This window comes from Agreia bicolorata, from assembly GCF_000938265.1.
Taxonomy (GTDB): domain Bacteria; phylum Actinomycetota; class Actinomycetes; order Actinomycetales; family Microbacteriaceae; genus Agreia; species Agreia bicolorata.
Genome location: NZ_JYFC01000011.1, coordinates 1 through 56,513 on the forward strand (window position 1 = coordinate 1; position 56,513 = coordinate 56,513).

The 56,513-nt window shown below is 65.1% G+C and carries 55 protein-coding genes, 1 tRNA gene and 1 pseudogene (1 of these 57 running past the window's edge); 41 read left to right on the plus strand and 16 right to left on the minus strand.

Annotated elements, in window-relative coordinates; translation table 11 throughout:
- Both TZ00_RS19825 and groL read left to right on the plus strand, forming a co-directional pair.
- Positions 1–103: pseudogene (locus TZ00_RS19825) on the plus strand (IS982 family transposase); the annotation flags it as partial.
- A 210-nt stretch (positions 104–313) separates the two neighbouring features.
- Positions 314–1,933 (plus strand): chaperonin GroEL, encoded by a 1,620-nt coding sequence (gene groL / locus TZ00_RS17845; RefSeq protein WP_044443796.1) that lies wholly within the window; start codon positions 314–316, stop codon positions 1,931–1,933.
- 89 nt (positions 1,934–2,022) lie between these two features.
- Here the strand turns inward: groL and TZ00_RS17850 are convergent, their stop codons facing one another.
- From TZ00_RS17850 to TZ00_RS17860, 3 genes are all read right to left on the minus strand, one after another.
- Complete coding sequence (locus TZ00_RS17850) at positions 2,023–2,313, minus strand: WXG100 family type VII secretion target (protein ID WP_044443798.1); 291 nt, start codon at positions 2,311–2,313, stop codon at positions 2,023–2,025.
- A gap of 85 nt (positions 2,314–2,398) precedes the next feature.
- Entirely contained in the window at positions 2,399–4,144 is a 1,746-nt protein-coding gene (locus tag TZ00_RS17855) for a sensor histidine kinase (protein WP_044443800.1), read from the minus strand.
- Positions 4,145–4,184: 40 nt separating this feature from the next.
- Positions 4,185–4,874 carry a response regulator transcription factor gene (locus TZ00_RS17860; RefSeq protein ID WP_044443802.1) on the minus strand — a complete coding sequence of 230 codons (690 nt, stop codon included), beginning with the start codon at positions 4,872–4,874 and terminating at the stop codon, positions 4,185–4,187.
- Between the two features lie 120 nt (positions 4,875–4,994).
- On the opposite strand from TZ00_RS17860, the gene TZ00_RS17865 reads away from it, so the two are divergent.
- Entirely contained in the window at positions 4,995–5,537 is a 543-nt protein-coding gene (locus TZ00_RS17865) for a GNAT family N-acetyltransferase (RefSeq protein WP_044443881.1), read from the plus strand.
- A 7-nt stretch (positions 5,538–5,544) separates the two neighbouring features.
- Here the strand turns inward: TZ00_RS17865 and TZ00_RS17870 are convergent, their stop codons facing one another.
- The 3 genes from TZ00_RS17870 to TZ00_RS17880 are packed head-to-tail and all read right to left on the minus strand — an operon-like array spanning position 5,545 to position 9,307.
- The gene (locus TZ00_RS17870; RefSeq protein ID WP_044443803.1) at positions 5,545–7,197 is read right to left on the minus strand and encodes a DNA repair helicase XPB; all 1,653 of its coding nucleotides are present in this window, start codon (positions 7,195–7,197) and stop codon (positions 5,545–5,547) included.
- A gap of 59 nt (positions 7,198–7,256) precedes the next feature.
- Entirely contained in the window at positions 7,257–9,041 is a 1,785-nt protein-coding gene (locus TZ00_RS17875; RefSeq protein WP_044443804.1) for a helicase-associated domain-containing protein, read from the minus strand.
- On the minus strand, positions 9,038–9,307 hold the full coding sequence (locus TZ00_RS17880; RefSeq protein ID WP_044443805.1) for a hypothetical protein: 270 nt from the start codon (positions 9,305–9,307) through the stop codon (positions 9,038–9,040). Before TZ00_RS17880 ends, TZ00_RS17875 begins: the two co-directional genes overlap by 4 nt.
- Positions 9,308–9,400: 93 nt before the next feature.
- On the opposite strand from TZ00_RS17880, the gene TZ00_RS17885 reads away from it, so the two are divergent.
- The 4 genes from TZ00_RS17885 to TZ00_RS17900 all read left to right on the plus strand — a co-directional run bounded on the left by TZ00_RS17885 (position 9,401) and on the right by TZ00_RS17900 (position 12,753).
- Positions 9,401–9,781 (plus strand): cold-shock protein, encoded by a 381-nt coding sequence (locus TZ00_RS17885; RefSeq protein WP_044443807.1) that lies wholly within the window; start codon positions 9,401–9,403, stop codon positions 9,779–9,781.
- Between the two features lie 6 nt (positions 9,782–9,787).
- Complete coding sequence (locus TZ00_RS17890; protein WP_052521688.1) at positions 9,788–10,513, plus strand: DUF3027 domain-containing protein; 726 nt, start codon at positions 9,788–9,790, stop codon at positions 10,511–10,513.
- A gap of 264 nt (positions 10,514–10,777) precedes the next feature.
- The gene (locus tag TZ00_RS17895) at positions 10,778–12,091 is read left to right on the plus strand and encodes a sensor histidine kinase (RefSeq protein WP_161793797.1); all 1,314 of its coding nucleotides are present in this window, start codon (positions 10,778–10,780) and stop codon (positions 12,089–12,091) included.
- Positions 12,088–12,753: a response regulator gene (locus TZ00_RS17900; RefSeq protein WP_044443808.1), complete on the plus strand. Its 666-nt coding sequence runs from the start codon at positions 12,088–12,090 to the stop codon at positions 12,751–12,753. Before TZ00_RS17895 ends, TZ00_RS17900 begins: the two co-directional genes overlap by 4 nt.
- Here TZ00_RS17900 and serC read toward each other — a convergent pair.
- Positions 12,750–13,862, minus strand: coding sequence for a phosphoserine transaminase (gene serC / locus TZ00_RS17905; protein WP_044443811.1), 1,113 nt, complete (start codon positions 13,860–13,862; stop codon positions 12,750–12,752). The two genes, TZ00_RS17900 and serC, sit on opposite strands and share 4 nt — an antisense overlap.
- A gap of 88 nt (positions 13,863–13,950) precedes the next feature.
- Here serC and TZ00_RS17910 point away from each other — a divergent pair, with 88 nt between their 5' ends.
- The 9 genes from TZ00_RS17910 (at position 13,951) to TZ00_RS17960 (ending at position 23,626) form a co-directional block, all read left to right on the plus strand.
- Entirely contained in the window at positions 13,951–14,643 is a 693-nt protein-coding gene (locus TZ00_RS17910) for an iron-dependent transcriptional repressor DtxR (RefSeq protein ID WP_044443813.1), read from the plus strand.
- A gap of 231 nt (positions 14,644–14,874) precedes the next feature.
- Positions 14,875–16,566, plus strand: a complete 1,692-nt coding sequence (locus TZ00_RS19120) for a hypothetical protein (RefSeq protein WP_052521690.1) — start codon at positions 14,875–14,877, stop codon at positions 16,564–16,566.
- Positions 16,567–16,802: 236 nt separating this feature from the next.
- Entirely contained in the window at positions 16,803–17,684 is an 882-nt protein-coding gene (locus TZ00_RS19125; RefSeq protein ID WP_052521691.1) for a C40 family peptidase, read from the plus strand.
- 349 nt (positions 17,685–18,033) lie between these two features.
- Positions 18,034–18,531 carry an HNH endonuclease gene (locus tag TZ00_RS17925; RefSeq protein WP_044443815.1) on the plus strand — a complete coding sequence of 166 codons (498 nt, stop codon included), beginning with the start codon at positions 18,034–18,036 and terminating at the stop codon, positions 18,529–18,531.
- Positions 18,532–18,710: 179 nt separating this feature from the next.
- Positions 18,711–18,785: transfer RNA gene (locus TZ00_RS17930), tRNA-Arg, on the plus strand.
- A gap of 237 nt (positions 18,786–19,022) precedes the next feature.
- Positions 19,023–19,955: a hypothetical protein gene (locus tag TZ00_RS19830; RefSeq protein WP_152631263.1), complete on the plus strand. Its 933-nt coding sequence runs from the start codon at positions 19,023–19,025 to the stop codon at positions 19,953–19,955.
- Positions 19,956–20,348: 393 nt separating this feature from the next.
- Positions 20,349–21,188 (plus strand): nucleoid-associated protein, encoded by an 840-nt coding sequence (locus TZ00_RS17945; RefSeq protein WP_238579752.1) that lies wholly within the window; start codon positions 20,349–20,351, stop codon positions 21,186–21,188.
- Complete coding sequence (locus TZ00_RS17950) at positions 21,175–22,173, plus strand: GTP pyrophosphokinase (RefSeq protein WP_044443822.1); 999 nt, start codon at positions 21,175–21,177, stop codon at positions 22,171–22,173. Before TZ00_RS17945 ends, TZ00_RS17950 begins: the two co-directional genes overlap by 14 nt.
- Positions 22,174–23,005: 832 nt before the next feature.
- Complete coding sequence (locus tag TZ00_RS17960) at positions 23,006–23,626, plus strand: hypothetical protein (protein WP_044443824.1); 621 nt, start codon at positions 23,006–23,008, stop codon at positions 23,624–23,626.
- A 65-nt stretch (positions 23,627–23,691) separates the two neighbouring features.
- Here TZ00_RS17960 and TZ00_RS17965 read toward each other — a convergent pair whose 3' ends face one another.
- Positions 23,692–24,123, minus strand: a complete 432-nt coding sequence (locus TZ00_RS17965) for an iron chaperone (RefSeq protein WP_044443825.1) — start codon at positions 24,121–24,123, stop codon at positions 23,692–23,694.
- A gap of 17 nt (positions 24,124–24,140) precedes the next feature.
- Here TZ00_RS17965 and TZ00_RS17970 point away from each other — a divergent pair, with 17 nt between their 5' ends.
- Complete coding sequence (locus tag TZ00_RS17970; RefSeq protein ID WP_338010805.1) at positions 24,141–24,512, plus strand: iron chaperone; 372 nt, start codon at positions 24,141–24,143, stop codon at positions 24,510–24,512.
- Between the two features lie 24 nt (positions 24,513–24,536).
- On the opposite strand, the gene TZ00_RS17975 is transcribed toward TZ00_RS17970, so the two are convergent.
- A complete protein-coding gene (locus TZ00_RS17975; protein WP_052521693.1) occupies positions 24,537–25,262 on the minus strand; it encodes a hypothetical protein in 726 nt (241 codons plus the stop codon).
- A gap of 99 nt (positions 25,263–25,361) precedes the next feature.
- On the opposite strand from TZ00_RS17975, the gene TZ00_RS17980 reads away from it, so the two are divergent.
- From TZ00_RS17980 to TZ00_RS18025, 10 genes are all read left to right on the plus strand, one after another.
- Positions 25,362–26,108 (plus strand): HAD family hydrolase, encoded by a 747-nt coding sequence (locus tag TZ00_RS17980; RefSeq protein WP_238579753.1) that lies wholly within the window; start codon positions 25,362–25,364, stop codon positions 26,106–26,108.
- Between the two features lie 4 nt (positions 26,109–26,112).
- Positions 26,113–27,099, plus strand: a complete 987-nt coding sequence (phnD, locus tag TZ00_RS17985) for a phosphate/phosphite/phosphonate ABC transporter substrate-binding protein (protein ID WP_044443830.1) — start codon at positions 26,113–26,115, stop codon at positions 27,097–27,099.
- A 64-nt stretch (positions 27,100–27,163) separates the two neighbouring features.
- Positions 27,164–27,919, plus strand: coding sequence for a phosphonate ABC transporter ATP-binding protein (phnC, locus tag TZ00_RS17990; RefSeq protein WP_044443889.1), 756 nt, complete (start codon positions 27,164–27,166; stop codon positions 27,917–27,919).
- Positions 27,916–28,758 (plus strand): phosphonate ABC transporter, permease protein PhnE, encoded by an 843-nt coding sequence (phnE, locus tag TZ00_RS17995; protein WP_044443831.1) that lies wholly within the window; start codon positions 27,916–27,918, stop codon positions 28,756–28,758. Before phnC ends, phnE (TZ00_RS17995) begins: the two co-directional genes overlap by 4 nt.
- A complete protein-coding gene (phnE, locus tag TZ00_RS18000) occupies positions 28,755–29,564 on the plus strand; it encodes a phosphonate ABC transporter, permease protein PhnE (protein ID WP_044443833.1) in 810 nt (269 codons plus the stop codon). Before phnE (TZ00_RS17995) ends, phnE (TZ00_RS18000) begins: the two co-directional genes overlap by 4 nt.
- Positions 29,548–30,414 (plus strand): MurR/RpiR family transcriptional regulator, encoded by an 867-nt coding sequence (locus tag TZ00_RS18005; protein WP_044443835.1) that lies wholly within the window; start codon positions 29,548–29,550, stop codon positions 30,412–30,414. The genes phnE (TZ00_RS18000) and TZ00_RS18005 overlap by 17 nt, the downstream gene beginning before the upstream one ends.
- A gap of 133 nt (positions 30,415–30,547) precedes the next feature.
- Entirely contained in the window at positions 30,548–32,785 is a 2,238-nt protein-coding gene (locus TZ00_RS18010; RefSeq protein ID WP_044443837.1) for a glycoside hydrolase domain-containing protein, read from the plus strand.
- Positions 32,782–34,068, plus strand: coding sequence for a glycosyltransferase (locus TZ00_RS18015; RefSeq protein WP_044443839.1), 1,287 nt, complete (start codon positions 32,782–32,784; stop codon positions 34,066–34,068). Before TZ00_RS18010 ends, TZ00_RS18015 begins: the two co-directional genes overlap by 4 nt.
- Before the next feature lie 9 nt (positions 34,069–34,077).
- Positions 34,078–35,139, plus strand: a complete 1,062-nt coding sequence (locus tag TZ00_RS18020; RefSeq protein WP_044443841.1) for an acyltransferase family protein — start codon at positions 34,078–34,080, stop codon at positions 35,137–35,139.
- A 125-nt stretch (positions 35,140–35,264) separates the two neighbouring features.
- On the plus strand, positions 35,265–35,894 hold the full coding sequence (locus TZ00_RS18025; RefSeq protein WP_044443842.1) for a DUF6630 family protein: 630 nt from the start codon (positions 35,265–35,267) through the stop codon (positions 35,892–35,894).
- Here TZ00_RS18025 and TZ00_RS18030 read toward each other — a convergent pair.
- Together TZ00_RS18030 and cofG are read right to left on the minus strand one after the other, a co-directional pair.
- On the minus strand, positions 35,870–37,936 hold the full coding sequence (locus TZ00_RS18030) for a flavin-containing monooxygenase (RefSeq protein WP_238579754.1): 2,067 nt from the start codon (positions 37,934–37,936) through the stop codon (positions 35,870–35,872). The genes TZ00_RS18025 and TZ00_RS18030 overlap by 25 nt on opposite strands.
- Positions 37,933–40,365, minus strand: coding sequence for a 7,8-didemethyl-8-hydroxy-5-deazariboflavin synthase CofG (gene cofG, locus TZ00_RS18035; RefSeq protein WP_152631264.1), 2,433 nt, complete (start codon positions 40,363–40,365; stop codon positions 37,933–37,935). Before cofG ends, TZ00_RS18030 begins: the two co-directional genes overlap by 4 nt.
- Before the next feature lie 208 nt (positions 40,366–40,573).
- Between cofG and TZ00_RS18040 the strand changes: the two genes are divergently transcribed.
- Genes TZ00_RS18040 through TZ00_RS18060 form a run of 5 tightly spaced genes read left to right on the plus strand, consistent with a single transcriptional unit; the run spans position 40,574 to position 44,325 of the window.
- Positions 40,574–41,404: an amino acid ABC transporter substrate-binding protein gene (locus TZ00_RS18040; protein WP_044443844.1), complete on the plus strand. Its 831-nt coding sequence runs from the start codon at positions 40,574–40,576 to the stop codon at positions 41,402–41,404.
- A 54-nt stretch (positions 41,405–41,458) separates the two neighbouring features.
- Positions 41,459–42,127, plus strand: coding sequence for an amino acid ABC transporter permease (locus tag TZ00_RS18045; RefSeq protein ID WP_044443846.1), 669 nt, complete (start codon positions 41,459–41,461; stop codon positions 42,125–42,127).
- On the plus strand, positions 42,114–42,914 hold the full coding sequence (locus TZ00_RS18050; protein ID WP_044443848.1) for an amino acid ABC transporter ATP-binding protein: 801 nt from the start codon (positions 42,114–42,116) through the stop codon (positions 42,912–42,914). The genes TZ00_RS18045 and TZ00_RS18050 overlap by 14 nt, the downstream gene beginning before the upstream one ends.
- A gap of 50 nt (positions 42,915–42,964) precedes the next feature.
- Complete coding sequence (locus tag TZ00_RS18055; protein WP_044443850.1) at positions 42,965–43,852, plus strand: SDR family NAD(P)-dependent oxidoreductase; 888 nt, start codon at positions 42,965–42,967, stop codon at positions 43,850–43,852.
- Entirely contained in the window at positions 43,849–44,325 is a 477-nt protein-coding gene (locus TZ00_RS18060; RefSeq protein ID WP_044443852.1) for a MerR family transcriptional regulator, read from the plus strand. Before TZ00_RS18055 ends, TZ00_RS18060 begins: the two co-directional genes overlap by 4 nt.
- 19 nt (positions 44,326–44,344) lie before the next feature.
- Here TZ00_RS18060 and TZ00_RS18065 read toward each other — a convergent pair whose 3' ends face one another.
- On the minus strand, positions 44,345–45,130 hold the full coding sequence (locus tag TZ00_RS18065) for a DUF817 domain-containing protein (RefSeq protein WP_044443894.1): 786 nt from the start codon (positions 45,128–45,130) through the stop codon (positions 44,345–44,347).
- 72 nt (positions 45,131–45,202) lie between these two features.
- Here TZ00_RS18065 and TZ00_RS18070 point away from each other — a divergent pair, with 72 nt between their 5' ends.
- From TZ00_RS18070 to TZ00_RS18090, 6 genes are all read left to right on the plus strand, one after another.
- A complete protein-coding gene (locus TZ00_RS18070) occupies positions 45,203–45,649 on the plus strand; it encodes a hypothetical protein (protein ID WP_044443854.1) in 447 nt (148 codons plus the stop codon).
- 84 nt (positions 45,650–45,733) lie between these two features.
- Entirely contained in the window at positions 45,734–45,955 is a 222-nt protein-coding gene (locus TZ00_RS18075) for a hypothetical protein (protein ID WP_044443856.1), read from the plus strand.
- Positions 45,956–46,078: 123 nt separating this feature from the next.
- Complete coding sequence (locus TZ00_RS19520; RefSeq protein ID WP_078715552.1) at positions 46,079–46,252, plus strand: CsbD family protein; 174 nt, start codon at positions 46,079–46,081, stop codon at positions 46,250–46,252.
- A gap of 112 nt (positions 46,253–46,364) precedes the next feature.
- Positions 46,365–47,366, plus strand: coding sequence for an acyl-CoA dehydrogenase family protein (locus TZ00_RS18080; protein ID WP_044443858.1), 1,002 nt, complete (start codon positions 46,365–46,367; stop codon positions 47,364–47,366).
- Positions 47,363–48,736 (plus strand): bifunctional PIG-L family deacetylase/class I SAM-dependent methyltransferase, encoded by a 1,374-nt coding sequence (locus TZ00_RS18085; protein WP_044443859.1) that lies wholly within the window; start codon positions 47,363–47,365, stop codon positions 48,734–48,736. The genes TZ00_RS18080 and TZ00_RS18085 overlap by 4 nt, the downstream gene beginning before the upstream one ends.
- Entirely contained in the window at positions 48,733–49,437 is a 705-nt protein-coding gene (locus TZ00_RS18090) for a glycosyltransferase family 2 protein (RefSeq protein ID WP_044443860.1), read from the plus strand. Before TZ00_RS18085 ends, TZ00_RS18090 begins: the two co-directional genes overlap by 4 nt.
- A gap of 8 nt (positions 49,438–49,445) precedes the next feature.
- Here the strand turns inward: TZ00_RS18090 and TZ00_RS18095 are convergent, their stop codons facing one another.
- Complete coding sequence (locus TZ00_RS18095) at positions 49,446–50,528, minus strand: LLM class flavin-dependent oxidoreductase (RefSeq protein ID WP_202965872.1); 1,083 nt, start codon at positions 50,526–50,528, stop codon at positions 49,446–49,448.
- Between the two features lie 130 nt (positions 50,529–50,658).
- On the opposite strand from TZ00_RS18095, the gene TZ00_RS18100 reads away from it, so the two are divergent.
- Together TZ00_RS18100 and TZ00_RS18105 are read left to right on the plus strand one after the other, a co-directional pair.
- On the plus strand, positions 50,659–54,447 hold the full coding sequence (locus TZ00_RS18100; protein ID WP_238579755.1) for an AAA family ATPase: 3,789 nt from the start codon (positions 50,659–50,661) through the stop codon (positions 54,445–54,447).
- Between the two features lie 11 nt (positions 54,448–54,458).
- Positions 54,459–54,701 (plus strand): hypothetical protein, encoded by a 243-nt coding sequence (locus TZ00_RS18105; protein ID WP_044443861.1) that lies wholly within the window; start codon positions 54,459–54,461, stop codon positions 54,699–54,701.
- Between the two features lie 22 nt (positions 54,702–54,723).
- On the opposite strand, the gene mscL is transcribed toward TZ00_RS18105, so the two are convergent.
- From mscL to TZ00_RS18120, 3 genes are read right to left on the minus strand one after another with little or no spacing between them, the layout of a single operon-like run.
- Positions 54,724–55,155, minus strand: a complete 432-nt coding sequence (gene mscL, locus TZ00_RS18110; RefSeq protein ID WP_044443862.1) for a large conductance mechanosensitive channel protein MscL — start codon at positions 55,153–55,155, stop codon at positions 54,724–54,726.
- A gap of 22 nt (positions 55,156–55,177) precedes the next feature.
- Positions 55,178–55,546, minus strand: a complete 369-nt coding sequence (locus tag TZ00_RS19525; protein WP_078715532.1) for an FmdB family zinc ribbon protein — start codon at positions 55,544–55,546, stop codon at positions 55,178–55,180.
- A gap of 49 nt (positions 55,547–55,595) precedes the next feature.
- Positions 55,596–56,174: a 5-formyltetrahydrofolate cyclo-ligase gene (locus TZ00_RS18120; protein ID WP_044443864.1), complete on the minus strand. Its 579-nt coding sequence runs from the start codon at positions 56,172–56,174 to the stop codon at positions 55,596–55,598.
- Positions 56,175–56,259: 85 nt separating this feature from the next.
- On the opposite strand from TZ00_RS18120, the gene galU reads away from it, so the two are divergent.
- A protein-coding gene (gene galU, locus TZ00_RS18125; RefSeq protein ID WP_044443865.1) for a UTP--glucose-1-phosphate uridylyltransferase GalU crosses the window boundary here: on the plus strand, positions 56,260–56,513 show its 5' portion. It continues 637 nt past the right edge of the window; 254 of the gene's 891 nt are visible here — the first part of the coding sequence; it begins with the start codon at positions 56,260–56,262; its stop codon lies off the right edge, out of view.

Sequence of the window (56,513 nt, forward strand, 5' to 3'; positions counted from 1 at the left end):
CTCCCGCGTCGCCGCGAGACTCCTCGCCCTCGCCGCCGGGATCTGGCACAACTGGCTCATCAATGCCCCCGCCAAACGCTCCCTCATCGCCTACGACCACTGAAACGAATCGGACTCACTCATCTAGGCCTCATTACCTGCACAAGCGCGTCGCCGAGGAGCGACGCCCGACACTCTGAACGCCGTCCGCGAAAGCGGGCGGCGTTCGTCGTTGCAGCTTGCACTCGCCTGCCCAGAGTGCCAATATTGTCTTAGCACTCTCTCCAATGGAGTGCTAATTCTTTGATTGTCTCCGGGAGGGACAGAAACACTTATGGCAAAGATCATTGCTTTCGATGAAGAGGCCCGACGCGGCCTCGAGCGCGGACTGAACATTCTGGCCGACGCTGTCAAGGTCACGCTCGGCCCGCGCGGTCGCAACGTCGTCCTCGAGAAGAAGTGGGGCGCTCCCACCATCACGAACGACGGTGTTTCGATCGCGAAAGAGATCGAGCTCGACGACCCGTACGAGAAGATCGGCGCTGAGCTCGTCAAAGAGGTCGCCAAGAAGACCGATGACGTCGCCGGCGACGGAACGACCACGGCCACCGTGCTCGCCCAGGCGCTCGTTCGCGAAGGCCTGCGCAACGTCGCGGCCGGCGCCGACCCCATCACGCTGAAGCGCGGCATCGAGAAGGCCGTCGCCGCTGTGACCGCCGAGCTCATCGCCAACGCGAAGGAGATCGAGACGAAGGAAGAGATCGCTGCGACCGCGTCGATCTCCGCCGGAGACCCCGAGATCGGCGCGCTGATCGCCGAGGCGATCGACAAGGTCGGCAAAGAGGGCGTCGTCACGGTCGAGGAGTCGAACACGTTCGGCACCGAGCTGGAGCTCACGGAGGGCATGCGCTTCGACAAAGGTTACCTGTCGCAGTACTTCGTCACCGACCCCGACCGCCAGGAAGCCGTCTTCGAAGACCCCTACATCCTGATCGTCAACAGCAAGGTCTCGAACATCAAGGACCTGCTGCCGATCGTCGACAAGGTCATCCAGAGCGGCAAGCAGCTGCTCATCATCGCCGAAGACGTCGACGGCGAGGCTCTGGCCACGCTCGTGGTCAACAAGATCCGTGGCATCTTCAAGTCGGTCGCCGTCAAGGCTCCTGGCTTCGGCGACCGCCGCAAGGCTCAGCTGCAGGACATCGCGATCCTCACCGGCGGACAGGTCATCTCTGAAGAGGTCGGCCTCAAGCTCGAGAACGTGACCCTCGACCTGCTGGGTAAGGCTCGCAAGGTTGTCATCACCAAGGACGAGACCACGATCGTCGAGGGCGCCGGCGACGCCGACGCCATCGCCGGACGCGTTCAGCAGATCCGCAACGAGATCGAGAACACCGACAGCGACTACGACCGTGAGAAGCTCCAGGAGCGTCTCGCCAAGCTCGCCGGTGGAGTTGCCGTCATCAAGGCCGGAGCCGCGACCGAGGTCGAGCTCAAGGAGCGCAAGCACCGCATCGAAGACGCTGTGCGCAACGCCAAGGCAGCCGTCGAAGAGGGCATCGTCGCCGGTGGTGGCGTCGCCCTCATCCAGGCCGGCAAGACCGCCTTCGAGAAGCTCTCGCTCACGGGCGACGAGGCGACCGGTGCGAACATCGTGCGCGTTGCGATCGACGCTCCGCTCAAGCAGATCGCTCAGAACGCGGGCCTCGAGCCCGGTGTCGTCGCTGAGAAGGTTCGCAACCTGCCCGTCGGACACGGCCTCAACGCCGCGACCGGTGAGTACGTCGACATGCTGGCCGCCGGCATCAACGACCCGGTGAAGGTCACGCGCTCCGCGCTGGTCAACGCCGCGTCGATCGCCGGTCTGTTCCTCACCACCTCGGTGGTCGTGGCAGACAAGCCCGAGAAGGTTGCGGCTCCGGCCGGCGACCCCACGGGTGGCATGGACTTCTAAGTCCCCACGTCAACAAGACACAAGCGGGCGGCTCCTTCGGGAGTCGCCCGCTTTGTCGTGTGCGCCCAGCAAGGCAGAGGCCCTGCTGATTACGCAGAAAACATGCGCATGTTCTGCATTTCGACTTCGGCGTAGGTCTGCGCCGCTGCGGAAAGCGCCTGCGTGATGGAGGCCAGGCTCTCTTCGACCCGAGTCTGGGTGCCTCTCCAGTCGAGCACGACGGCCTGAAACGCCACTGCGGCCTGGCCGGTCCAGCTGCCCTCGAGGGAGGTCAGCTGACCGTGCATCGCCGTGACGTCGGCTTGAATGCGGTCGATGGTACTGCGGATGGATGACGCGCTCGCGCTGACGGCCTCGCTGTCGACCTGGTACTGGCTCATGATGAATGCCTGCTCTTTCGTCTCTGCTGCACTGACGCCGATGGATCGATCGGCAGCTGCAACGGTAGGCGTGAGCGGGTTCGGATCAGGAGATCGAGTCGGAGTCTGTGGATGACTCGCCGGAGGCCTGCTCGATGAGGAGAGGAAGGGAAACGCGGAAAGTCGCTCCGCCGCCCTCTGTCTCGAGGGCGCGCACGGTTCCTCCGTGTGCAGCCACGATCGACGATACGATCGCCAGACCGAGGCCGCTGCCGCCCGTCTCGCGGGTGCGTGAGCTGTCGGCTCGCCAGAAGCGCTGGAAGATCTTCTCGCGGATCTGAGGCGGGATGCCCTCACCATGGTCGATGACGTCGACCGTGGCCAGGCGGTTCGACTCATCGACGCTGACGGCGAGTTCGATCGGGCTGTCGTCTGAGGTGAAGCGCAGGGCGTTGCCGATGAGGTTGGCGAGCACCTGGCGGATCTTGTTCTCTTCGGCCATTACCAGGGGCTGAACGGCATTTTCATCATCGGCGTGCTCGAGCTCGAACGAGGGAGTCACCGTCGCGGGCAGGATGACGCCCTCCGACGGATTCGGAGCACTCGGCACGGATCGTCCACTGCGTCGGCGGAGCCGAGCGAACGCGGACGAGAACGGGATCGACCCTGTCGCCGACTGATCGGGCAGCGGCGACGTGCCGTCGGCATCCGGTTGCCCTTCTGGCGGCACGGTGACGGCCGGATTGAATGTGATCACCGGGTCGGATGGCCGAGAGGTCGAGACACGGATGACGCGGCCCGGGCTGGAGGCGCGAGCGTCGAGGGCGGCATCCATGGCGATGGGAACGAGGTTGACCGGGCTGAGCTTCAGTGGCTTGGTCTCGTCGAGTCGCGCGAGCTCGAGAAGATCTTCGACGAGCGAGCCCATGCGAATGGCCTCTTTCTCGATGCGATCCATCGCCTGGCTCACGTCCTCGGGAGTCTGCAGCGCACCCATGCGATAGAGCTCGGCATAGCCGCGCACCGAGACCAGGGGAGTGCGCAGCTCGTGGCTGGCGTCGCCGACGAAACGGCGCATCTGCTCGATCGTTCGAGCCCTGTCGTCGAACGCCCTGTCGATGCGGCTCAGCATGGTGTTGAGCGATCTGTTGAGTCGCCCGACTTCTGTGTTGGGGGTTTCGACGGCCATTCGCTGGCTGAAGTCACCGCCGTCGGCGATGGCGGCAGCGGTGCGTTCGACCTGTCTGAGGGGTGCGAACGTGCTGGTGACGAGCAGGCGGGTGAGCATGGCCCCGAGCACGACCACACCGATGCCGAACGCCAGAAAGATCGACAGATAGGTGGTGGTCGTGTTCTCGGTGTCTTCGAGAGACTGGGCGATGATCAGTGTGTTGTTCGTGCCATAGCCGTCGACCGGCAGCACCATGGCGACGGCGAGCCAGTCGGCTGACCCTTTTGTGCTGTGCACGGTGAACCGCGCATTTCCCAGGGTCGTGGCGGTCGACATGCCGATGCCCGCAACCTCAGGAGCCGGCAGGCCGGTGCCGCCCCAGTTGGTAACTTGCGGCTGGCCGTTCCCATCGAGCAGAGCGACGAAATAGGTCTTGGGCGCTGAGAGAACGTCATCCCGGTCGAAGCCGCGCTGGGTGGCGCCGGGCCCGAGCACCGAGGTGGGCTCCGCGTAGGCGTTCTCGAGCCGCTGGTCTACCTGGTTCATCAGATAGGTGCGCAGCACGGTCATGGTGCCGATGCCCGACACGACGAGACCGAAGGTGAGCATCAGCACAGTCACGCCGGTGATCTTGTTGCGCAAGGAGATCGCGTTCCAGCGCCTGAGAATTATGTGCTGCATATCGCAGATCAGATTACGCGAGGCGGCTGGGTAAACCGCCCTATACCTTCGATACCTTCAACATGTAGCCGAAACCGCGCTTGGTCTGGATGAGCGACTCCTCGGAGTGCGCGTCGAGCTTGCGGCGCAGGTACGAGATGTAGCTCTCGACGATGCCGGCGTCGCCGTTGAAGTCGTACTCCCAGACGTGGTCGAGAATTTGCGCCTTCGACAGCACACGGTTCGGGTTCAGCATGAGGTAGCGCAGCAGCTTGAACTCGGTGGGGCTCAGCTCGATGGCCTCGTCTCCCACATAGACCTCGTGAGTGTCCTGATCCATGGTGAGTTCACCGGCGCGGATGATGGCGTCTTCGTCGGCCTGCATCGTGCGTCGCAGAATCGCCTTGATTCGCGCGACGATCTCGTCGAGGCTGAAGGGCTTCGTGACGTAGTCGTCGCCGCCGACGGTCAGACCGGTGATCTTGTCTTCGGTGTCGTCCTTCGCCGTGAGGAAGAGGATGGGGGCGGTGTAGCCGGATGCTCGCAGCCGCTTGGTGACGCCGAAACCGTTCATGTCGGGCAGCATCACATCGAGGATGATGAGGTCGGGCTCCTCTTCGAGGACGGCGGAGATGGTCTGCGCGCCATTGGAGACGGCGCGCACGGCGAAGCCTGCGAAACGCAGGCTCGTGGTAAGCAGGTCGCGGATGTTCGGTTCGTCATCGACGATAAGGATTCGGGGTCCAGTCATGGGATTAGTATCTGCGGGTATTCTGAACGTTATCTGGGAGTAGTTGGGGAACAAAAGTCAACCTTCCTGTGAGCCCGAACGGCATTGGTGGAGCACGCAGGCGCGCACTACGATCGTGCGGTGACTTTCTTTGCTGCCCTGACCGACAACATCACCCTGCGGCTTCTGAGAAGTGGCGATGCCGACGCGGTGGCACAGGCCTATACGCGCAATCGACAGCATCTCGCGCCATGGGAACCCGAGCGTGCGGAAGAGTTCTTCACGACAGCCCACCAGTCGACCGTGGTGACCACCCAACTCGAGCACTACGAGGCCGGAACAGGTCTGCCCCTCGTTCTTTCCGTTGGTGAGCACATCGTCGGTCGGGTGAACCTGTCGAACATCGTGCGGGGTCCGTTTCAGAGTGCGAGCGTGGGCTATTGGATCGACGCGTCGCACACCGGACGAGGCCTTGCGTCCGCAGCTGTAGAAGCGCTCGTGGCCTACAGTCGCGACGAGCTCGGGCTGCACCGCCTCGAGGCGAGCGTCCTTCTCCACAACGCGGCGTCACGGCGCGTGCTCGAGCGGGCGGGATTCCAGTCGATCGGCGTCGCCCCCACCTATCTGCAGATCGCCGGCCTCTGGCAGGACCACCTGCTCACGCAGCGCATCCTGTATCGATGAGACGGCCTCAGCGAGCGGGCTGCGAGCTCAGCTCGTCGGCGTCGAGAATCGTGTAGCTGTACCCCTGCTCGGCGAGAAAGCGCTGACGGTTCTGAGCGAAGTCCTGGTCGACGGTGTCGCGAGCCACAAGGGTGTAGAAGTTGGCAGATAGTCCGGATTCCTTGGGTCGCAGTAGTCGGCCGAGCCGCTGGGCCTCCTCCTGGCGAGACCCGAACGACCCCGACACCTGGATGGCGACACTCGCCTCGGGCAGGTCGACCGAGAAGTTCGCCACCTTGCTCACCACGAGGATGGGCTCGGTGCCGTCGCGGAAGGCCTCGTAGAGCCGCTCGCGTTCGGCGACGGGCGTGGCGCCGGTGAGCGACGGCACGCCGAGCTCCGTCTCGAGTTGCTGCAGCTGGTCGAGGTACTGGCCGATCACCAGGATGCGCTCACCGGCGTGTTTCTCGATGAGCCGTTTGACGACATCCAGTTTCGCCGGAGCCGTGGCGGCGAGACGATACCGTTCGTCGTCGGCCGACGCCGCGTACTCGAGCCTGTCGCTCTGGGGCAGGTCGATGCGCACCTCGAAACACTCCGCGGGTGAGATGAAGCCCTGGGCTTCGATCTCTTTCCACGGGGCGTCGAACCTCTTGGGGCCGATCAGGCTGAACACGTCGCCCTCGCGTCCGTCTTCGCGAACGAGCGTGGCGGTCAGGCCGAGGCGACGACGGGCCTGCAGCTCTGCGGTGAGCTTGAACACGGGCGCGGGCAGCAGGTGAACCTCGTCGTAGACGACGAGTCCCCAGTCGAGCGCGTCGAGCAGTTCGAGGTGCGCGTAGGCGCCCTTTCGCTTGGCCGTGAGGATCTGATAGGTAGCGATGGTCACGGGCTTGACCTCTTTGAGCTGGCCCGAGTACTCGCCGATCTCGTCTTCGGTGAGGGTCGTGCGCTTCAGGAGTTCGCTGCGCCACTGGCGAGCCGACACCGTGTTCGTCACGAGAATGAGCGTGTTCGTCTTGGCCGTGGCCATCGCGCCCGCGCCGACGAGCGTCTTGCCCGCGCCGCAGGGGAGGACGACCACGCCCGAGCCGCGCTCGAAGAAGTTGCTGACCGCGAGCTTCTGGTAGTCGCGCAGCGCCCAGCCGTCTTCGTGCAGGGCGATCTCGTGCGGAGTGCCGGGCGTGTACCCTGCACGGTCGTCGGCGGGCCAGCCGAGTTTGGTCAGCTCCTGTTTGAGCTGGCCGCGCGCCCACGGGGCGACCGCGTAGGTGTCGGGCGCGCGCCGCGCGACGAGAAGCGGGGCGATCTTCTTGCCGGATGCGATCTGGCTGAGCACCGCGGAATCGGTGGCGCGCAGCAGCAGCCCGCCTTCGTCGTCGCGTTCGATGACGAGGCGGCCGTAGCGCGCGACGGTCTCTTCGATATCGATCGAGACGGCCTGGGGGATCGAGAACTTCGAGTAGCGCTCGAGTGTTCCAAGGATCTCAGCCGCTTCATGACCGGCCGCTCGGGCGTTCCACAGCCCCAACCGTGTGATGCGGTAGGTGTGGATGTGCTCGGGAGCGCGCTCGAGCTCGGCGAACACCGCGAGCTCGTGGCGTGCGCTCTCCGCATCGGGATGCGCCACCTCGAGGAGGACGGTGCGGTCGCTTTGGACGATCAATGGGCCAGACGGCATAACGACCGAGTCTACCGGCTGAAGCGAGCAGGATGCCCGGTGTGCACGGGGCTTGCGCGTTACGGGGCGGGCGCCACCGCAGTGATGTTGCGCAGCGGCAGCGTGCGCTCCACTCCGGCCTTCTCGTCGATCGCCCGGAGCCGGCCCGCCGCCAACGACAGGGGAGTCACGAGGAAGACCACCGTCTTGTCATCGGGCATGCCGACGCTGACCGCGAGGGGGCTCTTCGCCTTGATGGCGACATCGAGCTGCCGTGCAATCCAGGCCTCGGGGGCGTCATCGATCGCGTGCGCCGATTCGCGCAGACGGGCGACGAGCTCGACGAACGGGCGCGGCTTGGGCGCGGGCTTCTTCTGCGAGCTTCGAGCGCGCACCGGCGCAAAGGTGGCCCCGGATGCCCGTTCGGCCACGATGGGATACCTCGCGTCGGAGATCATCCAGAACAGCGTCTCGAAGGGGAACCGACTCGTGAGCCGGTCACCGCCGTCGTGCCCGAGGCCGAGCGATGCGAGACCGTGGTCGACCGCCAGCGTGCTGAGCAGCGCGTCGTCGTCACTGCGCACATAGCTGGCGATGCCGCGCAGCTCGTCTTCGGGGCTTGCCTCGCCCGCACGCAGCCTGCCGTAGCGCGAGCTGGCCTCGGTGACCAGGTATTCGACCGGTTGGGGAACACCCGTCAGCGAGACCGAGCGGAAGAACGCGAGGATTCCCTCGGATGTCTCGCCCTCGGCCAGAGCACGCGTGACGCTCGCGGCAGAGAGGCGGTAGGTGGATGCGAGGCCGCGGCCCTCGATGTCGGCCAGCGTACGCAGCCTGACGTCGACATCCGGAGTCAGCGGCCCGGGAGCGATGACGGTGAGATCGTGCTGGAGGTAGACATTCGACACCTCCGACGGCAGTAGGGCGGCCGCCACATCGGAGAGCGGCTGTGTGGTGTTGTCGAGAAGGGCCCGGGCCGCGGCTCCGGGGTATCCGTTCGCAGTGATGCCGAGATATTCGGCGCTGTCGAGCACGAAGGCGACCCGCCCGCGGAGCGCATCTCCTCCTGCTGGATAGAGGTAGGCGATGGTCTGCTGAGCGTCGGCGCCCCACGGTCGGCGGCTGCGTGATCGCAGGACCTCTCCGATGTCGTCGGCGAGGGCATCGAGCCATGACGTCGCCAGGGCGATCCATCTCTCTGCGGAGCCCTTGAGAAGCCAGGGGAGGGCGTCGTCGGTTGCTGTCCAGAGGAGATCGTCGAGCGTCACGAGGCCCGCTCTGCGGGCGATGCGCAGCAGTGCGTCGAGGTCGTTGGGCTCGATGGAGAGCGAGGCGAGAAGCCTCTTCGCATCGGGCGCGGCGACGCCTCCCTTGGCGAGTTCTCTTACCGGGGTCGCGCGCAGCTCGTGAAGAAGCTCGGCTATGCCGGCGGTGGCGGTGAACGCGCGCTCGGCGGCCATCCGGTCGCTCGAGTCGCGCTGTGGTGCGCGATCAGTGTCCTCCGGCGCCGGATCGTCGGCGAGTTGCGCGGCCGACGGCAGACCGCGGGCCGGCCATGACTCGAGAACGCGGGTGACGGCATCCAGAGCATTGCCCGGCGTCTGGCCGTCGGTCAGAAACAGGCGGGTGGCCGGCTCGAGATCGGCCGGGTCGGCGTCGGCCGTCGGATGCGCGAGGGCCGCGAGAGTGCGGCGGGGGAGCGTGGCGAGTGCCGCGTCGATCGAGGCCGGGTCGAGAAGCCGGTCGGCGAGGTCGAAGAAGTCCTTGATGCTGCGGGCATCGGACAGGCGCGTGGATACGAGCGCGACGAGGGCGTCGTCGTCCAGTAGCTGGAGTCGACCGGCGAGAGCGAGAGTGTCGCTCATCGAGGCTTCGGTGCCTCCTTGGCGCGGCGGCGAAGATTCATGAACAGCAGCACGAGGATGAGCACCAATCCGACCGGCAGGCCGATCAGCGGAAAGATCACGACGGCGGGCCAGACGCCCTGCGACAGCGCCTCGCCACGTACTCCCGCCAGCGTTGCGATGAGGAACGACGCGAAACAGAGCAACGACGCCCCGATGATGCCGGCGATCATAAAGGCCAGGATGCGCTCGCTCGACCGAATGGGGGGTGTCTGCTTGTCTGTCACACCTCCAAGGATACGGTCTCCGCGCAGGCCGGTTAGGCTATCGTGTGCCCGCCAGCCACGTGGCGGTCAGTATTCACACAAGGAGATCCGCGAATGCCTACCGGCAAGGTCAAGTTCTACGACGACGAGAAGGGCTTCGGCTTCATCAGTTCCGATGACGGCTCAGAGGTGTTCCTGCACGCGTCAGCCCTGCCCGCAGGCACGACGGTCAAGGCCGGCACGAAGCTCGAATTCGGCATCGCCGACGGCAAGAGGGGCGCGCAGGCGCTCTCGGTGCGCGTTCTCGAAGCCCCGCCCAGCCTTGTGAAGCTCAGCCGCAAGCCTGCCGACGACATGGCGATCATCGTCGAAGACCTGGTCAAGGTTCTCGACGGCATCGGAACGAACCTCAAGCGGGGTCGCTACCCCGACTCGGCGCACAGCCGCAAGATCGCTGCGCTGCTGCGCAAGGTCGCCGACGAATTGGACGCGTAGACACCGGTGCAGCACTCCGACCAGACCCACGACGAGTCGTCTGACGACCAGGTCGAGGGCGAGACCGTCGACACGCCCGTGCAGTTCGAGGCAGACCCTGTTCTGCTCACCGCAGTAGATCAGGCGCGCGCCGCGCTCCTCGAGATCACTCCGGCGTCGACCATCGGCGCGGTTGTCGGGCACACCACACACGACGAGCATGTGCTGAGCCTGCATTTCGCGTCGCTGATGCCCGGGTACCCCGATTGGCACTGGACCGCGACGCTGTCACGGATCGACGCCGACAGCGAGCCCAGCGTGCTCGAGACCGAGCTGCTTCCCGGTGAGGGTGCTGTTCTGGCGCCCGAGTGGACACCGTGGTCGGAGCGCCTCGAGGACTACAAGCTTGCGCAGGAGCACGCCGCGGCGCTGGCGGCAGATGACGACGACGATGACGATGATGATGTCGACGACGACGACTCCGACGATGAAGACCTCGACGACGATGACGAGCTCGATCTCGACGACCACATTCTCGACGACGACGTGCTCGACGACGCCGTGCACGAGCATGCCGAGGCCGCCGTTCTCGACGCATCGGTTCTGGTTCGCGGCGATGAAGCACCTGCAGTAGTCGAGACCGAGCAGACGGTCGATGTCGACGAGGAGGGCCTCACGGTCGTCGACCTCGACGATTCCGAGCCTCGCTCGAGCGTCTACTACGACGAAGACGCCCCCGAAGACCTGCGCTGAGCGGAAACGGGCGGAGATTCAGGGTATCCGACGCCCTATGCGCCTTGGATGCCTCGAATCTCCGCCCGTTCTGACGAGGAACGGACGGAGAACAGCGCATCCGAACCGAATACGGCGTCGGTTGAACGGATCTCCGCCCATTCCGCAGGTGACCCAGACCTGCGTCGAGTAGGCAGTGACCTCAATTCGCGGGCTGCTCCTCCTCGAGGAGGATTCCTGCCGGGATCGCGGGTGTGGCACGGCGTCGGCTTCTACGGTGAAAGCATGAACCGTCTTCGCGATGCCACAATCCTCGTCGGTCCGCCCCTTTTCGCTCTGGTGTTCGTGGGCTTCTGGCTTCTCGCGGAGGCGGGGCGATTTGCAACCGATGAGCCCCGGTGGTGGCTCGCGAGCTGGCTGCCATTTGCGTTGGTGGGAGCATCCATCGCCGTATCGCGACTTGTGCCCATCTCCTCGTTGGCCATTGTCGGGGCGTTGTTGGTGGGGCAGCTTCTCGGGGTACTTGCCCCGCTGCAGGACACTAGCTGGCCGGTCTACCTCGGCCTACTGGTCACGGCGACGCTCGTGTCGTGGAGCGGATCAAGCCGCTATCTGCGTGGTGTCGTCGTTGTCTTCGCCGCCTTCTCCGTGTTGCTCGCGGCTCAGGTCACCTTTCACGGGGTCAGCGCCATCGGCACAGGGGATCCCCTGACGGCCACGACCTCGAACGGCCAGACCGAGTGGCTGCTGATCGTGGCGCTGTCGATTCTCTTCTTCTCGCTCGCGCTGTGCTGCTGGTTCATAGGCTTCGCTCATCGTGTGCGCCTTGAACGTGCCGAGGCTGCCGCGCAGCGATTGGCAGTGGAGGAGGAGCTCGCGAGTTCCGAGCTCGAAGTGACCCTCGCCAGCGAGCGGGACCGCATAGCTCAAGACGTGCACGACATCATGGCGCACTCGCTGTCGGTCATCGTCGCGCAGGCAGATGGTGCGCGCTATCTGTCGCAGACGCGCCCCGAGGTCGTCGGCACCGCTCTCGACGCCATCGCGTCGTCGGCCCGCGACTCCCTCGTTGAGGTACGCATGCTGATGGATGCCCTGTCGTCGGAACCCCAGGGACACTCCCAACCGGCGTTGAGAGATCTCGCCGACCTCATAGGGCGAATGGTCTCTGCGGGCCTGCCCGTGACGATGGATGTTTTCGGTGACGCCAAAGCACTGTCGGCGGCCCAGCAACTGGCCGTCTACCGCATCGTGCAGGAGTCGCTCACGAACGCCCTGCGCCACGCAGGACCGGATGCCACAGCTCGAGTCGCGCTCGACTGGCGAGGCCTCGGCCTTGCGCTCAGCATTGGGTCGACGGGCGGGCCGACCATTGCGGAACCGGAGGTCGTGCAATCGGCCGAGCTTTTCGAAGGCCGCGGCATCCGGGGTATGCGGGAAAGGGCACGCATCGCCGGAGGCTGGCTCACGGCCGGGCCTGAGCGCACGGAAGGCGGGCCGAGCGAGTTCATCGTGACTGCATTCCTGCCGGTGCAGCTCGAACCCGGCGGCGACGATGGCGGTGGGTCTCCGAGTGGCTCAGAGGGGGAGAAGCGATGACCGCCGCACCGCGCATCAGAGTAGCGATCGCCGACGATCAGACCCTGTTCTGCTCCGGAATCCAGATGCTCATCGAGTCGCAGCCCGACCTTCTTTTCGTCGGATCTGCGCCCGACGGGCTTGCCGCAGTCGAGCTGGCAGCACAACAGCGGCCTCACGTGATTCTTATGGACATCCGCATGCCGGGAATCGACGGCCTGACCGCGACGGAGCGCATTGTCGGGGAGCACTGCGACACCGTTCCTCGCGTGATCGTGCTGACGACCTTTCAGCGCGATGTCGCGATTCTGCGGGCGGTCGCCGCGGGCGCCAGCGGATTCATCATGAAGGATGCGACGCCGGAATTTCTTCTGGCCGCAATCCGCACGGTGCACTCGGGGCGCTCGGTGATCGCACCCGAAGAGACCACGGCTCTGATCGAAAGCCTCGCCGAAAAGCGCATGGGCCCCGCAGACGACGCCTCGATCGCAGCATTGTCGCCGCGAGAGAAAGAAGTCTTTCTGCTCGCGGCGCGAGGCCTCACCAACGCCGAGATCGCCTCGGCTGCGTATATCAGCGAGACGACCGTGAAGAGCCACGTGTCGAGCATTCTGGGCAAGCTGAAGATGCAGTCGCGTCTGCAGCTCGTCGTGTATGCGTACGAGAATGGCCTGCTGAGCTAGAGGTTCTCGACCACGTATTCGATCGACGAGATGAGCGCGCGCACGTCGGACGGCTCGATCGCCACAAACGTGGCCACGCGCAGCTGGTTGCGGCCCAGCTTGCGGTAGGGCTCGGTGTCGACGATGCCGTTGGCGCGCAGCACCTTGGCGACTGCGGCGGCGTCGATCGAGTCGTCGAAGTCGATCGTGACGACGACCTGTGAGCGGTGCTCGGGGTTCGCCACGAACGGGGTGGCGTAGTCGACCTTGTCGGCCCAGTCGTACAGCGCAGACGACGATTCCGTGGTGCGCGCCGATGCCCAGGAGAGCCCGCCGTTGCCGTTGATCCACTCGACCTGGTTGTCGAGCATCACGAGCGTGGCGATGGCCGGTGTGTTGAGAGTCTGGTTGAGGCGCGAGTTGTCGACCGCGTTCTTGATGCTGAGGAACTCGGGGATGTATCGGCCCGATGCCGCGATGCGCTCGACGCGTTCGAGGGCAGCGGGCGAGAAGAGGGCGAACCACAGGCCGCCGTCTGATGCGAAGTTCTTCTGAGGAGCGAAGTAGTAGACGTCGGTCTCGGCCGCGTCGAACTGGATGCCGCCGGCCGCGCTGGTCGCATCGATCACCGTCAGCGCGCCCGCGTCACCGTGAACGCGCTTTACCGGCGCCATCACGCCGGTGCTGGTCTCGTTGTGGGGCCAGGCGTAGACATCCACGCCCTCGACGACCTCGATCTCGCTGCGCGAGCCGCCGGCGGCGTTGATCACGTGGGGTGCCTCGAGCCACGGGGCCTTGGCCGCGCCGGCGAACTTCGAGCCGAACTCACCGAAGGTGAGGTGCTCGCTGCGCTTCTCGATGAGACCGAACGCGGCCGCATCCCAGAACGCGGTCGAGCCGCCGTTGCCGAGCACGACCTCGTAGCCCTCGGGCAGCGAAAAGAGGGTCGACAGCCCTTCGCGCACTGATCCCACGAGGTTCTTGACCGGTGCCTGTCGGTGTGACGTTCCCAGAAGAGAGGCGCCACGAGTGGCGAGGTCGACGAGCTGCTCGGGTCGAACCTTCGAGGGGCCGCAGCCGAAACGGCCGTCGGCGGGCAGGAGGGTGCTGGGAATTGTCAGTTCAGGCATGATGTTGAGTCTACTGAGCCGAGCCTTACTAGACGCGTCAAAACGTTATGGTGGAGGCGTACGTGCGCAACTTCCTAAGGAGTGATCGTTGGCCGATCTCATTGACACAACGGAGATGTACCTCCGCACGATCCTCGAACTGGAGGAGGAGAACATCATTCCGCTGCGCGCACGCATCTCTGAGCGCCTCGGACACTCTGGCCCCACTGTCTCGCAGACGGTCGGTCGTATGGAGCGCGACGGCCTCGTTGTCGTGTCGGGCGACCGCCATCTCGAGCTCACGGGTACGGGCCGAACCAAGGCCGTGCACGTGATGCGCAAGCACCGCCTCGCGGAGCGTCTGCTCAGCGACGTCATCGGGCTCGACTGGGAGTACGTGCACGAAGAGGCATGCCGCTGGGAGCATGTCATGAGCGAGCAGGTCGAGCGACGCATCATCGAGATGCTCGACCACCCCACGGAGTCGCCGTACGGCAACCCGATCCCGGGACTCGACGAATTCGGCGATGCCGCAGCGGTGCCCTTCACCCGTGGCGTTGTGAATCTGCTCACCCTCGTGCACGGTGCCGTTGGACCGCAGACCAAGACCATTCGCCGTCTCGGCGAACCTGCCCAGGTCGACCCGGAGCTGCTGCTGCAGCTCAAGCAGTTCGGCGTCGTTCCGGGCAACCAGGCCGCGTTCTCGCAGGTCGGATCGTACATTCTCGTTGAGGTCGAAGGCTTCCCCGAGGGCCTCGAGCTTCCTAATGAGGTCGCGGGTCATATCTTCGTCGGCATCTGATTCACCGGTTCCGATCCTGTCTATGCGCTGGTCGCGTGCTGACAGGTGACCGCGCCAGAGTGACACGGGGGCCGGATTCGCATACCCTCTAAAAGTTCCCCTGCTCTTCAGAGCGGCGGAGCACCGGATCAGGATGCGCCCTCCGACTGTCTCCTGCATTACCCGGGCCCGTTCTGCGCTCAGACGGTCGGACACGTCCGCCATTCACGGCATCGAAGGATAGTCAGCCCCGTGGTCGAACCCACTGAATCGCAGAAGAACGTCGAGCACACTCGACGACGCCGCGATTCACGGTCGGCACAGCCGGCTACGGCTCAGAGCCGCCGGCAGCTGCGTGATCGGGAGCAGGCCGAAGCTGACGCCGAGGCACAGCACCGTGCCGCAGCGGCGCAGGCCGCCGCCGGCCTGAGCCGCCGAGAGCGGCGCGAACGCGAGTACGACGAGCGGTACAGCGGGCGACCCGAGGTCGCGGCTCCTGCTCCGGATGCCGTGGTCGCCCCGGAGCCAGAAGCTGCGGCGGATCCTGTGGCCGCGCCGGAACCTATCGTCGAGGTTGAGCCCGAGGTCGAAGCAGAGCTTGTGGTCGAGGCTGTCCTCGTTGAAGCGCCGGAGCCGACGTTCGTGCTGGATCCGACGCCCGTGCCGGAGCCCGCGCCCGCTCCCACTCCGGTGGCGCCACCGTCGCGGCGCGCTCGCCGTGCACGAGTGGAAACACCCGTCGTCGAAGACGAGAAGACCCCTGTCGTCGAAGAGAAGCCCGAGGCGGAGCCATCCGTCGCCCCAGCCGTCGACGAGCGGATGCTCGCAGTCGCCAATCTCGAGACGGTGCCGCTCGAGATCGAGCTGGTGGCGCAGCATCCGATGGTCGAGATCGAAACGTCGGAGCACATCGCTGCCGAGACGGTGATGAGCGCCGAGGTCGACTTCGCTGAGCCGCACCCCGTGGCCTCGGCAGCCGCGAGCACCGAGGTTGAGCTCGTGGAGCCGCGCGTTGCACCCGAGACCATCTCGGCGCTCGCCACGTCCGGCGGCGATACCCCAGTGCGCCCGGTGCCGATCGCGTCGCCGCGCATCAGGCGTTCGCTTCCTGTCGCCGAACTGCTCTCGTCGTCGAGCGGCACGTTTGTGTCGCATGCGCGGTCGCAGCCGATCAAGCGACGCATTCTCGCGGGCTTTGTCATGATGATCGCAGCCCTGTTCGTCGTCTCGCTCTCGATTCCTTCGCTGGGCTTCGCGAGCACGTCGGACTTCGCCTCGAAGCAGATCCCGACTGACGTCACCGACAGTCAAAATCTCTCGGTCGGCCAAGGCCCGGCGCTGAACGCCGTGCGCGACGACTTCTACGCTGAGGGCGCCCCCGGCTCGCTGTACTCGACAACGAACAGCTACGTCTCGAAGGAGTCGCAGAAGCTGGCCCAGGAGCTTATGGCCGCCGTCGCAGCGGGCAGGCTCAAGGGTTCGGTGCCCGACCACATTCCCGAGATCCAGGCGTTGGCTGACGGTGTGGTGAAGCCCGACTGCGGCATCGACTTGCGCATTCTGCAGGTGATGGTGATCGCGGTTCGCACCTTCGACACCGTCGCTGTCAGCGACATCAACCGCAAGTGCACAGGCCAGATCGAGGGTGGCGGCACCGGTTCGTCGCACTACACCAACGGCGGCGGCCACGCCGTGGACTTCTATCTGATGAACGGCGCCTCGGTTCCCGGTGCAGACACCAACACGATCAAGTTCGCGGAGCTTCTCGACCCGATCATGCCGGCAGGCTCGAACCTGGGTCAGAGCGAGTGCCGCGCGTCTGCCGGAATCTCGCTTAACCTGCAGAACTTCAAGGAGTTCCCCGACTCGTGTACCCACATGCACATCGACGTGGGCAGCACGACTGGGGGTCTCAACGTGAACCTCGACAGGGACTTCAAATAACCCGTCGTGCTGAGCTTTTTTCATTCCCGCCGTTACCAATCCGTTAAAATTGCTGTCATTTAGGTGACAAACAGGTAACGCTCCCGTACCATCGGACAAGTCCAGACAGCCAAAGCATGGCTTTTGGGCGGCTCCGAGACACCTCTTTCCCCGTCTCTCGGCGCGCACAACCCGCAGACAATTCAGTGGGACGGGACGGCACCCTAGATGCCGCGCGAGGTGCCGGAGGTACAGACTTGACCGAATTTCGTGAGTCGCTGGACGCCCCGAACGGCCAGCCGAACCCGAACATCTCGATCGACGAGAACGACATCGTTCCCGCAGTTCCACGACCCCTCGCTGTGGTGACTCGCTCTGCTACGTCGGTGATCGCGGCGCCCCGCGCATCCGCCCCCGTCGCCAAAGCGGCGCAGACGGCACCGCCGCGCCGCTTCAAGAAGCCCACCAAGCGCAACGTTGCGGGTGGCGTCGTTATGGCGTTCGCCGTGGGGCTCATCGCGACCATGGCCCTTCCCGCCTATGCCTTCGGCAACGGCAACGCCGCGTTCGATGCGAAGAACTCCACCGACCTGGCCGGCGGTGCCCAGAGCATCACCGTCGACGACACCGCTGCCGCACTCGCCGTCAGCCGCGATGCCTACACGGCTCCCACGAGCGAGCAGCTGCAGGCCGCCCGCGATGCCGCGGCCGCCGCGGTTGCCGCGACCGAGGCGAGCACGGCATCCGCTTCGACCACGCCCACGGCCGGTACATTCGCCGTCAACCCGCCGTCGGGTGCATACAGCGGCCAGGCCGTCGTCGACTACGCCCAGCAGTTCGTCGGCGTCGTTCCCTACAGCGCCGGTGCCACTCCCGAGGCCGGTTTCGGATGCGATGGGCTGACTCAGTACGTGTTCGGCCAGTTCGGCATCTACCTGCCGCGTATCGTCGGCAACCAGGCGGCCATGGGCATTCGCGTCTCGCCCGAAGACGCCCAGCCCGGCGACCTTGTGGTGTGGCCGATGTACCACATCGGCATCTACGACGGAGCCGGCGGAGTGATCGACTCGCCCGACTGGGGCCGAATGGTCGAGCACCGCGCGCTGTGGGGCAGCTACTACTTCGTGCGCATCGTCTAGAGAACATCGTCGCTGGCCGGTTTGTGAACAATCGGTTACAGCTCACCCGAACGGCGTGCCACGAATTTGTGGTACGCCGTTCGTGGGTTAGCCTTACTGCAATTATTCGAGCCTTCAGGAGAGACCTCGTGATATCTGGCAGGAGCATCCGCACCACGGGTTGCCGCCTGCTGAGTGTCAGGAGGCACACGAGTGGACGTTGTCTGAGCCGGGTTCGGCTCAGTTAGGGTGCTGTCATTTTGACGGTGCCCTTTTTTTGTGTCCATTTGCTCCTCTGATCGCAAAGAAAAATCGATGGGTGACACATCGGGTCCCTGCAAGCCGTGCAGGGCAATTCGAAAGGGCAACAATGCGAACACTTGTTTTGAACGCGGGATACGAGCCACTCGGAGTGGTCTCGTTCAAGCGCGCCATCGTTCTCGTGATGAACGAGAAGGCGACCATCATCGAGAGCGACGTCGAGCATCCGGTCTGGGCCACCTCGGGCCTGTTCGACCGCCCGAGTGTCATCATCCTCACGCGCTACGTGCGCATCCCCTCGACCAGACTCATGCCCGTCTCGCGCAGGGGAGTGCTGCGCCGTGACGGTATGCGCTGCCTGTACTGCGGGGGAGCGGCCACGACCATCGACCACGTGATGCCAAAGTCGCGCGGAGGCAAGGACACGTGGGAGAACCTCGTGGCCTGCTGCCTGCGCTGCAACAACATCAAGAGCGACCGCACCCCGGCCGAGATGGGCTGGACTCTGCGGGCAACGCCCAAGATGCCGCACCAGTCGGGCTGGACGGTCCGCGGAGCGGAGCGCGCAGAGCCGGCCTGGGAGAACTACATAGAGAGCGCGGCGTAGCCGTTCCCTGAGCCTGTCGAAGGGCCGCGTCGCCATTGAACGTCTTCGCCGTGCCATATTTTTAGGGCGGCTCCACCGTTAGGCCTTTGGACGCGTTGGTCGAGTAGCCAAAGGCCGCCCGCGGCCGACGCGTATCGAGACCACCCGGCCTTCCCTCTAAGCTAAACTCCTAAAGGCCAGCCTCTGTAGCTCAATGGAAGAGCAATTCCGTCCTAAGGAACAGGTTGGGGGTTCGAGTCCCTCCAGGGGCACCAAACAAAGGTGCTTTAGTGGCTGGCTGAAGGGCATTCCGCGCGTTTCACACATCCTCGGTGACGTTTTAGGGGACTGACGCGCGACAGGGGAGGGCGGATATGTCAATCGACGTAGTGTCTCGAAAATTGCTTTGGGGACGTGCTGGAAATCGGTGCGCGTGGCCTGATTGTGGACAGCGCCTGACAGCGGATCTGAGGTCCCCTGAGTCTGGTCTCCTGTCGTCGCAGGGTGCAGTCTTGGGAGAAGAGGCCCATATCAGGTCGCAACGCCCTGACGGGCCGCGGCATGATGCAAACTACGCAAACGATATCGATGGCTACGAAAACCTGGTACTCCTGTGCCCGACCCACCACACGGTGATTGATAAAGACAACGGCTCTGCTTGGACGATGGCGGAACTCCTTGAAATAAAAACGCGCCATGAACAACGAATTGACAAATCCGTTACATCTCGAGAGTTGCAGCAACGGGACCTCGACGAACTTCTTGTCGCTCGAATCGCAATATGGGAAAAGAAAGCCCGTTTGGATGATTGGCAGATCAGTACGTCTCATTTGAATGGTGCCCATCCATCACTGTCAGAGGGCGAGTGGAACGACCTATTCGATTTGGGGTCATGGCTCTTGGCGCTTCGATGGCCCCCGACCTACCCTAAGGTTGCGCTAGCCTTCGAAAACCATCGTCAAGTTGTTTCATTGCTCGCGAGTCACTTGGGTCAATGTTTCGACTACCGCAACGGCTGGTTCGTGGTCGATCGACCGCACACGCGAATCAACTGGAACCCCGCGTTGTATTCGAAACTTATATCACAGCTTGGCGTGAACTGTTGGCTCGTTTGGATGCTCACAGCTGAACTAACGAGGTCCGCAAACTTAGTTCTTCAGGCCATTGCAGAGGAGATAGACCCCCTGTATCGCTTCCATGAGGGTGTCCTGCTGATGTCAGACGGTGATCTCATTGGGGGACACAGTCTCGCGCGTCTCGAGTATGTTGCCATTGACTGGGCAACCTTGCCGTTCGTCTATTCGTTGACGGAACTGAGAACACGGGCCACTGATCTATTAAACGGTGGTGACCCTCGAAACGGGCGGGCGATAGACGTGTACTCGTCCGGGTTGTCGGACTGGCTCAATCTAGGTGAGGCCTCGCGGGCGGAATCTGCTGACTAACTGGCAGGGCGCGACTTGTCGTGGTGGCTTTCCCGAAACGGGGTCCCACTTCAGCCAGGTCGGACTTGCAAGTTGACTGGAGGAATGGAGGCGCCAGTTATGCGCCCAGAACGAGGGAGTGTCTAAGAATTGCTGTTCTCCCCTAAAGTGAGGAAAACGGCAGAGAGGCCATAAATGCCCCCCACCAGTTACGCGACGCTTACGCTGGGCGCGGTGATGATGCATCAGATTGTAAGGACACCTGGACCTGGGTCGACGGGCTTCACGGTCGTTTTGACCGACGAACCCGTCACGATGTCGAACGCAAACCTCAGTTTTCTCACTGCGCGATTCGTAAGAGCTCTGTCGGGACGTGCTCTACCGATAGTGGAGGAGGTTGCCTTTGGCTCTGCGGTGCCCAATCGCATCCGATCCTTGTGGGCTACCGCCCCCGATCTGGCTGAAGCCTCGAAAGGTCTTGCGGAAGACCTCAAAGTGGCTCAGCCTGGCTCAGCGCTGCCGGGATTGCTCGTGGTCGCGGAAGCTACCTTGGGCGGGGACGACGCCCTGCTCGTCGCAAAGGTAGAGCATCAGGCCGCGATGAGAATTGAAGCCCAAACCAACAGCGCGGGCCACCGCATTTTTCTAATCGAGCAACTCAGGGACCTTGTTTTTGGCGATAGCGCAAAGATCTACAAGATCGCGGTTATGTCCAAGTCTGCGTCGTCAACTGGCCCGCTCTCTGGCGAAGTTGTTGACGATCAAAATGGTAATCAGTTCGCTCGGTACTTCCTTGGAAAGTTCCTAGGCATGAAGCTCAGAGAGGAGCCCGCAGTGCTGACGCAACAATTTCTCGAGCGCGTAACCAGTGCTGTAAACGAGAGCTCGATGCCTCCTGAGACGAAACTCGACGTGCAGTCGGCATTGCTTTCGGAGCTGAATTCGAACCGCAGGAGTATTGATGCTCAGGCCTTCATTCGGGATCACGTGCCGTCAGGTTTTCAATCGGAAGTAGCTTCATTGGCTCAGTCAAGATCTGCACCCATGTCGACGTTCCCGAAGGACTCCAGCAGAGTGGCTTCGCAGATCAGCCGTCTGCGGCTCGATTTGTCGAATGGTGTGCATGTCGTTGCACCTGCCGAACTTGTTGGCGAGGGGAAAGCGGTTCAAGTGTCAGCAGGAAGAGACGGGCAGGACAACGTCCTGATCACAGGAGGGCGACTCACCGCGGTCAAGGGAAATGGCGGACGATAGCAATATTTCTGCCGCCGAACTGTATATCGGCTATGCGGCGCAAGAGGAGACGTACAGGAATGCGTCTGAGGAGTATTTGACCCGTCTTCAGGCCGTTCTAATTGAGGCGGACATCCAGGCGGCTCTTTTAGAGGCGCGACACAAGAAGCCTCTGGAGCTATTCAAGAAGCAACGCCGAAAAAATTACGCTAACCCATGGTCCGATTGTCCAGATTTGGTAGGCGTCCGGATTGTCGTCCCACTAACAACCGACAAAGCGCGTGTTGTGCACGCCGTTAGGGGAGCGTTGGCATTCGAAAGTGTCGAAGTTGAAGACCAGTCGGTTGGCGCGAACCCGCAAGAAATCGCATACCGAGGCCTGCACATTCACCTCACATCGGATCAGGTGAACGAAGATGGATTGAAAATTCGGTGCGAGCTACAAGTGCGGACGGTGGCTGAGCATAGCTGGGCAATGACGGAGCATAAATACGTCTACAAGAAGGTTCCGCATTTACCCTACGAGGTTGAAAGGACATTCCGCCGGCTCCTCGTCCTCGTTGAACTCTATGATCTCGAACTGTCGAGGGGAGTCGACTTAGTCAAGTCCGAACCGGCGTTTGCTGAGATGAGCCTGGTGCTCCATTTGGAAGAGCTTTTCGAAGGTATGACCGGGCGCGTGGGAGATCAGGAGACTACGCGCGAAATTGTCGCGCTATTGGCTGCATCATTGGGCGCATCGTGCGAAACCCTCAGGAGCAAGTTGGACGCGTTCTTGAAGTCCAAAAGAGACGTTGTCGAACAATTCTTTCTTGAGCATGGGCCGGAATCAGATCGCTTTGAGGTCGACTCGGATTGGTTCGTTACCCAACCCGAGGTCTTGCTGATTTTAGCGCTCCTGGAGGAGGACGAATACGAACTTTCGAATGCCCTCTCCTCCAGTGATGCCTATCAATACGTTGAGCCCATTGCCTTATGGACAGACCACCCGGGTTTCCTGCGATAGAGCCCGGGCCTAACCCGAGCCCGCCTTGAACCCGATGGCGAAAGTTGTATCGCTTGAGGACTGGAATCTGGCCCTCAACATGTGGCGGGTGGCCTAGTCGCCGTACACCACGTGGGAGGGTTCCACTGCGATTATGGTGACTCTCACACGTTCGCTCCATCAGAAAAAGATGCGAATTGCGACTCACACGGCAGACCGCAGGATGATATCCGTAGTCCTAGCCTCTGCCGCGGGCTTCGTCGCGAGCATCGCAAACGACGGGGCCACATCTCCCCGTCGTCGAGCGCCTCGTCCTCGCTGAAGTACCGCGTCTTGAACTACGCCGCGCTCTGTACGAACAGAGTGACCCTGCGGCCTTTTTCAGTATGTGGGCTGGCCGTACTAGGTCTGGACCGTCAGCTGCGGTGTGTGTTCCGCGGCAAGTTTGTGGATGCGGCCCGCGATAGCGGCATCCGATTCGGGCATCTTTGCGATCGCCTGTGTCACGGACTTCCCGCCCGCCTCGGCGTGGCCGAGTGGTTCCTGTCAAGCAATTCTTGAACCCGTGGTGTTCCTCTTTTTGGTATTCCTTCTGCGGAGACTAAAGCGGCCGTGGTGCTGGAATGCAAGGCTTTGTGCGCGTGAGAAAGGCTTATATCGTCTTCTGGCCGACTGACATACTCTCCCTTATGGGGATTGAGTTTTTTTGAGTTTTTTGGGTCTGGTCGTAGCCGTCCTTGTTCCCGTGCTCATCCATAGACGAGAGCATCCACGACGCGAGCTTCGCTTTCGGATTGAATCGAGTAGTCTGATCGGCGCCAGCCTTGATGGCGCACCTCAGGTGTTGGTCTCCGTGGGTGACCAGCGCGTAGCGTTCCCGCATCTCGTGAAGGTCACGGTCTGGTCGAGCGGTCGGGCCGATATCTCGTCTGCTGCTTTTGATGGGAATCGCAACTTTGAGCTGGACCTGCAGGTGCCCATATTGGAGATCAACCGGCCAGCCACCGATACGTCTTTGGATTCGCTCAACCTCGAAGTGTCGGATCACTCCAAAATTATTCTGAGACCATCCCTAATTCGGCGGGGAGCCTCGGGGACCCTCCAGGTGGTCGTCGATGGAGTACCGTCCGTCCATTGGTTCTCTCCTCTCCCTGACATCAAGGTGAGTGAGGAGACAGCCAGTGATACGAGGCGAATAATCGAGGCAACCCGGAAGAAGAGATGGGTCACCCCTGTGAACGTCGGTTGGCTCGTCTTTGCGCTCAGCATGCTTAGCCTCATTATCGGCCTTTGCGTCAACCTGACCGACAAGGATGCCGGACAGGCGTGGGGAGTGCCCGGGCTCATGTTTCTTATGCTGAGTGCTGCCTTCCTTCTGGTTGCCTATGTCGTAATCGTCATTCGCTGGGCTGTGCATCGAACAGGCCCCGATCGTTCAGCGATTCAGCAGGGGAGTCGGGGCCCGGTGATTTGACCGGGGCTTGCGTTCCATGCTGGAACATCTGTGCGCGGATAGGCAGTGTTGAGGTCACGCTTTAGTTAGAAGACAGCTTGGACTAGCTCAGTGATCTTCTTCTCCACCGCAGGTGTCAGCGCGGTCACCGCAAACGACGTCGCCCACATCTCCCCGTCATCAAGCGCCGCGTCCTCGCTGAAGCCCAGGGTGCAGTACCGCGTCTTGAACTTCGCCGCGCTCTGCACGAAGAGGATGACCTTGCCCTCCTTGTTCGCGTAGGCCGGCTGCCCGTACCAGGTCTTCGGCATGAGGTCCGGCGCGTGTTCCGCGACCAGTTCGTGGATGCGGCCCGCGATAGCGGCATCCGATTCGGGCATCTCGGCGATCGCCTTCGCCACGGCCTGCTCGCCCGCCTCGCGGTTCTTGCCCGCCTTGGCCTCCTCTCGCAGTTCCTTCGCGCGATCCTTGACCGCGTCGCGTTCTTCCTTCGACAGTCCTTCGGCAGCTGCGGCCATGATGTTCTCCTTCGAGCATGCGTGAGCGGGCGACACCTAACTTGCGGCGACGACTTCAGAATAGGGATGCGCGCACAGCACGCGCTTCTCCGATCCTGCTTGAAGTCGTGCCCGGCGGCGAGGAGAAGTTCCGCTACGACATGCCCGCCGTGATGCTCGGCGGCCGCTACGGACTGCACTACGCCGCCTGGAAGAAGTTCGTCGGCCTCTATCCGATCGCGAGACTCGACGATGGCGAGTCAGCGGAGCGCGACGCCCTCGAAGCAGAGATCTCCCCGTTCCGCTTGGGAAAGGACTCGATCAACTTCCCGTACTCGAAACCGATACCGTACGACCTCATCAAACGCGTCGCCTCGGCGTTGGCCCAGCGGCACGGCCTTCCCGACTGACCAGAGGCTAGCCGCTGACGCCGCTTAGTCTGTGCCCAGAGACGGCCTGACCAACACGCGGCGGGTGTCGAGCGGTTGCCTCGCTGTGTCGACCACGGCGTTGTAGCGCAGGCGCGGAGGCTCCGCCTGCAGAGCTTCGATGCTCGACGGTGAGATCTCGAAGGGGAACGCGGTGAGCAGCTTGCCGTCGACAGCGTAGAGGAGCGCCGAATGTTCGGCACTCGGATGGCGTACTAGAACGGTCATGGCGGAGATGCGATCCGAGCTCTCGCGCATCACGAACACGACACCGGGCGCCTCAGCGGGAGCATCGAAGATGGGCGAGAGTGCCATCGCAAGGCGATGCAGGGGAGTGGCCGCCGCCGGAGTCCCGTGCCACGGAGTAAACGCAGACGGCTCGAGGCCGAGGGCGCGCGCCACATCACCGTTCACCCACCGGTCGCGCTTCAACCCGTAGGGCGTCGACACGGTCGACAGCAGATAGCCATAAACATGGGTGAGCCCGGCATTGCCGACGGGCCAGGCCGCGTCGAGGCCGGCGAGCCGGTGCAGCTCGGCGAAGAGCTCGGGCGAGATGACCGGCGTGCCCGTGTTCTCGTCGACGACGGTCGAGAGCCCCCACTGCGAAAAACGCCGGGCCGACGCATCCCGCCCGATTTGCGCGGCGAGAAGCGAGCCCTCGAGAACCGACCGCGGCGATTCGCCCGCGTCGATGCGAGCGGCAGCATCCAGTAAGTCATCGAAAGTCACGTCGTAATCGTAGGTGGCGACGGCCTCTCGAAAAATCGTTTACACGCTGTTCACCCAGCGTGGTCATTGCGTCTATACGCTCTACCTATCATGGACGCTGTGTCCGCGAAGGAAAGGAAAAGCGTGCCGTACCGCGACAAGACTCTGCTGTTCGATTTCGATGGGACGCTCTCCCTCGGGGTTGGGCCGGTCGTCGCGTATGCCCGTGCCGCGGCGCAGCAGCTGCCCGTCGACGAGGCTCACGCTTTCGTTGAGACCGTCGTCGCGACGCTCGACGAGCACCCCTCCGGACGGGCGCCCGGCACGAGCGCCATCGACGGGTACGACCTTGTGCGTCTGATGTCGGCCGACCACGGCATCCGGCCCGAGACGCTCGGTGAGGCCTATCTCGCCAGCCGCGCGCACCTCGGCTCGCCGCTCGCCCCCGTCGTGGCGCCCGACGATCTCGCCGAATTTCTGAGCGAGGCGCGCCAGCATGCGAACCTCGTCGTCGCCACGAACGCTCCCGACATTCGCATCAGCGAGGCCCTCGAGGTTCTCGGGCTCGCCGGCCTGTTCGACGCCGTCTATACGTCTCTCGGCAAGCCGAACGGCATGGCCGCCGTGCTCGACGACTGGCTGCCCCGCGGCCAGGTTCTGAGCATCGGCGACGTCTGGATCAACGATCTCGCCCCCGCGCACGCTCGCGGGGCGCTGACAGCCCTCGTCGGCTCGACCTCCGACGAGACGCCGGATGTGACGCCCACGTTCTCGGCTCACCATCTGCACGACCTCTACCCGGCAATCACCGAATGGCTCCGCACCTCCTCTTCTTCACCCTTCTCACCCGCACCCTCCGAAAGGTAATTCCATGATCTCTCGCAAGCGCCTCACCTTCGCCGGGGCGGCCGCCGTCGCCCTCGCAACGGTCGCCCTCACCGGATGCTCGACCCAGGCATCCACCGACGGCTCGTCGGACGCCGCCCAGGCCGACCCGACCTCGCTGACGCTCGCCCTCGTTCCCTCGCAAGACCAGGGAGCGCTCGTCGACACCGCCAAGCCGCTCACTGACATGCTGTCGAAGGCCCTCGGCATTCCCGTGACCGGTGTCGTGTCGAAGGACTACCAGGCTGCCGTCGAGGCGATGGGTGCGGGCCAGGCCCAGATCGGGTTCCTGCCGTCGCTGCAGCTGTGGCAGGCGAGCGACATGTACGGCGCATCCGTCGTGCTGCAGACCGAGCGCAACGGCAACATCACCTACCCGGCCCAGTTCATGACGAACAACCCCGACAAGTACTGCGACGACACCCCCGTCGAGCGCGACGGCAAGCTCTTCTGCAATGGCGCCGACGCGCTGAAGGGCCCGGCCGGCCTCGACTCGATCTCTAAGATCAAAGACGGTGTGAAGGTGGCCATGCTCGGCCCCGGATCGCCGGCCGGCTACATCTACCCGATCCTCGCCCTGCGCGAGGCCGGAATCGACACCGACAACGACATCAGCGCGCTGCCCGTGACCGCGAACGACGCCAGTGTTCTGGCCGTCTACAACGGCGACGCCGAGGTGGGCTTCAGCTTCTGGGACGCCCGCGACATCGTGAAGAGCGACAAGCCCGACGTGGGCCAGAAGGTCGTGGTGTTCGCCCTCTCCGACGAGATTCCGAACGACGGCGTTGCCCTCACGAAGGACCTGTCACCTGCGCTTCAGGACAAGATCACCAAGGCGCTCGAGGACTACTCGAACACCCCCGAGGGTTCGAAAGAACTCACCGCGATCTACTCCATCACCAAGCTGGCCCCGGCCGACCCGGGCTCGCTCGACGTCGTCGCCCGCGCGGCCGACAAGCTCGGGCTGAAGTAGCGTGACTCAGCACACTGCGGAGGTCGGGGCAGTCGCCCCGGCCTCCGCGCCGTGGTCTATTCGCATGCGCGATGTCAGCGTGCGCTACCCCAATGGCGTCGTCGCACTCAAGAGCATCTCCATGGACATCGAGCCGGGCGAGATGGTCTCGGTCGTCGGTCTGTCTGGCTCGGGCAAGTCCAGTCTCATCCGCACGATCAACGGGCTCGTTCCCATCACATCGGGTCAGCTGACCGTGGGCGGGCACAGCCTCGCCGAGGCGAAGGGCCGCGAGCTGCGCCGCCTGCGCGGCGAGGTCGGCATGATCTTTCAAGGGTTCAACCTGGCGGGCCGCACCAGCGTTCTGAACAACGTGCTCGTGGGCCGCCTCGCGCATACCCCGACCTGGCGCACGCTGCTCGGCCTGCACACGGCCGCCGACAAGCAGATCGCGTTCGACGCGCTCGAGCGGGTCGGCATTCTGGCCAAGGCATGGGATCGCGCCTCGTCGCTCTCGGGCGGCCAGCAACAGCGGGTCGCGATCGCGCGCGCCCTCTCGCAGGAACCCCACCTCGTGCTCGCCGACGAGCCCGTGGCGAGCCTCGACCCGCCCACGGCGCACGCCGTGATGCGCGATCTGCGTCGCATCAACACCGAACTCGGTATCACGGTGCTCACCAACCTGCACCTCGTCGACCTGGCACGCGAATACGGCACTCGCCTGATCGGGCTGCGCGCTGGCGAGGTCGTCTACGACGGCTCCGTCGACGACGCCACCGATGCCGTCTTCGAAGAGATCTACGGCCGGTCGATCCGCGCAGAGGATGTGCTCGACCGATGACCGTGCCTGAACCCGCGTTCGCTCTGGCCCCGGAGAGGAAAAAAGCTGCCTCGGCTACACCGCCGCCACGGCCCGCCGGCCGCTGGAAGCCGTGGCTTGCGTTCGGCGTGATCGCCGTGATCACAGCCGTGACGCTGAGCCCGCAGGTGGGGATCGCGTTCTCGTTCGACGCCATCGTGCGCAACTGGCAGAACGGCGCGGCCAAGATCGTGCAGCTTCTGCAGCCGGACTGGTCATTCTTTCCCCGCACCATCCCTCCCATGCTCGAGACGCTCGAGATGGCGGTCATCGCCACCGCGGTGAGCACCGTCATCGCGCTTCCGCTCAGCCTCTGGGCCGCCCGCCTCACCAACCCGAACTGGGTCGGTCGCGGACTTGTGCGCGTCATCCTCAATGTCGTGCGCGCTGTGCCCGAACTGCTCTACGCGGCGATCCTCGTCGCCATGGTCGGCGTCGGGGCGCTGCCCGGAATCCTGGCCCTCGTGCTGTTCAACGTGGGCATCATCGTGAAGCTCGTCTCCGAGGCCATCGAGTCGAACGACGCCGGTCCCCTCGAGGCGGGTCGTGCAGCCGGCGGCACCCAGGCGCAGATCAACCGCGCGGTCGCCCTGCCCGATGTGTGGCCGAGCTTTGTGAATCAGGTTCTCTACGTGCTCGAGCTCAACGTGCGATCGGGCACCGTTCTTGGCCTCGTGGGCGCGGGCGGCATCGGCCTGCTCATCGACGCCGTACGCACCTACTTCCGCTACGACCAGCTGTCCGTCATCATCCTCGAGGTTCTCGTCGTCGTCATCCTGCTCGAGCTCGTCTCCAGCGCTATCCGGAAGAGGCTCGTATGAGTGCCGTCGCCCCACCCCGCCCTTCCCGCACGCGTACCCGGCTCGTCGCATCCGTCGTCTGCGTCGTCGTGGTCGTCGCGTTCTGGTCTGTCGACATCAACTGGGCCAGACTCGGCAACCTGCCCTCCGAGATCGTGCGCTACCTCTGGCTTATGTTCTCGGCCCCCGACTGGTCGAAGCTCGGCGAGGCGCTCTATCAGACGTGGCGCTCGGTCGAGATGGCCTGGGTCGGCACCGTGTTCGGCATCATCATTGCGACGCCGCTGAGCTTTCTCGCGGCGAAGGGCTTCGGCCCGCCGCCCGTGCAGGCCGCGCTGCGCGGAGTCTTCGCGGTGATCCGGGCGGTGCCCGAGATCATCATCGCCATCATCATTCTTTCTGTCACCGGACTCACGCCCCTAACCGGCGCCCTCGCGCTCGCAGTCGGAGGCATCGGAACCCTCGGCAAATGGGGCTTCGAGTCGATCGACGGAGTGCCCCGCGGGCCGATCGAGGCGGTGCGCGCCGCCGGCGGCTCGACATCGCAGGTGCTGCGCTGGGGAGTCTGGCCGTCGGCGAGCCCGGAGTTCCTGTCGTTCTGGCTCTACCGCTTCGAGATCAACGTGCGCGCCTCTGCCGTGCTCGGCCTGATCGGTGTGGGAGGCATCGGAGACATGCTCACCTCCTACACTCAGTATCGGCAGTGGGGTGTGGTGGGGATGCTGCTGATCGTCGTCGTGATCGTGACGATCGCCCTCGACGCGATCTCGGGGGCCATCCGCCGACGGATAACCGAGGGAGCACCCGTACATGACCTGGAGCGGTAGCGAAGACGTCAACCCGACGACGCGCATTGCCACGGTGATCAACTCACTGCTGCCCAGCGAGCGCCGTGTGGTCGAGCTGATTCTCGCGGATCTCGAGGGCATCGTCGAGACCACAGCGCAAGACCTGGCCGACCGAGCCGGAGTGGCGAGGTCGACGGTCATTCGTACCTGTCAGAGTCTCGGTTACCGCGGCTATCCGCAGCTGCGCGTGGCGCTGACCCGCGAGCTCGCCCAGGGAGAGGGCCGCGAGCGGGAGCGCGACTACGGCTCGGGGGCCCTCGGCAGCATCCGCGCCGACATCGACGCGCTCGCCGCTTCGCTGCCGCAGATTGCCAGCGTTCTCACCGACGAGTCTGTCGAGAAGTCGCTCGAGCTCATCGTGGGAGCCTCACGCCTTCTCGCCATCGCCAACGGTCTGTCATCGCCGCTTGCGCTCGATCTGGCCATGCGGCTCACCGCCGTCGGGCGCCCCACAGAATTCGTCGCCGACCCCATTGGCCAGCAGATCGCCGCGCGTCAGCTGAGCCCTGCCGACACGTGCATCGTTATCAGTGGCAGCGGCGCGAACGAGTCCAGTCTTCGCTCGGCGCGCGCCGTGAGGGCGGCGGGTGCCCGACTCGTGGTGGTCACCTCGTTCGCGCGATCTCCGTTGGTGACACTCGCCGACGCTGCCCTCGTGGTCGCGCCGGCCAGCGGCTCGTTCCGTCACGAACTCGAGCACACCTCGCGCATCCCTCACGTCGTTCTGTTGGAGTCGCTCGTCGAGGTGGTGGCCGCCCGGCTCGGCGATGTGGCGCGACAGTCGCGCTCGACCGTGCTCTCGATTCTGAGCGACAACCTCAGCGACTGACGCGCCAAACGCTCCTCTAGGAGACCACGCACACCACCGTTGGCCCTGCGTTCATCTGCACGCATCGGCTCGTTCACCGACAGGATGCCGCCGGCTCTTAGCGTCACATCATGAATCGACGGCGGGCACACGCATGATCGGCCACGTCGACCCCTTCATCGGGTCCGAGCCGACCGACCTGACGAAACAGACCGGCCTCGCCGCTGCCTGGTGGTGGCCCAAGCCGCAGATCGGCAACACACATCCGGGTGCCACCTACCCGCTCGGCATGGTCTCGGCCTGCGCCTATTCCGGCGCTTATCCCACCGGCTACGGCCGCTACGACCTGAGTCTCGAGGGCGTGCCCTCGACCCTGCACGACCGGCCCACCGCATCCGGTTTCACGCACTTTCAGCAGTCGGGCACCGGCGCCATTCGCAAGTACTACAACTACTTTCGCGTCACGCCCATGATCGAGCCACTGGATGCGTTGGGCCGGCTCTGGGATCTCACGGATGAGACCGCAGAGCCCGGCTTCTACTCCGCCACGCTCGACTCCGGCGTGCGAGCAGAGCTGACCGTCGGACCGAAGAGCGCCGTTCACCGGTACACGTTCCCTGAGGATCCGCGGGCACGCGTCGTGATCGACTTCTCGCTGGGCGGCCTGTCGATTCCCTACGGAGCGACGATTCCGCTGCGTGCACACCTCGAGACGCTCGAGCCGGGCGTAGCGCAGGGAGAGATCGTTGTCGAGGGCACGCCGATCGCCGTGTACATCGAGTGCGACACCCCGCAGTGGCGGCAGATGCTGTTCTATGACCGCCGCCTGATGCCGGGCGGCAAGCGGCTCGACTTCGACCACATCAGGCCTACGACTCTGCGTCCGTTCGGGCTTATGTGGGCGGGGCCGAGCCGTGCGGGCGAGACCATCGAGCTGCGCATCGGCTTCTCCCTGCGCGGCGTCGAGCAGGCCCGTCGCAATCTGCGAGAGGACTGCGGCGACGGGCCGGCGCGCTTCGAACATCGGCGCGAGAAGACGAAAAGGCAGTGGCGCAAGCAGCTGAAGTCGGCAAGCGTTAAGACGTCGTCGACCAAGCGGCAGACCGTCTTCTCGACCGCGCTGTACCACTCGCTGATCAAGCCGTGCCTTGCCATATCGGAGAGCCCGTTCTGGCCGAGCGACGGGCCGTTCGCCTTCGACATCAGCACGATGTGGGACATCTATCGCACCCAGTTGCCGCTGCTCACTGCCCTGATGCCCGAGCGTGCCGTGGAACTGGCCAATGCGCTGCTCACCATCTGCGAGGAGGAGGGCAACTTTCCGATCGGCTATCGCATGGCCCGGGGGAGCGACCGCTTCTCGCGCCAGGGCAGCGCCCTCGCCCACACCTTTCTCGCCGATCTCTGCCAGCTCGGGCTGCCCGGCATCGACTGGGAGTGGGCGCTCGTGCACATGTCGGACGACCTGCGCCGCACGTACGGCGAGGAATTCCTGCTGCACGGCGAGACGCATCCGATCAGCCACACCCTCGACCTCGCCTTCGGCTACTGGGCCACGGCTAAGGTCGCTCGGCGGGTAGGTGACACGGCGCTCGCAGAGCAGTTCGAGGGGCTTGCCGAGCGCTGGGTCAACGCCTTCGATCCGACGAGCGGGCTGCTGAAAGACTCCACCTACTACGAAGGAACCCGCTACAACTACTCGTTCCGGCTGCTGCACGACATGGCCTCGCGCGTCGAGCTCAGCGGCGGAGCCGAGGCGTTCGTGGCACAGCTCGACCAGTTCTTCGGTTTCGACGCACCCGCTGTGGCCCAGCCCGGCAACAGGCCGAGCGTCGCCGAGATGCAAGCGGGCTACGCGCTTGGCCGCTTCGAAGGGCTGAACAACGAGCCCGACATGGAGGCGCCCTGGGCCTACCACTACGCCGGCCGACCCGATCGCACGGCCGAGGTCGTGCACAACGTTCTGCTGCAGCAGTTTGGAACCGGTCGCGGCGGCCTGCCGGGCAACGACGACTCCGGCGGGCTCAGCTCGTGGAACGTGTGGGCGTCGCTCGGACTGTTTCCCGTGGCCGGCCAGAACATTTTTCTCGTGAACGCACCCCTGTTCTCGTCGGCAACCATCGCCGTGGGCGACGAGAGCTTCAGAGTGCGCACGAAGAACTTCGTCGAACCCGTGCACGGCGGTCCGGTGCAGTACGTGCAGTCGATGCAGCTGAACGGTGCCCCGCTCGAGCGCAGCTGGATCAGCGGATCAGAGCTGCACCGCGGCGGCGAACTGCTCGTCGAACTCGGCCCCGAACCCAGCGACTGGGCCACCACGAATCTTCCCCCATCGCGGCCAGGACCGGCGCGCGAACCATCCGTTTCACCAACCTTGGGAGCCAAGCCATGACCACCATCGACAACCGTCTCGTGATCATCGTGCGAGCAGATCCGGTGATCTGCGGCCACTCGGTCGAGGCGCGCAATCTGGCCGAGACCGCCCTCGAGCGCGGCTTCGACGAGGTGCGCATCGTGACCTGGCCCATCGACGTGCTCGAGCGCGCCGGACTGCCACTCAAGCCGCTCGACTCTGTTCTTCCGTACAGCGACGGCATCATCGTGGAGCGCCCGGCGCCCGTCGGCGACTACAAGGTGCCCGACGGTCGCCACCTCGCCGGTATCACGGGCCGTCTCGTCGAACTCTTCACCGACGGCGTTCCCACGGTGTGCCTCTCGCTCTACCTCAGCCCGCACACCATCGCCGCGTCAGACGCCGTTCGGGCCGCCCTCGGCACCGGACTGCCGGTGAACGTCACCACCATCGCCGAGGCCGTCGGCTCGGACGTCACCAACGTTGTGCGCACCGCGGTGGAGGAGGGCCGGCTCGGCGCCGCCGCCCACATTCTCACCAGCTACCTCAGCCAGGACTACTGCGTCGCCGTCTCTGACTACACCCGCCAGCTCATCATCAGCGAGGCCGAGCGCGTCGACGCGCAGCACGGAACGCGCTTCGCCGAGCAGTGCCGCGCGAAGATCACGGTCTCGTACCCGGCGATCGATGCCGACGCCTACGTCGACCTCGACGACGGAGTTCTCGACGAAGTGCTGGAATCGCGCGGGCTCGAGCGTGACGGTTACGTTCTGTTCCTCTCGCGACTCACGCACGCCAAGGGCGTCGAAGAGCTCATCGAAGGCTTCGAGCGCAGCGGCGTGCACCGCGACAAGACCCTGGTGATCGCGGGCCGAGGACCGCAGGCCGACGCATTCCGCGCGGCTGCCGCGGCATCCGGTGTCTCATCGCGCATCCGATTTCTCGATGATGTGGGAGACGCCGAGAAGCCTTATCTGATGAAGGGATGCGCGGCGTTCGTTCTGCCCAGCAAGCCGCGGCCCGAGTTCGTGGAGACCTTCGGCATCGCCCTCGCAGAGAAGATGCTCGCTGGAGGCGGCCCCATCATCACCACACTGACGGGCGGCATCGGCGAGGCGATCGGCGATCACGCGATCGTCGTTCCCGTCGAAGACCCGGATGCGATCGCCCGGGCTCTCGTGCGCGCCATCGTCGAGACCACGGCCGACGAGCGAGAGGAGTGGGCGGCCCGCGCCCGCGAGTACGCCCTGCAGTTCGACCGCAGGGTGGTCTTCGACCGCATGTTCGATAAGGTCGTGCGCCGGGCGGTTGCCGTTCGATAGGCGGCTGCGGTGACCGCGACTCGGCTCGCGTGGGTGGATGCCGCGCGCGGCATCTGCGTGCTGCTGGTCGTTCTGCTGCACGTGCGCATCTTCGTGTACGCGCCCCTCGCGCCGCCGAGCAACGGGGTGGAGCTCTGGACGCAGCTGACGGAGTTCTTCGGGGCGTTCAGGCTGCCGTTGCTCTTCGTTGTCTCGGGCTTCGTGGCGTCGCGTCGGGTTCGCGCGGGGTGGAGCGATCGTCGAACGGTGCTTCGGGCCGTATCGCTGTATTGGATCTACCTTGTCTGGCTCACGGTGTATGCCGTGCTCTCGATCGTGGTGATCGATCCGGGCGTGCCGTTTCGGGTGATGACGCCCTTGCACTACCTCGAGCAGCTGCTCGTTCCCGATTCGATGCTCTGGTTCATCTTCGCGCTCGCCGCCTATGTGATCGTTCTCAGCAGTGTGAACCGGGTACCGCGCGGCGCGGTGCTGGGCGTGCTCGCGGCGCTGTCCATCGCATCCGGTGCTGTGCCTGTCACTCGAGACGAGGCGCTCTGGTTGCACGTCGTGTACTACGCGGTCTTCTTTGCCGTCGGCGTCTACGCGGCGCCTGCGCTGCAGTTGCTCGCGCGAAGTCGTCGACCGTTCGTGCTTCCGCTCTCGGTCGGCACGTTCATCGCGTGCGAACTGGCCTGGCAGCAGAGCGCCGAGGGAACAATTCTCGAGACAGCGCTGCGGCTGCTGCGCGACGGCGCTGCGGTGGCCGTGTCGATCGTCGTGATCGCGCTGCTCGTGCGCTGGCGGCCATTCGAGAGGGTGGCTTCGGCCATCGGTCAGCGCACGCTGCCGATCTTCGTGCTGCAGCTTCCGTTGATCTGGCTGCTCTTTCTGCTTCCTCTGGTCGGGTGGTCGTTGGAGTTCGCTCCGGTGCGGTACCTCGCCCCGGTGCTCGGAACGGCACTGATCGTGGTCGCTGCGCTCGGCATCCATCGCTTGCTCATCCGCGCACGTGCGCGGGTGCTGTTCGAGCTGCCGGAGAGGTGGAAGAAGGCGGTTCTCGGCGCGCGGGCCGGCTCAATTCGTCTCTAGCTGCGTCTTCGGTTCGGCGCCGGCGTCGACTTGTGCGTGCACCGGATGAGTGCGCTGGCGCGCGGAGAGTGTCAGGCTGGAGGCATGTCCCGGCCAATCGCTCCCACCGTCTCGAGGAACTGACCGTGGCCTGGAATCCGTTCCGCCGCGATCGTGCCGTCGACAACGCCGTCGTGCAACCGCCGACGGCCTGGCCGCACGCGTCCGACGACGATGGGGCCGCGCGCTGGCGCGAGCTCGTCGGGCTTCTGTCACCGGATGCCGGGCTCGCCGAGGTGGTGCTGCAGGCCTACTCGTCACCCACCGCTTACCTCGAGGCTCACGCCGCCGAGGCCGAGAACCGGGGCCTCGAAGACGATGACGTAGATCCCTGGTTCGCACTCGTCGACTGGCTCATCGAGAACGAGTTGGCGCACGAGCTCGACTGGAAGGACAACGCCGCCGAACTCGCGTGGGCGCTGAGCCGAATGAGCGTTGTGCTCTCGAGCGGGGTCGACCTGCAGTCGGTCGACCATGCGGATGCGCACCTCACGTTCGGCATGCTGCGTGCGAACGCGCTTCTCGCCCCGGTCGGTCTCGAGCTGCTCGTCTTCGACATCGACTCCGACTCGTATCCCGTGGTCCTCGTCGAGAGCGCCAAGCGAGATCGCATCGTGGCGCTCGCGGCAGAGCTGGGCCATCGTGTCGAGATGATGACGCCGGAACGCGCGCGCCATGAGGGCGGCCGGGACTACACCGGTGAGATCGAACTCTGAAGCACGGAGGCGTGTCGCTGCGCCTCGACGACCACATAGTTCTCTGCATCGAAGCGTGATAGCCGTCGCTGGAAGGCGTAGGCGAAGTCGGGCCACAGCAGTGTTAGCCGCCCACTTCGCTCGTCGACGTACCAGCTCTCGCATCCGCCGGTCAGCCACACGGTCGAGGCGGCCTTCGCGTCGATCTCGCGAGTGTATGCATCCTGCGCCTCGAGCGACACGTCGAGAGCGTCGACGCCGTTCGCGTCGCGGTGATCGAGTGCGGCGAGCACATAGTCGATCTGAGCCTCGATCATGACGACGGCGCTGTTATGGCCGAGGCTGGCATTCGGCCCGTCGAGCACGAACATGTTGGGGAATCCGTGCACGGTCGTCGACGCATGCGCGCGCATGCCCGAGGCCCATACATCGGCGAGACGGATGCCGCCAGCACCGAAGGTGCGTGCGGCGAACGGCGGGCGCGTCGACTCGAATCCGGTGGCGAACACGAGCACGTCGAGCTCGAATTCGGCGCCGTCGGCCGATGTTGCGACGCCTCCCGCGACCGATCGCAGGGCCGAGGGTTCGAGTGTCACGGATGGGGAGGCGAGCGCCGGGTAGTAATCGTTGGAGATGATCACCCGCTTGCATCCGATCTCGTAGTCCGGCGTCGCGGCGGCGCGCAGGCCCGGATCGGCGACCTGCGCCTCGAGGTGCCCGAGCGCGCGGTCGCGCAGCCGATCGATGTAGCCGGGCACGCGCATCCGCTCGGCGAATGCCGTCTCGGCGCCCCAGAAGAGGTCGTCGCGCATCGCCGCATGCGACGCCGGATCGGCCGCGAAGCCGGCCTGCTCGTCGCGCGTGTACGGCCGGTCGGGCCGCGGAACGACGTAGGGGGCGCTGCGCTGAAACACGATCACGCTCGACGCCGTCTGCGCCAGCTGCGGAATGAGCTGTGCCGCCGACGCCCCGGTGCCGACGACTCCGACGCGCCGGCCCTGCAGCTCGACGGAATCGTCCCACGCCGAGGAGTGCATCACCGGTCCGGGGAACGTGTCGAGTCCGGGCACCTCGGGCATGCGCGCATCCGACAGGCGCCCCGCGGCGACGATGAGCGTGCGGCACACATAGTCGCCCGAGCCGGTGCGCACCCGCCACCGCCTGTCGTCGGCGAGCCAGCGCATCTCGAGCACCTCGGAGCCGAGTCGCAGATGGCGCTCGAGGCCCTCGGTGCGCACGGCATCGCGCAGGTAGCCATGAATCTCGCTGCCGCCCGCGAAGAAACCCGACCAGTCGGGCTTGGGCAAAAACGAGAACGAGTACAGGTGCGAGGGGATGTCGCACGCGACGCCGGGGTACACATTGTCGCGCCAGGTGCCACCCACATCGTTCGCGCGCTCGAGGATCACGAAGGACCCCTCGCCCCGTCGAGCCAGGCGGATGCCCGCGCCGAGTCCCGCAAAGCCCGCTCCGACGATCACGGTGTCTACCTCGGTCGCGCCGTCGAGCGAGGTGCGCGCGACGGTGTTCCGGATGCCTGCGGCAGCGACCGCCGATCGGGTCGTGTCGGGCGCGCGGTCGGCCCTCGCCCCGTCGATGAACTCCTCGATGAGGCTCAGAATCCGCGCCGGTCGGTCGAGCAGCGTGCGACGCTCGTCGCTCGTGGACAGCACGAGAACGCGTGACTCGTCCATGCCATGCGCGCCCGCGTCCGCATCGGCGGGCTCCGGATCGATGAGCACGATGCGCCCGACGAGCGAGGCGCCGTGGCGCGCTGCTCGGATCGCCTCCGACGAATGACCGCCGATCGCCACGACGGTGGCGCCCCCGACGGTGTCAGCCAGGGACTCGTTCCAGTCGATGACGCGACGGCCCGCGGCGTCGGGCACCCGAATCGTGAGCACGTCGCGGGTGCGCGCCAGCATCGGCCGGAGGAAGTCGAAGTCTGCGGCCCCGCCACCTCCCGGTCCGTGCAGCAGCACGACGGTGGAGCGCAACGCGGCCGACGGGCTCGCGCTGGCGCTCGCCGCACCCGCCGTGCGCGCCTCGTCGTGCAGAGTCATCGCCGGGCGGGCTCGAGCGAACCGCGGCGCTCGGAGATCGGAAGCTGTAGCCGAGTGGCGGGCGGCGCATCGGTACGTCTCGCGAAGCGTAGTTGCTCTGGCGTCGGAGAGCCGTAGCTCGTGGTGCGCTGCCGCACGCCCCGCCCGATCTCATTCGCCGTTCGCTCGAGATCGGCGATGGTGAGCGAGCGATGCGCTTCGGCCCCGGCTTCGGGTCGGGCCGTTCCGTCGAGCAGAAGCCCGCCCAGGTCGTCGGCGCCGCCGCGCAGCACCGACTGGCTCTCGGCGAGTCCGAGCTTCGTCCATGCCGCCTGCACGTGGTCGATGCGCCCGTGCAGCAGCAGGCGCGCGACGGCGTGCACCGCGCGGGTCTGGCGCGCATCCGGACCGGGGCCGGCGACGCGCGCGACCGGCGCCGGGGCATCCAGCCGTACGTACGGCATAGGAATGAACTCGGTGAATCCGCCGGTCTCGTCGTGTAGGCGGGCGAGTCTTCTCAGGTGGGCGAGCTGTTGAGCGGGCGTTTCGACGTGGCCGTAGATCATGGTCGCGGTGGAGCGGAGGCCCGCGCGATGAGCGGCCGCCATCGACGCGATCCACTCCGACGCTGGCGGGTCTCCGTCCTCGCTGAGAATGCGGCGCACGTCGTCGTCGAGAATGCGCGCGCCCGTTCCCGGCACGCTGTTGACTCCCGCTTCGCGCAAAGCCTGTAGGTACTCCGGCAGCGACAGACCGAGCCGGCGCGCGCCATCCGAGATCTCGGTCGGGCGGAAGGCGTGAAGGTGCAGGCCGGGCTGGCGCGACCGGATGGCGCGCACGATGTCGAGATATGCCGTGGCCGGCATGTGGCTCGGAACAGCGCCCTGGATGCACAGCTCGGTCGCTCCGAGCGACGCGGCCTCATCGGCGAGCTCGCCGATGTGTTCGAGGGTGAGACCGTTCGCCGAATCGACCCCGTAGAGAGAGGAGTCGATGTTGCGGTTGATCACGAAGGTCACGTCGTCGCCGACGGTGTCGTGGCGGATGTCGTCGGCGAGCGAGGCGAGCGCGTCGAGTTCTGCGCCGGTCGCCTGGAGAAGGTCGAGGTAGTGGGCATCGCTGAGGGCTGCCGGGGTGGTCGAGGCCGCGAGGAGGGCTGGGGTCGCGGGGGTTCCCTTCGACAGGCTCAGGGAACGAGGCCACGGGCGGCCGACGACGGGCGCGTCTTCCTCAGCGAGTCCGTTCGGTGCGGCCAGCGCCTCGACGTGCGGCCTTATGCGCGCATCGATCCACTCGTCGGGCTCGCGCACGAACTGCGGATGCGCGGTGAGCCGCTCGCGCAGCTCGAATCCGGCGTCTTGCGTGAGTGCCGCGAGGGTGTCGAGCTCCGGCCACGGACGCTCCGGGTTGACGTGATCGGCGGTGAGCGGGCTTACTCCGCCCCAATCGTCGATGCCGGCGCGCAGCAGCAGGCCCAGCTCGTGCGCGTCGGTGAGGTTCGGCGGCGCCTGGATCGTGGCATCCGGCCCCATCACGACGCGGGCCACGGCCACGGCCGCGACGTACTCCTGCAGAGCCAGGTCGACCTCGTTCTGCATCGCCGTGCGCGGCTTCGCTCGGAAGTTCTGAACGATCGTCTCCTGGATGTGCCCGTGCCGCTCGTGCGAGGCGCGGATCTCGAACAGCGCCTCGGCGCGTTCCGCATTGTTCTCGCCAATGCCCAGAAGTACACCCGTGGTGAACGGAACCTTCGACCGGCCCGCGTCGTCGAGCACGCGCAAACGCAGCGCGGGGTCCTTGTCGGGGGATCCGTAGTGCACGCCGCCCTTCTCCGACCAGAGCCGCGTCGCGGTGGTCTCGAGCATCATGCCCATGGATGGGGCGACGGGTCGAAGGGCCTGCAGCTCGCTCCACGACATCACACCGGGATTCAGGTGGGGCAGCAGTCCCGTCTCCTCGAGCACGAGAATCGCCATGGCCCTGATGTAGTCGGTAGTCGATGAGTAGCCGTGGGCATCCAGCCATTCGCGCGCGACAGGCCAGCGGTTCTCGGGGCGGTCGCCGAGGGTGAACAGCGCCTCCTTGCAGCCGAGGGCCGCGCCGGCCCGAGCGACCTCGAGAATCTCCTCCGGCGACATATAGATGGGCTTGCCCTTGGTGGCGAGCTTGTTGGGCGTCTCGACGAAGATGCAGTAGTGGCAGCGGTCCTGACAGAGGTGCGTGACCGGGACGAACACCTTCTTCGAGTAGGTGATGACGCCTGTACGGCCGGACGCGTCGAGACCCTCGTCGCGCAGCCGCGACGACACGGCGAGCAGCCGCTCGAGCTCATCGCCGCGGGCCGAGAAGAGCAGCTCGGCGTCGGCCTGTGTGACCGCAGCGCCCCGCTCGACGCGCCCCAGCGCATCCTGAATCTCATGCACCGGTGGAACGGAGAAGTCGTCGATCATCGGCATCTTTCGTCGCGGGGGAGTGGGGCTGGTACTCGACAGAGGACCGTTGAGCCCAAATCCAGGCCCGCGTGCTGATTGCCTTCCACTATACGCGCGGCTCGATTTCGGATGCCCCGGGCGGCCCGTCATGCGGCGTCACGGAATTTTCGAGGGGCGTCGAGCGCTGGCTACCCTGACACCTCAGCCACACAGCAAAGGACCACCCGTGAAACGCTCATCCTCTTTCGTCGCGCTCATCTCGCTCGCTGCAGCCGCAACCCTTGCCCTGGGCGCCTGCGCGAGCCCGTCGTCGACATCCGACGGAGCGACGAGCGATGGCAAACTGAAGGCGAACTCGCTGGCCGCGATCCAGGAGGCCGGAGTTCTCACGGTGGGCACCGAAGGCACCTACAAGCCCTTCAGCTACCACGAAGACGGAACTGGCGAACTCACCGGTTACGACGTCGAGATCATCACGGCCGTCGCCGACAAGCTCGGAGTGAAGGCGAAGTTCGAAGAGACCCAGTGGGATGCGATCTTCGCGGGCCTCGAGGCCGGCCGCTTCGACGTGATCGCCAACCAGGTCTCGATCAACGACGAGCGCACGGCGAAGTACGACTTCTCCAAGCCCTACACGGTGAGCCCCGGCGTCATCGTGGTGAAAGACGACAACACCGACATCACGTCGTTCGCCGATCTCGCGGGCAAGACCACGGCGCAGTCGCTTACGAGCAACTGGTACGAACTGGCCCAGAAGAACGGCGCCAACGTCGAGGCCGTCGAGGGCTGGGCACAGGCAGTCGCGCTGCTCGAGCAGGGTCGCGTCGACGCCACGGTGAACGACAACCTCACGTTCCTCGACTACGAGAAGCAGAAGGGTGACACCGGGCTCAAGATCGCCGCAGAGACAGACGACCCCTCGCTCAACGCGTTCGTCTTCACCAAGGGCAACACCGAACTGCAGCAGGCCGTCGACAAGGCGCTCGATGACCTTCGCGCAGACGGAACGCTCGCGAAGATTTCCGACAAGTACTTCGGAAGCGATGTCACGCAGTAAGACTGTCGCGAAATAGGCTCGATCGATGACACCTCCGTGCGCGAGGATTGACGAATGACCGAATCGCTGTGGGAACTGCTGCTGCGATCGCTGCTTCCCATCGTGGGTGGTGCGCTCACCGGCACCATTCCGCTCGCACTGCTTTCGTTCGCACTCGGTCTGGTCATCGCCCTCGGCGTCGCGTTGATGCGGCTGTCGCGCATCCGGGTCGTGTCTGGCCTCGCCCGCGGGTACATCTCGATCATCAGGGGCACGCCCCTGCTGGTGCAGCTGTTCGTGATCTTCTACGGGCTGCCGTCGATCGGAATTATCGTCGACCCGTGGCCGAGCGCCATCATCGCCTTCTCGCTCAACGTCGGCGGTTATGCGGCTGAGGTGATTCGGGCCGCCATTCTCTCTGTGCCGAAGGGGCAGTGGGAGGCCGGCTACACGATCGGCATGTCGCGTGGGCAGACGCTGGTTCGGGTGATTCTGCCGCAGGCCGCGCGGGTCTCCGTTCCTCCGCTCTCGAACACCTTCATCAGCCTCGTCAAAGACACGTCGCTCGCCTCGCTCATTCTGGTGACCGAGCTGTTCAGGCAGGCGCAGCAGATCGCGGCGTTCAGCCAGGAGTTCATGGCGCTGTACATCGAGGCCGCCGTCGTCTACTGGGTGATCTGCCTCGTGCTCTCGAGCGCCCAGTCCGTGCTCGAGAAGAGACTGGACCGCTATGTCGCCCACTGATCCCCTCGCCCCTGAACCCGTGGATGCGCCGATCGAGGCGCCCCTACTGACAGCCCGCGGCATCCGCAAGAGCTTCGGCGATGTCGAGGTGCTGAAGTCGATCGACCTCACCGTGCCTCGCGGAAACGTGGTCGCCCTGATCGGTCCCTCGGGCTCAGGCAAGACCACCGTGCTGCGATCGCTCAACGGCCTCGAGGTGCCCGAGGCGGGCACCGTCGAGTTCTCGGGCGGCGACGTCGTCGACTTCGCGCAGGCTCCCAGCAAGAGGCAGCTCGCGTCACTGCGCGATCGCTCCGCCATGGTCTTCCAGCAGTTCAACCTGTTCCCGCACCGTACGGTTCTCGAGAACGTGATCGAGGGCCCAGTGCAGGTGCAGAAACGGCCGAAGGCCGAGGCGATAGCGGATGCGCGTGCGCTGCTCGAACGCGTCGGTCTCGGCGCGAAGGCCGATGCGTATCCGTTCGAACTCTCCGGCGGCCAGCAGCAGCGGGTGGGCATCGTGCGCGCCCTGGCCCTCAAGCCTCAGTTGCTGCTCTTCGATGAGCCCACGTCGGCTCTCGATCCCGAGCTTGTCGGAGACGTTCTCGACGTCATTCGAGAGCTCGCGGCAGAGGGCTGGACGATGGTGCTCGTGACGCACGAGCTCACCTTCGCCTCGCACGTCGCGGACACGATCGTGTTCATGGACGGCGGTGTTGTGGTCGAGTCCGGCCCGCCGTCGGAGGTGCTGCAGAATCCCCGCGAGGCGCGCACGAAACAGTTCCTGCACCGCCTGCTCGACCGGTAGACGACGCTGTACTTGCGTTCGAGCGCACTCGAAGTCTTACCGTTTCGAGCATGAGTACATCGACGAAGACATGGATCATCACTGGCGCCAGCTCAGGTCTGGGCCGCGCCCTAGCCGAGGCCGCTCTCGCGGCCGGTGAGCAGGTGGTCGGCACGGCGCGGCGCATCGACCGATTCGAGCCCCTCGCAGACGCGCACCCGGAGCGTTTTCTGGCCGTGGCGCACGACGTGCGCGACGTCGACGGCGCGGACGGTATCGTGCACGCGGCGCGGGAGCGTTTCGGGAGGGTCGACATTCTCGTCAACAATGCCGGTGCGGGGCAGCTCGGAGCCGCCGAAGAGGTTTCTGATGGGCAGTTGAGCGACATGATCGCCCAGCACCTTCTCGGCCCCGCTGCCTTCGTTCGTTCGGTGCTTCCCGTTATGAGAGAGCAGGAGAGCGGCGCGATCGTGCAGATGAGCAGTCAGGGCGGCCGGCTGTCTTTTGCCGGCGTAGGCAGCTACTCGGCAGGAAAATTTGCACTCGAGGGGTGGTCTGAAGCTCTCTCCGCCGAGGTCGCCCCCTTCGGAATCAGGGTACTCATCGTCGAGCCGAGCAGATTTCGCACGGGATTCAACGATGTCGACGTTCTCGTCTCGGCGCCACAGCGAACCGAGTACGACGGAGTGCTCGCGGGCATTCGCCGCGATCTCTCTGCCGTGTCCGGGCGGCAGGAAGGTGACCCCGCGCGGGGTGCTGCAGTGATTCGGCAGGTGCTCGATCGGCACAATCCTCCGCTCAGGCTCCCGCTCGGCGACGAGGCTGTCTACAACCTCACGGAGCTGTACCGACGCGAACTGAGGAACGTCGAGGAGCTGGCTGCGTTGTCGCGGTCGGCAGACTTTCCTGACGCAGAACCGACCAGGCCGCGACCATCCGGCGGTAGCGTGACACCATGACGACAGCCTCCCTGATCGCCCGGCTGCTTGAGGAGCACAGTGCCGTCGATCACGCGACGGTCGAAGCGCTGCGTGAGCTGCTCGACGACTCCACGATTGAAGCCGAGATGCCCCTCATTGGCGTTGCCGATGCGGCAGCGCTTGTCGGTTTGAGTGCCCACACCCTCCGCTATTACGAGAGCGAAGGGCTCGTCCGGCCGCAGCGCGACGGCGCAGGCCATCGTGTGTACGGCGCTGCGGATCTCAGACGGCTGGTGTTCCTCACCCGCATGCGCGTATCTGGCATGGTGATGCTCGACCTCAAGCGGTATATCGCGCTTGTGGAACAGGGCGAGCACACCACCTCTGAGCGGCGCGAGATGATGCTCGACCAGCGGGAGCGTATTCGCCGGCAACTTCGTGAACTCACCCTCGCCCTCGAGACAACCGAGTACAAGATCCAGAGCTACAACGGAGCGCCCGCAACTGAGTAGTTTGCGCCCAGACCGGTAGTCAGGCGACGAGCGACTTCTTGCGTTGTTTGAACCAGAGCACGAGCATAAAGCTGAAGATCACCAGTACCATCCACGAGCCGATTTTGCTCGCGTGCACGAGGGTCCACCCGGCCTCCTGTCCGGGGTAACTCCAAGCTCCGAGGATCGTTGCGACGTTCTCGACGAACCAGATGAAGAAGCCGATGAGCAGGAACGAGATGAGCAGCGGCATCCGGTAGACCGTTTGACGAACCCTGAAGCGCACCCACGTCTTGCGCATCAGCACGGCGACCACGATCAGCAACGGCCACCGCATATCGGGCAGCCAGTGATTCGTGAAGAAGTTCACGTAGAAGAGGATGGCCGTGATCATCGTGGGAATCATCGGCACGGAGTCGATGTCGAGATCGAATCGGCGCCACGCCTGGCAGATGTAGCTCGCGATCGCCGCGTACATAAATCCGCTGTAGATGGGAACATCGCCGATGCGAAGCAGACCCTCGTCGGGGTATGTCCACGAACCGACGGCGACCTTGAAGACTTCGAGTGCGAGGCCGAGCACGTGGAACATGCAGATGACGAGCAACTCGTCGCGCGTCTCGATCTTCGTCGCGAGCAGCACGATCTGCACGATGATGCACCAGACGAGCATCGTGTCGTAGCGGGCGAGCCCGAAGTCGACGAAGTGGGTGATCGCAAGGCCCAGAACGATCGAGACGGCGAAGAGGCACGAGAGCGCCTGCTTGAGACCGAAGTCGAGCAGATCGAGCAGAAGAGACCCTGCCCTCGCTGTGGTTGTGGTCATCGCCGGAGCATAGCGTGCGACGATGGCGGCTCCGCTGAACCCCAGCGCAGCGTGCCGATACATAATGGCTGCATGATCACCGTCGAACTCGCCCGATCACTGCGCGATGCCGGGCTGGTGTGGAAGCCGGCTTCGGGGGATCGTTTCTCGATTGATACTCCCGCATTCGACCCCGAGGCGCTCGACGCCGAGGTCTTCACCGTCAGCGACATGACCATCGAGGCCCAGCACTATCCCACCGGAACCATTCTCGGTTTCAACGGCACGACGGAGTGGGCGCTCGACTCGGTCGAGTTGCACGAGGCGTTGTGGCTGCCTCGTGAAGACCAGCTCCGCGGGATGCTCCGAGGTGCTTTCCGGTCACTCGTGCGGCTGGAGACCTCGGAGGACTCGGCGCCCGAGTATCGTGTCGACATCGTCTTTCGGGGCACGCCGTCGAGTCACACGGCCGCAGACCCGGCCGACGCCTACGGGCGGGCCGTGCTCACGCTAGTGGCGGCATCCAGCGCCTCGGTCTGAAAGGGGTGGACGCGGGGCAGCACGATCCACGAAACTGAGGTCACCCGGGAACTGTTTCCGGAATCGACAAAGGGGTTGGATTCCATGGCTGACACGTATCGTGCACTGCTGCAATCAGGCGGACTCTCAGAGGGCAAGGAGACCGTCGAGCATTTCGTCGATGGCAAGCCCCGCGAGACGATCGTCGAGGTCTTCGATGCCGAGGGCGAATCGCAGGAGAGGGTCTGGCGACTCGTCGTTCCCGTCACGCCCGAACCGATCTCTTACGAGTTGGTGGGAGACACTCCGCAAGAGATCCCCAACTGATCGGTGTGCCTGTAACTGATCGCAGGAGGCATCACAAGCCCCCGTCCACCACGTGCGCGTGGGGCGTAGCGTGAAACGCGTGCCGGGACTCACAAGGATTCCGGAAGACGAAAGGTGGATGCCATGGGATTCGACGACAAAGTCAAGAACGCCGCAGATGACCTGGCCGGCAAGGCGAAGGAAGCCGCAGGCAAGGTCACAGGCAACGAGCGCCTCGAAGCCGAGGGCAAGGCCGACCAGGTAGGCGCAGACGCCCGCAAGGCCGGAGAGAACGTCAAAGACGCTTTCAAGCACTGACGGTCTTGGCGCGGCCACAGGCTGACGCATGATGACCGGGAATGCCGGGGCACCACGGGTGCCCCGGCATTCGTCTGGATGGGGGAGTTTCTTATGACGCAAGGAGTATCGGGTGTCCGTCGCTGAACGCCTCGAATTCTGGGCAGGGAAAGCGGCTGAGGTCGCGGGCGATCCGCAGCGGGCCGTCGACCTCGCGCTGTCGATCTGCAACGACGCACCTCTACCCGGCTCCGGCGAGACGCCGGCCCTGTTCGAGCTGTTCCGGGCTCTCGGCCGTGCCGACCTCACCGCGGCACGAGTCGTCGAGGCGCATCTGGATGCTCGTGCGATCCTCGCCGAGGCGGGTCTTGAACCGCAGGCGGGCGCCTGGGGCGTGTTCGCCGCCGAGGGGCCGCGAGTGCGTCTCGATGCCCGGGAGTCCGACGGAGGATTCCGTCTGTCGGGCACGAAGCCGTGGTGTTCCATGGCGCACCTGCTCGACCGTGCCCTGGTTACGGCGCACACGGCAGACGGCCACCGGCGGTTGTTCGACGTGGATCTTCGAGCTGACGGCGTGACGGCGCGCAGTGGTGAGTGGGTCGCCTTGGGTCTTCAGGGAGTGCCGAGCGGAGCCGTGGATTTCGACGACGTCGTCGCAGCGCCCGTTGGCGCCGACGACTGGTATCTCGACCGGCCGGGCTTCGCCTGGGGTGGCATCGGCGTCGCGGCGTGCTGGCTGGGAGGAGCCGAAGGCCTTGCGCATCGGATGCTGTCCGGCGCGCGTTCGGCGAATCGCGAGCCGGATCAGATCGCGCTGATGCACCTCGGCGCCGTCGATGCCGGGCTCTTCGCCGCGCGGGTCACGTTGGACAACGCCGGCCGCAGTATCGACGAACGAACAGCCGAGGGCGTCGACGGGCGCATACTGGCCGCGCGCGTTCGCATCGTCGTGGCAACCGTCGTCGAAGACGTGCTCCGCCGCGTGGCTCACTCGCTCGGCCCGGCGCCCCTCGCCCTCGAGGCGGAGCATGCGCGACGCGTGGCCGATCTCGAACTCTATGTGCGGCAGCACCACGCCGAGCGCGATGAGGCATCGCTGGGCAGGCGCATCCTCTCAGAGGAGTCGGCGCGGTGAGCTTCGACCATCGAGATGCGGGCACGTCGGATTCGGCATGGCTCGCCACAGCTGAGTGGGCGAGCGTTCAGGCGCTGGGTCTCGGCGGCGTCGAGCTGCTCGTGGTCGTCGCCGCCCATCCCGACGACGAGACGCTCGGAGCGGGAGGCCTCATCGCCACGGCGCACGCTGCAGGCATTCCCGTGGCCGTGATCGTCGCGACGGCCGGAGAGCATTCGCATCCCGAGTCGAAGACATTCGCTCCTGAACGTCTAACCGTCATTCGTCGCGCCGAGGTCGTGGGAGCGATCGACGCCCTCGCGCCGGGAGCCCCGGTGCAGCTCCTCGGTCTCCCGGACGGCGAGCTCCGGCAGAATGCCGATTCGCTGACGGCTGCGGTCAGGGCGTGTATCGGCGACCATGCCGGAGTGCTGGTCGTCTCACCCTGGCGCGGCGACGGGCATCCGGATCACACCGCCGCAGGCGACGCGGCCGCAGCGGCGGTCGAAGCCGCCGGCGCGACGCTCGTCGAGTACCCGATCTGGGGCTGGCACTGGGGCCGGCCGGACTCGCCGGCGTGGCCGTGGCAGAGACTTCGCACCGTGCTGCTTGGCCGCGAAGCCGCCGTGGCCAAGGTGGTCGCGCTGGGGCTCCACCGGAGCCAGACCGAGCCGCTCTCTGACGCTCCGGGAGACGAGGCGATCGTCTCTTCATCGTTCGCTGCGCATTTTCGCCGTGACTTCGAGACCTTCTTCGTCGCCGACGAGCCGGTGGCGCCGAACTCTCACGAGTCGTTGGCCCAGGGATACTTCGACACCTTCTATGAGGGACGCACCGATCCCTGGGGCTTCGAGACACGATGGTACGAGGAGCGCAAACGTGCCCTCACGCTGGCAGCGCTCCCGCGGCGACGCTTCGGCTCGGCGCTCGAGATCGGCTGCTCGATCGGCGTACTCACGGCTGAACTGGCGGATCGCGTCGATGACATGCTGGCCACCGACATCGCCCAGGCGCCGCTCGATGCCGCCGCGCACCGTCTGGCCGGCCGCTCCGAGGTTCGCTTCGAACGCCGCGCCCTTCCCCAGGAGTGGCCTGACGAGACGTTCGACCTGATCGTCGTCTCCGAAGTGGGGTACTACCTCTCGCCTGATCGTCTAGACGAACTCGTGCGCCGAGCATCCGACAGTCTGAACGACGGGGGCATCGTGATCGCGTGCCACTGGAGGCACCCTGTCAGCGACTACCCCATGCGGGGCGACGACGTGCATGAGGCATTCCGCCGCTCTGCCAAGCTCGTGCGGGTTGGGGGCTATGACGACGACGACTTTCTTCTGGATGTCTTCGGTCGCCCCGGAACGGCATCGGTCGCGTCGGCGGAGGGGTTGGCGTGAGCGCTCGCATCAGGCAGCTCGTCGTCGTCGTTCCGGCCCGAAATGAAGAGAAGACGATCGCCCGCTGTCTCGACGCGCTGGAAGCGGCGGTCGAACGGCTTCGCGGCACCCGGCCGACCGACCTCCCCGATGTGCGCATCGTCGTTGTGCTTGATCGATGCATCGACGGCACGGCGCAGATCGTCGCCCGGCGATCGACCGTCGACGCAGTCGTCAGCTCGGCAGGCAAGGTGGGATCGGCACGCGCACGCGGCATCGAGCGGGCGCTCGCGGCCAATGCTGTGCCGCCCGAGAACATCTGGATCGCCAACACGGACGCGGACTCGGCAGTCTCTGCCGACTGGTTGTGCGTGCAACTGGAGGCAGCCGAGGCAGGGCACGCGATCTTGCTCGGTGCCGTTCGCCCCGATGAGGACGGGCTTGAGGCCGAGCGGCTCGCGCACTACCTGCGCCGGCATCCGCTGCGCGAAAGCCACCGCAACGTGCACGGGGCCAACCTCGGGGTGCGGGCCGATCACTACCTGGCCGCGGGAGGGTTCGCCGACGTGGCCACAGGAGAAGACGCGGCACTCGTCGCGGCGCTCGAGAACCTCGGACTCGAGGCGGCCAGCACTGCACGCGCCGCTGTACTCACCTCGTCGCGATTGCTGGGTCGGGCGCCCGACGGGTATTCAGAGGTACTCCGCGCCATCGCGGGTTAGCCGCAGTCTTAGCTGTTCTGCTGCGCGGCGAGAAGCTCGAGGGTGCGCTCCGCGCCGGCGCCGACTCGAACGTCTTGGCCGTCGTGGTCTGAGGCGATCGGCGACACCATGACCTCATCGACTCCATACTTCGTGGCAAGAGCCGTCAGCTGCGCCCCTGCCGTGTCGGGCGTTCCGATGATCCATCGCGCCGACTGGTCGGCCACGAGATCCTCCTCCATCGGGTTCAGCGTCACGGCCTGGGCCTGCTCGACCGTCATACGAGGGCCGAGGGTGCTGCCCGAACGGAGCCGGGCCATCGTGATGAGCTGGGGGAGAGCGAGTGCTTCGGCCTCGTCTCGGGTGTCGGCGACCACAGCGTTGACCGTGAGGAACGTCGTCGGCTCGGCGAGTGCGGGAGACGGCTGGAACTCACGGCGGTACAGGTCGAGTGCGCTGTCGATACCCGACTGCCCGAAATGGTGGGCATAGACGAAGGCGATTCCGAGGCGAGCGGCCAACTGGGCGCTGTACGTGCTCGAGCCCAGCAGCCAGAGCATGGGCGAGGATGCCGTGCGCGGGGTCGAGCGCAGCGAGTAGTCACGGCCGCGAAGCGGAATAACGACCCCCGGCTGCGATGCGGCGTCGAAAGCATCGGCGATCGGCGTGTCGTCGGAGCCGAGAAGTCCGGCGACCAGCTCGACGTCGCCGGGGAACGAATCCACTCCCGACTCCTCGGCTCGCGTGCCGCGCAGCATGTATGCCGTGACGGGGTCGGAGCCGGGTGCTCGCCCGATGCCGAGGTCGATGCGACCGGGGTGCATGGCCTCGAGTAGAGAGAACTGCTCGGCCACGGTGAGAGGGGCATGATTGGGCAGCATTACTCCGCCTGATCCGACCCGGATTCGGCTTGTGTTCGCCGCCAGATGGGCGATCAGCACGGCCGGAGAGGTCGCCGCGACGGCCTCCATGTTGTGGTGCTCGGCGACCCAGTATCGGGTGAAGCCGAGATCGTCGGCTCGTCGCGCGAGAGAGACAGCCGCAGCGACGGAGTCGGCGCTCGTCTGGTCGGTGCGCACGGGCAGGAGGTCGAGAACGGAGAGTTTCAGCATCGTCTTGGTCAACGCTTCGGATGTCCGCCGGTATTCCGCGGTCTCGAAGGTCTCGGCCGAAACCGGACAAATGCGGCGAAACCCCTCGCAGATGCCAGGATTTCGGGCGTGGCGCGCTTAAGGTAACCGTGTGTGGCGCGCCGATAAGAAACTAGATGCAGACGGAATTCCGACTGCGGCCGACGACGACTCGTCGGCCTGGGGTCGCCAGACCGCGCCTGAAAAGGGCGGTCGACCTCTTACCAACCTCACCAGCGAAAGCCGGGTCGAGCCCAATCGAGAGCGTTGGAGAGACGAGCTCAGCAGGGTAGGTGGAGTATCACCGCTCATCCACTTCGACGACTCGCCTCGAAACCGCATCGACCTCTCGGCGACCCACCCCGGAGGACTCGCGCAGTTCATTACGGGCAACGCCACGCTGCTCTCGAGCCTCATTCGCGACGAGCTGGCCCTGCGCACCGCCCGCCTCGCGGCCGCAGCGATCACCGACAAGGGCGTCGAGCTTCGCAGCGTGCGTGGCATCGATGCCGTCAATCTTGGTATCGGATTCGCGGAGTGGCGACTCGAGCAGGAGTCTTTCAGTGCCCCGGTGCTGTTGCGCCCCGTGTCTGTTCGTCGCTACGGACGTGACTTCGAACTCAAGCTGCGCGGCGGTCCCACGGTCAACCCCGAGCTCGTTCGCGCCCTGTCCGAGCAGTTCCAGATCGAACTCGATGCCGATGCACTCGTGGCGCTTGCGGTCAACAACGGCGTCTTCAAGCCGCAGCCCGTCATCGACCAGCTGCGCGGTCTCACTTCGCAGCTGGCGTGGTTCAGCGTCAGCCCCCGTCTCGCCGTCTCGACCTTCGCCGATGTGAGCCATGCGCTGGTCGACGATGCCGTCGACCTCGCGCATCCGGTTCTCGACGCTCTCGCGGGTAACGTCACGGCCCGCCGCGGCGTTCAAGACGGCTATCACCCGGTCGACGCGACGCCGCAAGACCAGCGCCCGCCCGCCACCGACACACTCCTGCTCGATGCCGACCCCGAGCAAGAGAACGTCATCGCTCAGATCGGCGCAGGCAACTCGCTCGTGGTCAAGACTCTGCCCGGAACGGGCGGCACCCAGACCATCGTCAACGCCGTCGGCGCTCTCATCGCGCAGAACAAGCGCGTTCTCGTCGTGAGCCCCCGTCGTCTCAGCCTGCGCGGAATCGCCAGGCGCCTCACCGACGTCGGCCTGCCCGGCGTGGCTGTGTCGCCGCGCACGCTGCGCCGCGATCTGATCCAGTCGATCGGTCGCAACGAGAAGGCCAGGCAGCCCCATGTCGCCGACGTCGATGAGGCTCTTGTGCGCCTGCGCGGCGTTCTGCTCGACTACCGCAGCTCGCTCGGCCGGGTCGACCCCGTGCTCAAGGTCTCGGTTCTGGATGCGCTTCGCGAACTCGCACGCCTCGAACTGCTCCAGACGCCTCCCTCCACCAAGGCTCGCCTCGATCGACATGCCCTGGAGGGGCTGGCCTCTGGCCGCGTCCAGGCGGCGAAGACTCTGAGCAAGGCCGCGGCCCTGGGCGAGTTCCGCTACGGGCCAGACGACTCTCCCTGGTACGGCGCCGCGTTCGCATCGTCCGACGATGCCCACAGTGCACACCAGCTTGCCAAGAAACTGCACAAGACCGACCTTCCCACACTGCTTTCGGGCGCATGGGAACTGATCGGACAGACCCGCATGCGGCCCTTCGCCACGCTTACTGAGCTCGGCGTCTACCTGCGCCTGCTGCTCGATCTGCGCGAGACGCTCGACAAGTTCCTTCCCGTGGTGTTCGATCGTTCGCTGACCGAGTTGATCGCGGCGACCTCGAACCGTCGCGACTCGCCGCAGCTCTCGTCGACGAGCCGTCGACGCCTGCGCGGCCTGGCGCGAGAGTACGTGCGGCCCGGAGTACACATCGGTGACCTCAACGAGGCCCTCAAACACATTCAGCAGCAGCGCACCCTCTGGTACCGCTTCGCCGCAGCGGGCATCCCGCCGGAAATCCCCATCGGTATCGCCGATGTTCAGGTCGCCTACCAGCGGGTCACTGAAGATCTGGCTCAGCTCGACGTGCCACTGGGCACCGTGGGCACGGCCAGGCAGCTGACGAGTCTGCCCATCGACGAGCTCGTATCGATGGTCGAGGGGCTTGCCGCCGACTCCGAGGTTCTTGCCAATCTGCAGGAGCGCACGGCGCTCCTCGACACGCTTCGCGAGCACTCGCTCGACCCTCTCCTGACCGACCTCTCGCAGAGGCACGTGCCCGAAAGCGCCGTGGCCGATGAGCTGGAGCTCGCCTGGTGGCAGTCGGTTCTCGAACTGATGCTCGCCAACGACAGGGCGCTTCTGGGCGCGAACACCTCTGTGCTCGATCGGCTCGAAGCCGACTTCAGGCTGGTCGACGAAGCACACGCCTCAGCAAGTGGCGCTCTCCTCGCATGGCAGCTCGCCGAGACATGGAGCGTCGGACTCGTCGACTATCCCGAAGAGGCTGCGGCCCTCAAGAACATTCTGCGCACCGACGGCGTCGATTCGCAGGCCTTGCACGAGGCGGCCCCGCACCTGGGTCGCGTCCTTGCGCCCGTGTGGCTCGCCTCTCCCTACGAGATCGCTGAGATCTCCGACTCGCTGCACTTCGACACCGTCATTCTGGTCGACGCGGGAGCGACGACTCTGGCAGAGAACGTTGGAGCGATCCGTCGTGGACGTCAGGTCGTTGCGTTCGGTGACCCGGTGACGCAGACTCCGTCGCGCTTCGACATCGCCATCGCGGCGACACCCGACTCGTCGAACCGTGCTCAGGCCGAGCAGTCCGTCGAAGAACTGCATGCCGAGTCTGCGCTGGCCCGACTCGCCGAACTGGTGCCGACACTTCCTCTGACGCGCAGCTACCGTGCGGGCGGCGAAGACCTGGCAGAGCTCGTGAATCACCGCTTCTACGGCGGAAAGATCGACTCTCTTCCCTGGGCCGGAACCTTCCTCGGCCACGGCAGCCTCGCCCTGCACTACGTGGAGGGTCGCGGCGGAATGCCCGACACCGAGACTGGTGCAGTCGAGAGCGTCGACGACGAGGTCGATCGGGTCGTGGCGCTGGTGCTCGACCACGCCATCAACTACCCGGGCGAATCGCTTATGGTCATCACGGCCAGCCCGCGTCACGCCGTGCGCGTGCAGCAGGCGGTTCTGTCGGCCTTCGCCAAGCGCAGCGATCTGAGCGACTTCATTCTGAAAGACCGCGCCGAGCCGTTTATGGTCGCCACTCTCGACCAGTCGGTCGCCCAGAGCCGCGACCGTGTGATCTTCTCAGTGGGCTATGGCAAGACCACCCACGGCCGCGTGCTCACGAACTTCGGTGCGCTGGGGCGTCCCGGCGGCGAAAGACTACTCGCCGTGGGCATGACTCGTGCTCGCCGCTCGATGGACATCGTCAGCTGCTTCCACCCGCACGACATCGATGAAGAGCGTATGGCCCACGGCATCGTGGCGTTGCGTCAGATCCTCACCGAGGTCGAATCCGGGCCCACCCCCGACACGTTCTCGAGCCCGGGCGATGCATTGCTGATCGACCTGGCCCGACGGCTCGGATCACGGGGCCTCGAGGTGGCATTCGAACACCGCGGCAAGCTCACGCTCGTGGCCTCGCACGACGGCCGCGCGATCGCCATCGAGACGGATTCGGTGGTGCACGCTTCGAGCCTGCGCGAGTCTCTTCGCCTGCGTCCCGACATGCTCAGACGACTGGGCTGGCACTACCTGAGGGTGCACAGCTTCGAACTGTTCAGCGACCCCGAGGCCGTTGCCTCGCGCATCGCCCAGATCATCGGGGTGCGCGAGCTCAAGGCCGTCGACAGGCAGCCGACCTCGCCCAGCACCGACGAGACGGCGCCGCTTCCGTTCTCCCGATAGGCTCGGCTCCCGTGGTGCCGAAAGAGACGAACGATGCCGATTCTGCGTGCGCCGAGCCGACGGTTCGCCGAACAGGGCGTCGCCGCGTCACAACGGATGCCGTGGCCGGCTCAGACCCGACACCTCAGCGAGCCGATGGCTCGGCCGTGGAGAAAGCCGACGAAGACACGGACGCCTCGTGGGGCGATCCTTCGCCGCGCGGCAGCGACAAGAACGACGACAGGCTGAAGCTCGAGAAGCCGCCGCACTGGTGAGCGAGCCGTCTCCCTGACCTGATCAGGCGTCGTGTGGAGTGCCCGACGACGATGCCTGCTGCTTGGCGAGCAGGTCGCGGATCTCGGTGAGCAGTTCGGCCTCGGTCGGGGGAGAGGTGACCGCGTCGTCGGGAGTTGGCTGCTGCTTCTTGATGAAGGCCACCTTCTTGAGGTGATTGATCGGCAGCACGAACACGAAGTAGACGACCACGGCGACGATCAAAAATTGGATGATCGCGGCAAGCACGGTGCCTAACTCGATGGTGCTCTTGCCGACGGCGATCGGGAACGCTCCGACGAGACTCTCAGCCCCGCCTACAGCGCCAAGCACAGGAGTGATGACGTTATCGACGATCGATTTGACGACGGCACTGAATGCCGCGCCGATGACCACGGCGACAGCCAGGTCGATAACGTTTCCGCGGAGGACGAACTCCTTGAATCCTTTGAGCATGGTGCTTTTCCTTATCGCTTCTCTATTTGGCCGAGCTGCCGGATGCGGCAGGCGTTGACGAACCGCTCGAGCCGCTCGAACTGCTGGATCCGCTCGAACCGCCGGAGCTGGACGAGGTCGACGGCGCAGCGGGCGTGGAGGATGACGACGATTCGCCCGATCCACTCGCCTTGCCTGTGCTGCTCGAGCCGCTTGTGCCGGCCGACTTCTCGCCCGCGCGCGAGTCGGTGCGGTAGAAACCCGACCCGTTGAACGTCACGCCGACGGCGCTGAACACCTTGCGGAGTTTTCCGCCGCAGACGGGGCACACCGTGAGGGAGTCGTCGGTGAATGCCTGGTGGATGTCGAAGGCGTTTGTGCACTCGGTGCAGCGGTACGAATAGGTGGGCACGGAAGATGACTCCTTGAAAACGGTGGAACGACGTGCCGAACGGCGCGGGTTAGAACGTGATGATCTGCGTGGGGGTGACGACGCCGTCGACGGGCTGGTCGTGGATCTCGCGAGGAACGGTTTCGAGCAATTCGTCGTCGAAGATCACGGCGTAGACGGGAGGGCACTTCTGCATGCTTCCCAACGTCTTGTCAAAGTATCCCCGACCCCAGCCCAGTCTGACCCCGGAGGCGTCGACTGCGGCGGCAGGGATGATGATGAGATCGACATCGTTGATGATCATCGGGCCGAGAATCTCGCCGATGGGTTCGGGCATGCCGAACAGGCCCTCGGCTTCTGATTCACCGTCGCCGTGGGTCCAGTCGAGTAGGCCGTCCTCCCTGGCGATGGGAAACAGGGTGCGGATGCCGTTCGCCTGCGCCCAGTTGAGGAACTCGCGGGTGTTCGGCTCGTGCGTGGCCGACAGATAGCACGAGATGAAGCCCGCGCCCGTGTCTGTGACCAGCTTCTGCAGGTTGCGGGTGAAGCCCTCGGTGGCGGATGCCCGCTCGACGGACGTTCGAGTTCTACGTCGCTCTCGGAGCTCGGCTCGAAGTGCGCGTTTGATGTTGCTCGGGTCGGTGACCATCTAAGAGATTTTAGTTGCATGTATGTATCGCCCGTGTTTCGCAATCCGGCGCATCGACTACGTGGCATTGGATAGCCTTGGCGGTATGGGGACAAAGATTACAAAAGCCGTCATTCCTGCAGCCGGGCTGGGAACTCGCTTCCTGCCCGCCACGAAGGCGCTGCCTAAAGAGATGCTTCCGGTCGTCGACAAGCCGGCTATCCAGTACGTGGTCGAAGAGGCCGTGAAGGCAGGGCTCGACGACATCCTCGTCGTGACGGGCCGCAACAAGCACGCACTGGCCAACCACTTCGACCGCGTCACCGAGCTCGAGGCCACTCTCGAGTCGAAGGGTGACGG

What these genes read in the sequence shown, in the direction of transcription:
- TZ00_RS17860 (WP_044443802.1), bottom strand. Translation starts at nt 4,874, where the DNA reads ATGACTGGACCCCGAATCCTTATCGTCGATGACGAACCGAACATCCGC.
- TZ00_RS17895 (WP_161793797.1), top strand. Translation starts at nt 10,778, where the DNA reads ATGAACCGTCTTCGCGATGCCACAATCCTCGTCGGTCCGCCCCTTTTC.
- TZ00_RS17965 (WP_044443825.1), bottom strand. Translation starts at nt 24,123, where the DNA reads ATGGCCGCAGCTGCCGAAGGACTGTCGAAGGAAGAACGCGACGCGGTC.
- TZ00_RS17875 (WP_044443804.1), bottom strand. Translation starts at nt 9,041, where the DNA reads ATGAGCGACACTCTCGCTCTCGCCGGTCGACTCCAGCTACTGGACGAC.
- TZ00_RS18120 (WP_044443864.1), bottom strand. Translation starts at nt 56,174, where the DNA reads ATGGTCACCGACCCGAGCAACATCAAACGCGCACTTCGAGCCGAGCTC.
- TZ00_RS17925 (WP_044443815.1), top strand. Translation starts at nt 18,034, where the DNA reads ATGCGAACACTTGTTTTGAACGCGGGATACGAGCCACTCGGAGTGGTC.
- TZ00_RS18060 (WP_044443852.1), top strand. Translation starts at nt 43,849, where the DNA reads ATGACGACAGCCTCCCTGATCGCCCGGCTGCTTGAGGAGCACAGTGCC.
- TZ00_RS18055 (WP_044443850.1), top strand. Translation starts at nt 42,965, where the DNA reads ATGAGTACATCGACGAAGACATGGATCATCACTGGCGCCAGCTCAGGT.
- TZ00_RS18015 (WP_044443839.1), top strand. Translation starts at nt 32,782, where the DNA reads ATGACCACCATCGACAACCGTCTCGTGATCATCGTGCGAGCAGATCCG.
- phnE (WP_044443831.1), top strand. Translation starts at nt 27,916, where the DNA reads ATGACCGTGCCTGAACCCGCGTTCGCTCTGGCCCCGGAGAGGAAAAAA.
- TZ00_RS17900 (WP_044443808.1), top strand. Translation starts at nt 12,088, where the DNA reads ATGACCGCCGCACCGCGCATCAGAGTAGCGATCGCCGACGATCAGACC.
- phnD (WP_044443830.1), top strand. Translation starts at nt 26,113, where the DNA reads ATGATCTCTCGCAAGCGCCTCACCTTCGCCGGGGCGGCCGCCGTCGCC.
- cofG (WP_152631264.1), bottom strand. Translation starts at nt 40,365, where the DNA reads ATGATCGACGACTTCTCCGTTCCACCGGTGCATGAGATTCAGGATGCG.
- groL (WP_044443796.1), top strand. Translation starts at nt 314, where the DNA reads ATGGCAAAGATCATTGCTTTCGATGAAGAGGCCCGACGCGGCCTCGAG.
- phnE (WP_044443833.1), top strand. Translation starts at nt 28,755, where the DNA reads ATGAGTGCCGTCGCCCCACCCCGCCCTTCCCGCACGCGTACCCGGCTC.
- TZ00_RS18005 (WP_044443835.1), top strand. Translation starts at nt 29,548, where the DNA reads ATGACCTGGAGCGGTAGCGAAGACGTCAACCCGACGACGCGCATTGCC.
- TZ00_RS18075 (WP_044443856.1), top strand. Translation starts at nt 45,734, where the DNA reads ATGGCTGACACGTATCGTGCACTGCTGCAATCAGGCGGACTCTCAGAG.
- TZ00_RS19520 (WP_078715552.1), top strand. Translation starts at nt 46,079, where the DNA reads ATGGGATTCGACGACAAAGTCAAGAACGCCGCAGATGACCTGGCCGGC.
- phnC (WP_044443889.1), top strand. Translation starts at nt 27,164, where the DNA reads ATGCGCGATGTCAGCGTGCGCTACCCCAATGGCGTCGTCGCACTCAAG.
- TZ00_RS17885 (WP_044443807.1), top strand. Translation starts at nt 9,401, where the DNA reads ATGCCTACCGGCAAGGTCAAGTTCTACGACGACGAGAAGGGCTTCGGC.
- serC (WP_044443811.1), bottom strand. Translation starts at nt 13,862, where the DNA reads ATGCCTGAACTGACAATTCCCAGCACCCTCCTGCCCGCCGACGGCCGT.
- TZ00_RS18065 (WP_044443894.1), bottom strand. Translation starts at nt 45,130, where the DNA reads ATGACCACAACCACAGCGAGGGCAGGGTCTCTTCTGCTCGATCTGCTC.
- TZ00_RS18010 (WP_044443837.1), top strand. Translation starts at nt 30,548, where the DNA reads ATGATCGGCCACGTCGACCCCTTCATCGGGTCCGAGCCGACCGACCTG.
- TZ00_RS18050 (WP_044443848.1), top strand. Translation starts at nt 42,114, where the DNA reads ATGTCGCCCACTGATCCCCTCGCCCCTGAACCCGTGGATGCGCCGATC.
- TZ00_RS17855 (WP_044443800.1), bottom strand. Translation starts at nt 4,144, where the DNA reads ATGCAGCACATAATTCTCAGGCGCTGGAACGCGATCTCCTTGCGCAAC.
- TZ00_RS18030 (WP_238579754.1), bottom strand. Translation starts at nt 37,936, where the DNA reads ATGACTCTGCACGACGAGGCGCGCACGGCGGGTGCGGCGAGCGCCAGC.
- TZ00_RS18045 (WP_044443846.1), top strand. Translation starts at nt 41,459, where the DNA reads ATGACCGAATCGCTGTGGGAACTGCTGCTGCGATCGCTGCTTCCCATC.
- TZ00_RS17850 (WP_044443798.1), bottom strand. Translation starts at nt 2,313, where the DNA reads ATGAGCCAGTACCAGGTCGACAGCGAGGCCGTCAGCGCGAGCGCGTCA.
- TZ00_RS18095 (WP_202965872.1), bottom strand. Translation starts at nt 50,528, where the DNA reads ATGCTGAAACTCTCCGTTCTCGACCTCCTGCCCGTGCGCACCGACCAG.
- TZ00_RS17970 (WP_338010805.1), top strand. Translation starts at nt 24,141, where the DNA reads ATGCGTGAGCGGGCGACACCTAACTTGCGGCGACGACTTCAGAATAGG.
- TZ00_RS17950 (WP_044443822.1), top strand. Translation starts at nt 21,175, where the DNA reads ATGGCGGACGATAGCAATATTTCTGCCGCCGAACTGTATATCGGCTAT.
- TZ00_RS18070 (WP_044443854.1), top strand. Translation starts at nt 45,203, where the DNA reads ATGATCACCGTCGAACTCGCCCGATCACTGCGCGATGCCGGGCTGGTG.
- mscL (WP_044443862.1), bottom strand. Translation starts at nt 55,155, where the DNA reads ATGCTCAAAGGATTCAAGGAGTTCGTCCTCCGCGGAAACGTTATCGAC.
- TZ00_RS17870 (WP_044443803.1), bottom strand. Translation starts at nt 7,197, where the DNA reads ATGCCGTCTGGCCCATTGATCGTCCAAAGCGACCGCACCGTCCTCCTC.